Source organism: Streptomyces chiangmaiensis, assembly GCF_036281785.1.
Taxonomy (GTDB): Bacteria; Actinomycetota; Actinomycetes; order Streptomycetales; family Streptomycetaceae; genus Streptomyces; species Streptomyces chiangmaiensis.
Genome location: NZ_JAYWVC010000032.1, coordinates 1 through 56310 on the forward strand (window position 1 = coordinate 1; position 56310 = coordinate 56310).

48 protein-coding genes and 2 pseudogenes are annotated in these 56310 nt (G+C 70.1%); 28 read left to right on the forward strand and 22 right to left on the reverse strand.

Going from position 1 to position 56310, the window contains the following annotated elements; all coding sequences use genetic code 11:
• Positions 1-213: 213 nt before the first annotated feature.
• Entirely contained in the window at positions 214-783 is a 570-nt protein-coding gene (locus VXC91_RS13080; protein WP_329507323.1) for a TetR/AcrR family transcriptional regulator, read from the reverse strand.
• A gap of 218 nt (positions 784-1001) precedes the next feature.
• Between VXC91_RS13080 and VXC91_RS13085 the strand changes: the two genes are divergently transcribed.
• On the forward strand, positions 1002-2420 hold the full coding sequence (locus tag VXC91_RS13085; RefSeq protein WP_329507324.1) for a carboxypeptidase regulatory-like domain-containing protein: 1419 nt from the start codon (positions 1002-1004) through the stop codon (positions 2418-2420).
• Positions 2421-3084: 664 nt separating this feature from the next.
• On the opposite strand, the gene VXC91_RS13090 is transcribed toward VXC91_RS13085, so the two are convergent.
• Both VXC91_RS13090 and VXC91_RS13095 read right to left on the reverse strand, forming a co-directional pair.
• Positions 3085-5154, reverse strand: a complete 2070-nt coding sequence (locus tag VXC91_RS13090) for an ATP-binding SpoIIE family protein phosphatase (protein ID WP_329507325.1) — start codon at positions 5152-5154, stop codon at positions 3085-3087.
• Between the two features lie 199 nt (positions 5155-5353).
• A complete protein-coding gene (locus tag VXC91_RS13095) occupies positions 5354-5782 on the reverse strand; it encodes a MarR family winged helix-turn-helix transcriptional regulator (RefSeq protein WP_329507326.1) in 429 nt (142 codons plus the stop codon).
• An 81-nt stretch (positions 5783-5863) separates the two neighbouring features.
• On the opposite strand from VXC91_RS13095, the gene VXC91_RS13100 reads away from it, so the two are divergent.
• Positions 5864-6955 (forward strand): ABC-2 transporter permease, encoded by a 1092-nt coding sequence (locus VXC91_RS13100; protein WP_329507327.1) that lies wholly within the window; start codon positions 5864-5866, stop codon positions 6953-6955.
• A gap of 380 nt (positions 6956-7335) precedes the next feature.
• On the opposite strand, the gene VXC91_RS13105 is transcribed toward VXC91_RS13100, so the two are convergent.
• Positions 7336-7818 carry a L,D-transpeptidase gene (locus VXC91_RS13105; protein ID WP_329507328.1) on the reverse strand — a complete coding sequence of 161 codons (483 nt, stop codon included), beginning with the start codon at positions 7816-7818 and terminating at the stop codon, positions 7336-7338.
• Between the two features lie 234 nt (positions 7819-8052).
• Between VXC91_RS13105 and VXC91_RS13110 the strand changes: the two genes are divergently transcribed.
• Positions 8053-8286 (forward strand): hypothetical protein, encoded by a 234-nt coding sequence (locus VXC91_RS13110; protein WP_329507329.1) that lies wholly within the window; start codon positions 8053-8055, stop codon positions 8284-8286.
• The gene (locus VXC91_RS13115; RefSeq protein WP_329507330.1) at positions 8283-8504 is read left to right on the forward strand and encodes a LexA family protein; all 222 of its coding nucleotides are present in this window, start codon (positions 8283-8285) and stop codon (positions 8502-8504) included. The genes VXC91_RS13110 and VXC91_RS13115 overlap by 4 nt, the downstream gene beginning before the upstream one ends.
• Before the next feature lie 27 nt (positions 8505-8531).
• Here VXC91_RS13115 and VXC91_RS13120 read toward each other — a convergent pair.
• Positions 8532-8657, reverse strand: a pseudogene (locus tag VXC91_RS13120) (DUF4442 domain-containing protein); the annotation flags it as partial.
• Positions 8658-8973: 316 nt separating this feature from the next.
• Positions 8974-9942: a LysR family transcriptional regulator gene (locus VXC91_RS13125; RefSeq protein ID WP_329507331.1), complete on the reverse strand. Its 969-nt coding sequence runs from the start codon at positions 9940-9942 to the stop codon at positions 8974-8976.
• Between the two features lie 134 nt (positions 9943-10076).
• On the opposite strand from VXC91_RS13125, the gene VXC91_RS13130 reads away from it, so the two are divergent.
• Entirely contained in the window at positions 10077-11321 is a 1245-nt protein-coding gene (locus VXC91_RS13130; protein WP_329507332.1) for an MFS transporter, read from the forward strand.
• A gap of 170 nt (positions 11322-11491) precedes the next feature.
• On the opposite strand, the gene VXC91_RS13135 is transcribed toward VXC91_RS13130, so the two are convergent.
• The gene (locus VXC91_RS13135; RefSeq protein WP_329507333.1) at positions 11492-12073 is read right to left on the reverse strand and encodes a hypothetical protein; all 582 of its coding nucleotides are present in this window, start codon (positions 12071-12073) and stop codon (positions 11492-11494) included.
• A 394-nt stretch (positions 12074-12467) separates the two neighbouring features.
• Between VXC91_RS13135 and VXC91_RS13140 the strand changes: the two genes are divergently transcribed.
• Positions 12468-14096, forward strand: coding sequence for an esterase-like activity of phytase family protein (locus VXC91_RS13140; RefSeq protein ID WP_329507334.1), 1629 nt, complete (start codon positions 12468-12470; stop codon positions 14094-14096).
• Between the two features lie 120 nt (positions 14097-14216).
• On the opposite strand, the gene ku is transcribed toward VXC91_RS13140, so the two are convergent.
• Positions 14217-15248, reverse strand: coding sequence for a non-homologous end joining protein Ku (gene ku / locus VXC91_RS13145; RefSeq protein ID WP_329507335.1), 1032 nt, complete (start codon positions 15246-15248; stop codon positions 14217-14219).
• A gap of 51 nt (positions 15249-15299) precedes the next feature.
• Between ku and ligD the strand changes: the two genes are divergently transcribed.
• Positions 15300-16181 (forward strand): non-homologous end-joining DNA ligase, encoded by an 882-nt coding sequence (gene ligD, locus VXC91_RS13150; RefSeq protein WP_329507336.1) that lies wholly within the window; start codon positions 15300-15302, stop codon positions 16179-16181.
• 5 nt (positions 16182-16186) lie between these two features.
• On the opposite strand, the gene VXC91_RS13155 is transcribed toward ligD, so the two are convergent.
• Positions 16187-16990 (reverse strand): nuclease-related domain-containing protein, encoded by an 804-nt coding sequence (locus VXC91_RS13155; RefSeq protein ID WP_329507337.1) that lies wholly within the window; start codon positions 16988-16990, stop codon positions 16187-16189.
• A 97-nt stretch (positions 16991-17087) separates the two neighbouring features.
• On the opposite strand from VXC91_RS13155, the gene VXC91_RS13160 reads away from it, so the two are divergent.
• Genes VXC91_RS13160 through VXC91_RS13180 form a run of 5 tightly spaced genes read left to right on the forward strand, consistent with a single transcriptional unit; the run spans position 17088 to position 22594 of the window.
• Entirely contained in the window at positions 17088-17594 is a 507-nt protein-coding gene (locus VXC91_RS13160; RefSeq protein WP_329507338.1) for a protein-tyrosine phosphatase family protein, read from the forward strand.
• 60 nt (positions 17595-17654) lie between these two features.
• Positions 17655-18368 carry a hypothetical protein gene (locus VXC91_RS13165; RefSeq protein ID WP_329507339.1) on the forward strand — a complete coding sequence of 238 codons (714 nt, stop codon included), beginning with the start codon at positions 17655-17657 and terminating at the stop codon, positions 18366-18368.
• The gene (locus VXC91_RS13170; RefSeq protein ID WP_329507340.1) at positions 18368-19657 is read left to right on the forward strand and encodes an ATP-binding protein; all 1290 of its coding nucleotides are present in this window, start codon (positions 18368-18370) and stop codon (positions 19655-19657) included. The genes VXC91_RS13165 and VXC91_RS13170 overlap by 1 nt, the downstream gene beginning before the upstream one ends.
• Positions 19658-19703: 46 nt before the next feature.
• Positions 19704-21083 carry an FtsW/RodA/SpoVE family cell cycle protein gene (locus tag VXC91_RS13175; protein ID WP_329507341.1) on the forward strand — a complete coding sequence of 460 codons (1380 nt, stop codon included), beginning with the start codon at positions 19704-19706 and terminating at the stop codon, positions 21081-21083.
• Positions 21080-22594: a peptidoglycan D,D-transpeptidase FtsI family protein gene (locus VXC91_RS13180; protein ID WP_329507342.1), complete on the forward strand. Its 1515-nt coding sequence runs from the start codon at positions 21080-21082 to the stop codon at positions 22592-22594. Before VXC91_RS13175 ends, VXC91_RS13180 begins: the two co-directional genes overlap by 4 nt.
• A gap of 131 nt (positions 22595-22725) precedes the next feature.
• Here the strand turns inward: VXC91_RS13180 and VXC91_RS13185 are convergent, their stop codons facing one another.
• The gene (locus tag VXC91_RS13185) at positions 22726-23838 is read right to left on the reverse strand and encodes a ferritin-like domain-containing protein (protein ID WP_329507343.1); all 1113 of its coding nucleotides are present in this window, start codon (positions 23836-23838) and stop codon (positions 22726-22728) included.
• 136 nt (positions 23839-23974) lie between these two features.
• Between VXC91_RS13185 and VXC91_RS13190 the strand changes: the two genes are divergently transcribed.
• The 4 genes and pseudogenes from VXC91_RS13190 (at position 23975) to VXC91_RS13205 (ending at position 27383) form a co-directional block, all read left to right on the forward strand.
• Positions 23975-24904, forward strand: coding sequence for an AurF N-oxygenase family protein (locus VXC91_RS13190; RefSeq protein WP_329507344.1), 930 nt, complete (start codon positions 23975-23977; stop codon positions 24902-24904).
• Between the two features lie 116 nt (positions 24905-25020).
• Positions 25021-25746, forward strand: a complete 726-nt coding sequence (locus VXC91_RS13195; RefSeq protein WP_329507345.1) for a TetR/AcrR family transcriptional regulator — start codon at positions 25021-25023, stop codon at positions 25744-25746.
• A 60-nt stretch (positions 25747-25806) separates the two neighbouring features.
• Positions 25807-26121: a hypothetical protein gene (locus VXC91_RS13200; RefSeq protein WP_329507346.1), complete on the forward strand. Its 315-nt coding sequence runs from the start codon at positions 25807-25809 to the stop codon at positions 26119-26121.
• 103 nt (positions 26122-26224) lie between these two features.
• Positions 26225-27383 (forward strand): annotated as a pseudogene (locus VXC91_RS13205) (NlpC/P60 family protein).
• A gap of 153 nt (positions 27384-27536) precedes the next feature.
• Here VXC91_RS13205 and VXC91_RS13210 read toward each other — a convergent pair.
• Genes VXC91_RS13210 through VXC91_RS13230 form a run of 5 tightly spaced genes read right to left on the reverse strand, consistent with a single transcriptional unit; the run spans position 27537 to position 33308 of the window.
• The gene (locus tag VXC91_RS13210; RefSeq protein WP_329507347.1) at positions 27537-28772 is read right to left on the reverse strand and encodes a styrene monooxygenase/indole monooxygenase family protein; all 1236 of its coding nucleotides are present in this window, start codon (positions 28770-28772) and stop codon (positions 27537-27539) included.
• Between the two features lie 13 nt (positions 28773-28785).
• Positions 28786-29433: a GTP-binding protein gene (locus VXC91_RS13215; protein ID WP_329507348.1), complete on the reverse strand. Its 648-nt coding sequence runs from the start codon at positions 29431-29433 to the stop codon at positions 28786-28788.
• Positions 29414-29818, reverse strand: a complete 405-nt coding sequence (locus VXC91_RS13220) for a DUF742 domain-containing protein (protein ID WP_329507349.1) — start codon at positions 29816-29818, stop codon at positions 29414-29416. Before VXC91_RS13220 ends, VXC91_RS13215 begins: the two co-directional genes overlap by 20 nt.
• Entirely contained in the window at positions 29815-30354 is a 540-nt protein-coding gene (locus VXC91_RS13225) for a roadblock/LC7 domain-containing protein (protein WP_329507350.1), read from the reverse strand. The genes VXC91_RS13220 and VXC91_RS13225 overlap by 4 nt, the downstream gene beginning before the upstream one ends.
• Positions 30351-33308, reverse strand: a complete 2958-nt coding sequence (locus VXC91_RS13230) for a sensor histidine kinase (protein ID WP_329507351.1) — start codon at positions 33306-33308, stop codon at positions 30351-30353. The genes VXC91_RS13225 and VXC91_RS13230 overlap by 4 nt, the downstream gene beginning before the upstream one ends.
• A gap of 358 nt (positions 33309-33666) precedes the next feature.
• On the opposite strand from VXC91_RS13230, the gene VXC91_RS13235 reads away from it, so the two are divergent.
• Positions 33667-34455: a protein phosphatase 2C domain-containing protein gene (locus VXC91_RS13235; protein WP_329507352.1), complete on the forward strand. Its 789-nt coding sequence runs from the start codon at positions 33667-33669 to the stop codon at positions 34453-34455.
• Between the two features lie 17 nt (positions 34456-34472).
• Here the strand turns inward: VXC91_RS13235 and VXC91_RS13240 are convergent, their stop codons facing one another.
• Both VXC91_RS13240 and lon read right to left on the reverse strand, forming a co-directional pair.
• On the reverse strand, positions 34473-34979 hold the full coding sequence (locus VXC91_RS13240; protein WP_329507353.1) for a MarR family winged helix-turn-helix transcriptional regulator: 507 nt from the start codon (positions 34977-34979) through the stop codon (positions 34473-34475).
• Between the two features lie 425 nt (positions 34980-35404).
• The gene (lon, locus tag VXC91_RS13245) at positions 35405-37822 is read right to left on the reverse strand and encodes an endopeptidase La (protein ID WP_329507354.1); all 2418 of its coding nucleotides are present in this window, start codon (positions 37820-37822) and stop codon (positions 35405-35407) included.
• Between the two features lie 320 nt (positions 37823-38142).
• On the opposite strand from lon, the gene VXC91_RS13250 reads away from it, so the two are divergent.
• Entirely contained in the window at positions 38143-38937 is a 795-nt protein-coding gene (locus VXC91_RS13250; RefSeq protein ID WP_329507355.1) for a GNAT family N-acetyltransferase, read from the forward strand.
• Here VXC91_RS13250 and VXC91_RS13255 read toward each other — a convergent pair.
• The gene (locus VXC91_RS13255; RefSeq protein WP_408057378.1) at positions 38910-39740 is read right to left on the reverse strand and encodes a rhomboid-like protein; all 831 of its coding nucleotides are present in this window, start codon (positions 39738-39740) and stop codon (positions 38910-38912) included. The two genes, VXC91_RS13250 and VXC91_RS13255, sit on opposite strands and share 28 nt — an antisense overlap.
• Positions 39741-39991: 251 nt before the next feature.
• On the opposite strand from VXC91_RS13255, the gene VXC91_RS13260 reads away from it, so the two are divergent.
• The 7 genes from VXC91_RS13260 to VXC91_RS13290 all read left to right on the forward strand — a co-directional run bounded on the left by VXC91_RS13260 (position 39992) and on the right by VXC91_RS13290 (position 49709).
• Positions 39992-40678 (forward strand): spermidine synthase family protein, encoded by a 687-nt coding sequence (locus VXC91_RS13260; protein WP_329507356.1) that lies wholly within the window; start codon positions 39992-39994, stop codon positions 40676-40678.
• 112 nt (positions 40679-40790) lie between these two features.
• Entirely contained in the window at positions 40791-41528 is a 738-nt protein-coding gene (locus VXC91_RS13265) for a response regulator transcription factor (protein ID WP_062706191.1), read from the forward strand.
• Positions 41525-42631 carry a HAMP domain-containing sensor histidine kinase gene (locus VXC91_RS13270; RefSeq protein ID WP_329507357.1) on the forward strand — a complete coding sequence of 369 codons (1107 nt, stop codon included), beginning with the start codon at positions 41525-41527 and terminating at the stop codon, positions 42629-42631. Before VXC91_RS13265 ends, VXC91_RS13270 begins: the two co-directional genes overlap by 4 nt.
• Before the next feature lie 279 nt (positions 42632-42910).
• A complete protein-coding gene (locus VXC91_RS13275; protein WP_329507367.1) occupies positions 42911-46729 on the forward strand; it encodes a multifunctional oxoglutarate decarboxylase/oxoglutarate dehydrogenase thiamine pyrophosphate-binding subunit/dihydrolipoyllysine-residue succinyltransferase subunit in 3819 nt (1272 codons plus the stop codon).
• 321 nt (positions 46730-47050) lie between these two features.
• Positions 47051-47230, forward strand: a complete 180-nt coding sequence (locus VXC91_RS13280; protein WP_028420339.1) for a DUF6104 family protein — start codon at positions 47051-47053, stop codon at positions 47228-47230.
• Between the two features lie 522 nt (positions 47231-47752).
• The gene (locus VXC91_RS13285; protein ID WP_329507358.1) at positions 47753-48682 is read left to right on the forward strand and encodes a DUF4097 family beta strand repeat-containing protein; all 930 of its coding nucleotides are present in this window, start codon (positions 47753-47755) and stop codon (positions 48680-48682) included.
• 1 nt (position 48683) lies between these two features.
• Positions 48684-49709 (forward strand): PadR family transcriptional regulator, encoded by a 1026-nt coding sequence (locus tag VXC91_RS13290; protein WP_329507359.1) that lies wholly within the window; start codon positions 48684-48686, stop codon positions 49707-49709.
• 90 nt (positions 49710-49799) lie between these two features.
• On the opposite strand, the gene VXC91_RS13295 is transcribed toward VXC91_RS13290, so the two are convergent.
• From VXC91_RS13295 to VXC91_RS13310, 4 genes are all read right to left on the reverse strand, one after another.
• Positions 49800-50363 carry a Clp protease N-terminal domain-containing protein gene (locus tag VXC91_RS13295; RefSeq protein WP_329507360.1) on the reverse strand — a complete coding sequence of 188 codons (564 nt, stop codon included), beginning with the start codon at positions 50361-50363 and terminating at the stop codon, positions 49800-49802.
• Positions 50363-50572 (reverse strand): helix-turn-helix domain-containing protein, encoded by a 210-nt coding sequence (locus VXC91_RS13300; RefSeq protein ID WP_148010429.1) that lies wholly within the window; start codon positions 50570-50572, stop codon positions 50363-50365. The genes VXC91_RS13295 and VXC91_RS13300 overlap by 1 nt, the downstream gene beginning before the upstream one ends.
• A gap of 127 nt (positions 50573-50699) precedes the next feature.
• Entirely contained in the window at positions 50700-51665 is a 966-nt protein-coding gene (locus tag VXC91_RS13305) for a zinc-binding dehydrogenase (protein WP_329507361.1), read from the reverse strand.
• A gap of 161 nt (positions 51666-51826) precedes the next feature.
• Positions 51827-53050, reverse strand: a complete 1224-nt coding sequence (locus VXC91_RS13310; RefSeq protein ID WP_329507362.1) for an NAD(P)-dependent malic enzyme — start codon at positions 53048-53050, stop codon at positions 51827-51829.
• A gap of 538 nt (positions 53051-53588) precedes the next feature.
• Between VXC91_RS13310 and VXC91_RS13315 the strand changes: the two genes are divergently transcribed.
• The 3 genes from VXC91_RS13315 to VXC91_RS13325 are packed head-to-tail and all read left to right on the forward strand — an operon-like array spanning position 53589 to position 56307.
• Positions 53589-54551, forward strand: a complete 963-nt coding sequence (locus VXC91_RS13315) for an ABC transporter substrate-binding protein (RefSeq protein WP_329507363.1) — start codon at positions 53589-53591, stop codon at positions 54549-54551.
• 29 nt (positions 54552-54580) lie between these two features.
• Positions 54581-55510: an amino acid ABC transporter permease gene (locus VXC91_RS13320; protein WP_329507364.1), complete on the forward strand. Its 930-nt coding sequence runs from the start codon at positions 54581-54583 to the stop codon at positions 55508-55510.
• Positions 55507-56307: an amino acid ABC transporter ATP-binding protein gene (locus tag VXC91_RS13325; RefSeq protein WP_329507365.1), complete on the forward strand. Its 801-nt coding sequence runs from the start codon at positions 55507-55509 to the stop codon at positions 56305-56307. The genes VXC91_RS13320 and VXC91_RS13325 overlap by 4 nt, the downstream gene beginning before the upstream one ends.
• The last annotated feature ends 3 nt before the right edge of the window (positions 56308-56310 follow it).

The following is a 56310-nucleotide window of genomic DNA, read 5'->3' on the forward strand; positions in this document are numbered from 1 at the left end:
GCAGACCTGCCCGCACCACCGCTGATCAGGTTCTATTTACGCGTCAGAGTCGTGGGCCGGTTACGCCCCGCTGGTGTGCCACGCAGCGGATTGGTACACCGGCTGCTGATCGCACCCGAAAGACGGTTTTCAAGAACGCCGCGACTCTGGTGGTAATTCACCGAGGGGCGTCGTAGGGCCGTTCGGCCGCGGACCGGGCACGTGTGGTGAGCGTCAGTCGGCAGCGGCGACTGCGACCTCGATCAGGCGGTGGGCGGCCGCGTCAGTGCGGGCGACGTCATGGGTCACCAGGCGATCCTCGCACAGTCCGCGCAGGCCGGAGACGAGCAGCGTGGCCTCTGCCCACGCGTGCTGGGGTGGGTGACCCAATCGAACGTAGGCGACGGCGATCGGGTGCGTCATGACCTCGACGGACTCGGCGGCGAGATCGCCGTACTGCTCCGGATCGGTGGCGGCCAGGCTGAGCAGCTGCAGCAGCATGCGGATCGCTCCGGACTGCTCCCCGACGGTAACCGCTTCCCACAGGGCATGGGCGGCCTTGCGCACGCCGTCGGTGTCCTGGACGTCGTCGAACATCGCCTGGGTGTCGGCACGATTGGCGGCCAGCGCCTGGGACAACAGGTTCTCGCGGCTGCCGAAGTAGTACAGAAGCATGCGCTTGGTGGTGCCGACGGCGTCGGCGAGCGAACTCAGCGACGTCTGCGCGAGACCGTGGTGCTGGAGGTGGTGCACAACCTGCTTCAGCAGGTCGGCACGCTTTTCGACATTGACAGGGCGAGGCACGCTTTGACTGTACCGGTCGGTACGCGTAAGGTCCACACGTCATTGATGTGCCGATCGGTACATTAACGCAGCACTGCAGTGGCGACGACCAGATGCAGGGAACGGAGAACGGGCGCCATGGAACCGGCTGGACCGCGAGTGACGATCGCAGAACGTGCGGAACGCAGGGTCGGGGGCATTGGCCCCAGAGCTCACCGTGGCCCCCGAGGGGTGAGCCTGTGACACATCGACACCGGGTCGAGCGCCCTCATGGCATATCCCTGGCCCGAACTCTGGCCGAGACCGTGATGTTCCCGACGGTGCTCTTCCTCGGGCTTCTGTTCTGCCTGGCGCCGGCCCTGCATGCGCCCCAACCGCACCACGCAAAGATCGTGGTCGCGCCCCGCACAATGGCACAGAAAATCGACGCCGCTCTGCAGAAGCAGCATCCCGACGGGTTCGACGTCACTGCCGTGGCAGACGCCGAAGACGCCCGCCAGGCAGTGCTGGACCGGGACGCCGTGGCGGGCTACGTCGTCGATGGCCGACAGAGTGTGCTGTATGTGGCCCAGGCCAACGGTAAGTCCCTCGAGCTGGCGCTGACCAAGGGCTTCACCGCGCTCTCGGCGCACAACCACCAGAAGCTCAAGGTCACCGAGGTGGCGTCCGCGGTGACCAAGGACCAGAACGGCACGGTCCTGGTCTACTTCGGAGTCGCCTGGAGCATCCCGGGGTACATCCTCGCGACGACCCTGATGCGGGCGGTGACCTTCAACCGCCGCAAGAAGCTGTTGACAATCGTGGGCGTCGCCGCCGTCTTCAGCGTCGCGGGCTTCTACACCGGCGTGTGGCTGGACTACCTCCCCAATGAACCCTCGGCCCTGGCGATCTCCTTCTCGCTCACCACCGCGGTGGCCCTGTTCTCCGCCGGCGTGGCGCCCTTCACCAAGCAGTTCTTCCCCCTGGTGGGTATGGGCCTGTTCATCGTGCTGAGCATCCCCACCAGCGGTGTGTCCCCCGTCCCCTTGCTGCCGACGTTCTTCCAGTACCTGCACTACGTCATGCCGCTGGGCAACGCGGTGGACGCCCTGAAGGGCATCTTCTACTTCGACAATGCGGGTGTACTCAAACCGGTCCTCGTGCTCAGCGCGTGGATCACCGCGGGTCTGGCCCTGCAGGGCCTCGCTGCCCTGCGGCACCACCGCGCGGCCGCACGCCGCAACGCGGAGGAAGAGCAGGAGGTGGAGGTCATCGAGGAGCCGCCGGTGGAGGACCCGTCCGTCGAGGCACCCACGCCTACCGCACTCCCGGTCCACCACCACCACCACTTCGGCGAGCCGTTGCCGATGCTGGAGGGCGTCGTCCACGACAGCGAGCAGCAGCCCGTCCGTCAGGCCGCGGTGACCGTCATGGACACCAGTGGCCGACAGTTGGTACGGACCAGGACGAACGCTCAGGGCGAGTACGCCGTGACCGGTCTACCCGAGGGATACATCAGCGTCGTGGTCTCGCGCCCCGGCCACAGTCCGGTGGTGTACCAAAAGCTGCTGCAGGAGGGTGTGGCCGTCCGGGCCGACTTCACCATGCATGACCACCCCAAGGGGTGGTCACCTCGGACGCCGTCCAACGAGGTTCACACGACAACGATCGGTAGATGAGTCGGTCGGGCCAGGCTGAGACATCGCATGTCGCGTCGGATCAGGCCGCAGCGTCCTCTGCCGTGCATCGCAAGGCAGAGGATGGTCAGTAGCGACGCGTCACGGGCGATCCCGGGAACGCCACCTGGGGCCCGACCAGCCGCCCCGCACCGCAGTGGACCCGCCCCGGCGCGACCCCCGTGGAGACCCTCGGCCGGCACGGCCACCACCACTGACGCGCCTTGTCGTCGACGGCGTCGACAAAGGGTGTCAGGTGCCGCGCGGACGATCCGGACGATCGCAGGTGAGTGCCCGGTGGGTGCGGCGATCCGCTGAGCAGGTGTGGGGGTCACCTACGATCCGGTGGTACCGAAGACTGACGGTGCGTCACCGGGCCTTGCCGGGACGCGAGTCTGTGACACGGAGGATTGAGCGCGCGGGTCAGAGATCCGGCGGCTCGTTCCGGATGGTGAGGCGGCCCGGACGTGTCCGCGGGACACTCGGACGTACCAAGAAGTGCAGGGCCTTCCCGGCGGCGTCACCGCCGGGAAGGCCCTGCCTGCGTGTCCGCCGCAGCGGGGCGTTTGTGTGTGGTCAGACGGCGACGATGGCGAGGGCGGAGCCGGCGAAGACGATGGTGTTGCGCACATAGGTCTGGGCCCGCACCCAGCCCGGGAACGACCCTTCAGACGGCTTCTACGACCTGCTCGGCCCAGATGGTCTTGCCGTCCCGGCTGTGGCGGGTCCCCCAGCGCTCTGCAAGCTGGGCGACGATGAACAGGCCACGCCCGCCTTCGTCGTAGGTCCGGGCCCGCCGCAGGTGCGGAGATGTGTCGCTGCCGTCCGACACCTCGCAGGTCAGGCTGCCCCTTTCAAGGATGACGCGCAGTTGGACGGGGGGCCTCGCGTAGCGGATGGCGTTGGTGACCAGCTCGCTGACGACGAGCTCGGTGGTGAAGACCGCATCCTCGACGCCCCAGGCGGCCAGCTGACTGGACACATGGTCGCGGGCCTCGGCGACGACGGCGGGATCGGCGGGCAGATCCCAGGTGGCGACGTGGTCCGCATCGAGGATGTGCGTACGAGCGATGAGCAGGGCCGCGTCGTCGGTGGGCTGATCGTCGCGCATGGTCCTCAGAGCGGCTTCGCAAGCGGCATCGAGGTATTCCTCGGGCCGCGCAAGGACTGTCAGGAGTCGTTGCAGTCCGCTGTCGAGGTCGTAGCCGTGGGATCGAACAAGGCCGTCGGTGTAGAGAACGAGCAGGCTCCCCTCAGGAAGGTCCACCTCGACGGACTCGAATGGCCAGCCGCCCAGACCGAGGGGAGGGCCGGGCGGGAGGTCGATGATCTCAGTGCTGTGATCTGGCATGACGACAGCGGGCGGGACGTGGGCGGCGCGGGCGAGCGCGCAGCGGTGAGCGACAGGGTCATAGACCGCATACAGACAGGTGGCGCCGATCTCCCCCGCGCTGTCCTCGGCTTCTGGTGCGCCCGGGCCTCCCCCGCCGTCTTCGCCCTCGGCGCGGAGCCGAATGACGACATCGTCGAGGTGGGTGAGGAGTTCGTCGGGCGGCAGGTCCATGTCGGCCAGGGCGCGCACTGCAGCGCGCAGCCGGGCCATGGTGGCCGAGGCCTGCAGACCGTGGCCGACCACGTCACCGACGACCAACGCGACCCGAGCGCCGGACAGCGGGATCACGTCGAACCAGTCGCCGCCCACACCGACGCCGGAGCCTGCCGGCAGATAACGACTCACCACCTCAGCCGCGGCGAGCTTGGGCAGGTGTCGCGGCAGGCAGCTGTGTTGCAGGGTCAGCGAGGTTTCCCTCTCCAGCGTGTAGCGGCGGGCATTGTCCACGCATACCGCCGCGCGTGCCACTATCTCCTCGGCAAGGACCAGATCGTCGGCATCGAACCGATCAGGCCGCTCATGGCGCATGAACATCGCCGCTCCCAGAGCGCTCCCCCGGGCACACAGCGGCACCGCGATCGCCGAGTGAATGCCGTATTCGCGCACCAAGGCGGCTCGGCGCGGGTCGCTCACGAGCCACTGGTCCACGTCCGCGCCCTCCAGGAACTGGGCCCGCACAGGCTGGACCGCGGCCAGGCAACGGGCGGGCAGCGACACCGGCGGATAGGTCTCCCCCTCCCCCGCCTTCAGCGCGCTTTCCGGGCAGCCCGCAAGAACGGACCGCTGAGCGACGCGGCGCAGAGAGACCGGACCCGCCAGCGGTGCGGTGGGGGGTTCCTCGCCCCGCAGGACGGCGCCGAACAGGTCCACGGTGACGTAGTCGGCGAACCGTGGGACGGCGACCTCGGCCAGCTCTCTGACGGTATGTGCCACATTCAGAGTGCCGCCGATGCGCTTGCTCGCCTCACTCAGAAGGGCGAGCCGGTCCCGGGCGATCATGATTCGCTTCAGGCGCTCCTCCCGGTCCAGACGAACTCTGCAGACCTGGAGGCTGACGCCGAACGAGACCGCCACTGCCGAGACGACGACGACCCGGCCGCCCACGGAGACCCCGCTGACCAGGAAACCGTAGGTAGCGATGATCGCTGCCAGGCTGAGGGCTCCCACGATCAGGGTGCGCCAGAACGGCAGCAGCGCGGCGGCCACGAGAGGGATCAGCACCGAGTATCCCGACCACCGGACGAGGCCGCGGCCCGCCGCCTCGAACTGCAGGACGGAGATCAACACAAGAGCGAGGACGAGCAGCCAGAAGACGCCCCGCCCGTCACGCCAAAAGGAAGTCATAAAACCTCCCTCCCGGATTCAGACTCCCACACGACCGGACACATCGCCCCGCCCGGGCCGAACGCGTTGTGACCGGTGGCATGAACGAGCCGGCCCCAGGTCAGCGACCTTGGGCTCTCAGGTCCCGTAGACCCCTCGCCGCATCCAGCCGGCCGAGCGGAGGCCGGGAGCGCGAGCGTCCGGTGTTGTCGCCCCGAGCTCAGTCGACGTCGGCTGCGTTGTAAGACCGCAGGTAGGCGGCCAGCTGGGCCACGTCGGTGTCGTCCCAGTCGGTGAACCGCTCCTCGAAGGAGGCACGACGCTGCCGGTTGGCCCCCTTCAGCAGGTCCAGGCCCTTCTCGGACGGCTTCACGATCTGCCTCCGGTGGTCGTCCGGGTCGGTCTCACGCACGATCATGCCCTCCGCCTCGAGCATGGTGATCTGACGGCTGACCGTGGACTTGTCCAGCATGAAATGGCCCGCGAGGTCGGCGGCATGACAACTGCCGTTCTTGTCCATGTGGTCGAGCATGCTGTGCGCCACCAGTGAGAGCTCCGGGTGGAGCTGGGCGGCCTTCTGCCGGGCACGGCGGGCGAACGAGGTGAGTTCGCGCTGGATGACGTCCATCGAGGCCTCACGGTCGGACATGACGAGCACTCTCCTAGTAGTTGTCGCATACAACGATATTCACATGTAGTTTACAACCATCTACGCGAAGGAGAGCCCTCAATGAGTACCCACCGTCTGGCCGGAGAGCGGCCGACAGTGACCTCCACACGCCACACCGTCCGCCACGTGGTGATCCTCCTGCTCACGCCGCTGCTGATGTGCCTGGGTATGGGCATGGCCTACCTCGGAGCCTTCCACGCGCCGCACGCGCACGGGCTGAAAGTGGCCGTCATCGGCTCCTCGCCGCGCTACCAGGTGCTGGCCCAGACGATCAAGGACAGAGCCGGTGACGCGCTGGATGTCACCACCGTGCCCAACCGGGCCGCCGCGCAGCGCCAGATCATGGACCGGGACCTGGTCAGCGCCTACGTGCCCAGCGCCAAACACCCCGAGCTCCTGGTCGCCAAGGCCAACTCCGACACCTCCGCCGCAGCCGCGGAGGCCGTGTTCACGACCGTGGCCGGCAAGCAGGGCGCACCGATGCGCGTCACCGACCTGTCCCAGCTCTCCAGCGGTGACCCCACGGGCCAGGGTCTGTTCTTCCTGCTGGTCGCGCTGAGCATCGGTTCCTACGCCAGCGTCGCCGCCATCAGCGCCGGTGGTGCGACGCTCCGCGTAGGAATCCGGGCCGTCATCGGCCTCGGCACCGCTCTGGTGGTCAGCGTCATAGGAACGGTGCTGGCCGGGCCGGTCTTCCACATCGCCGACCATCACCTGCTCGGGCTGTGGGGCATGGCCCTGCTCTACTCGGCGGGGATCCTCACCATCGGCATCGCCCTTCACACTTTCCTCAAGCGCTGGACGACGCTGGCACTGATGGTGCTGTTCGTCATGCTCAACTTCACCAGCTCCGGCGGCATCTTCCAGCCCGCGTTGCAGAACGGCTTCTTCGGCGCACTGCACGCCTTCTGGAACGGCGCCGGCTTCGTCGAGGGTGTACGCAGCCTGCTCTACTTCGACTCGGCAGACTCCGGCGGCTGCGTCCTCACCCTGGTTCTCTGGCTGGTCGCCGGACTGCTGCTGCTGGCCGCCGCCGCGGTGACCGAACGTCGCACCGCCCCTGCCCCCGCACCAACCCCACCGGCGAACGAGAGGCAGCCCACCGAAGACGAGGCAACCGAGGAGGAAATGGGCGAAGCCGTCGCGGTCTGACAGCGTCACAGGCTCGGGCGCCCCGGTTCAGCGGGCCCAGCACCCCACAGACGCTGCGGGCGCACGGCTGGACGCGAGCGCTGACACAGCGCACCCTCCGGCCCCACATCGACCGGAAAGCCCGCCAGGCCCGCTGTTCGCAGGGCCGCACCAGCCGAGACGATCACCGCAGCCCTGACTCGCAGCGCCTGTCGCGCAAAAAGGGACATCGGAGACATCACTGCGTCCAGGCGAGACGGACATGACAGAACCGGAGATCGACTACACGGCGGTGTTCCAGGCCCTTCGCGGGGCAATGGCGCTCCTGACCCCGCAGCTGTTCTTTGCGGACGTCGACGAGACATGGATGCTCGTTCCCACGCCGAGGCGCAGGCCGCGCGCTACGGGCCGCTCGGGCCGCCCCGGACGCTGCCGGTGTTCTTGACGATGACCGTGTCGCCGACCCGGCTGAATGCGTAGAAGCGCTGGGCGTCCGCCGTGTTCAGGTGGATGCAGCCGTGGGAGATGTCGATCCGGCCGACGGCGCTGTTCCAGGGGGCCGCGTGCACGAACACGCCGCCACTGGTCAGGCGCACCGCCCAATGGACCGTGAGGACGTAGTAGTTGGGATTGCCCGGATCACACGTGATGCGCGCGCTGCACGAGGTCATTTTGACGACCGCGTCCTTGCCCAGCACGTGGAACGTTCCGGACGGCGTGGGGAAGCCGGGTTTTCCGAAGCTCACAGGGAAGGTCATGACCGTCCGGTCGTGATCCGTGACGGTCATCCGGTGGGTTGCCGCGTCGATCGTCGTGACGTGGCCCGCGGAGTCCGCCCGGGCGGGACCGGCGACCAGCGTCAGGACAACTGTCAGGGCACCCACCAGTGTGAGCCGGGTGGTGTCACGAAGGCGTGGGCGTGGGACTTGGCGTGGGTGGGCCATTGCAGATCACCGCCGCTCTCCCGTACAGACCGGAGCATTCTGCCCCTGACCTCGAGGCAACTTTGCCCTATATCTTATGGTTTCCGCCATCTGGAGCACTCGGTCACAGGTCAGCGCCAGGAGTCTCGCAGATGCTCTCGCACCAGAAATCGAACACGTGATTGAATTCGAGCCATGGCGCACAGGACGTTCCCACCCGAGTTGATGCAGACCCAGCGCGACTGGAACCGCACCTACGAAGCGCTCGCCCGGCGACCTCCTCAGACCGCAGTGCTGCGCAGACGCCTGCGGGAACTCTCCAGCCGGCTCGCCGCCCACCCGTACTGGCACACCGAGGCCGGGCGATCGCCAGCGGCCAAAGTGGAACTGCGTCAGCAGGTCCGGTCACAGGAGGCGGAAGCCTCGTGAAGGACCACCTGACCGAACGCCAGGAACGCATCCTGAAGTGCATCAGGGATTGGATCACCGAGCACGGAGAGGCGCCCTCGGTGAGGGAGATCGGTCAAGCCGTCGGCTTGTCGAGCAAGTCGTCCGTGGCGTACCAGCTCGACAGGATGGAACAGCTCGGGGTCATCGACCGGAGCATGCGCCGCGGTAGGGGTCGGGGCATCTCCCTGCCGCGATAGTCGGCGCGGCAGGGGGAAGAGCGGCAGGGGGAAGAATGGGTGAGCCGCGTATCCACCCGCCGTGTCCGCGACGGCGCTGGTGGCGCAGGCGTGGAGGTAGCCGTGCCGCTGGGTCGCTTCGGACCGGCTCGGAAGCACGCTGTGCACACGGCCTCATCTTCCAAGCGCCGGGCGCAGGTTCGAAAAGTGCCCGAACGGCAACGTCCGCCCAGGACGACGCCTGGGCCGGGCAATTGGCCCCCGCGCGGCCCGCCGTCCCGGTACCGGCGGGCCAGCGCCTTCGAAAGCGCCGTCGCGGGGTAAGCGGAACGTACGCCTCCGTCGACCAAAACGGAAGACCTCTGCCGCACCGGCCCACCCTTCGAGACGAGAACGCCGAGCCGGCGGCCACCGCGCCCCGTCCGGCTCCGCCGTGTCGGCTACCGGGCATGCCCCGCGCGCGACAGCCCCTGCCGGGCGTCCGCCCGGCTCACGATGTCGCCGGCGCCGGGCTGCGCGGTGGTCCTCCCCTCCAAGCCCACGCCGGTGTCCAGGTCTCGGTGCCGGAGTGGTCGAACCGCTCTGAACAGAGGTGGTCGCGGAGTGCGGCGAGGGCCGGGTGAGAGTTGTCGTGGTGCCATACCAGTGAGTGCGGGTAGACCGGTGTCGGGTCGCGCACGGTGATCCGCCGCAGGCCGTGATCGGCGGGCCAGACGAGGTGTGTCCGCTCGCCGACGAAGGTCGCCAGTGACCGGGAGTCGGCGATGGTGTCCAGCAGGGGCTCGGTGCCGAAGTCGGGGCCGGTGATCTCGATGGTGAGCCCGAACTCGGCGGCCAGGGCGTCGTAGTAGGCGGCCCACTCGGTTCCGGGAACGATGCCGGGCATCCAGATCCGGTGTCCGACGAGCTCGGCCGGCCCGACCGTGCGGGCGGCGGCGAGCTCGTGGGCGGGGCCGGTGAGCAGTTGGACGGGCTCGTCGAAGGCCCGGACGACCGCGATGTCGTCGGGGAGCCGCCGGCCGGGCATGGTGACGGCGCGGAAGGACGCGTCGATCGTGCCGGACCGGATGGCGTCGACGGCCGCGTCGGCGTCGAAGAGCGTCACGACGTCGAGCTCGACCTCGGGGTGCGCGTGATGGAAGTCTCGCAGCACGGCAGCCGGGGCGAGCCGTCGGCCGATCACATCGACGCGCAGCGCCCGGCGCCCGGGACGGACCGAGGCGACCGCCCGCTCCTCGGCCCGCAGGAGATCGCGGGCGTGGGGCAGGAACGCCTGTCCGTCGATGGTGAGCTGCGCTCCTCGCGCGGTGCGGGTGAACAGCCGTACGCCGAGGATCTTCTCCAGCGTGGCGATGCGTTTGGAGACGGCCTGCTGGGTGATCGACAGCTCGGCGGCAGCGTCCTGGAACCGCCCCGCGTCCGCGGCGGCCACAAAGGTGCGCACAGCATCAAGATGCATGCCGGCCACGGTAACGACACAACGAACGGTTGTACTTTCCCGTCCCGATGGTTGTTTGATCAGCCGGTCTGCTGCTCGCTTTGATGCCGAGGGTCAGCGTGTGGTTGTCCAGATCGGCGAGAGGTGCGGTGGGAATGCCGGGTAGGCGGGCGCTGGGGCGGCGGTTCGGGTGGCTGTGGGCGGCGTATGCCGTCAGCTCCTACGGCACATGGCTCGGGTTCGGGGCGTTTCCCCTGATCGCGGTCCTCGTGCTGCACTCCGGGCCGACCCAGGTGGCGGCGCTGGCTGCCGCGGGGCGGGCGGTAGGGGCCGTGGTCGCCGTGCCGCTCGGTCCGTGGGTGGAGTTCCGCCGCAAGCGGTCAGTGATGATCGCGATGGACCTGACCCGGTGCGCGGCGATGATCAGCGTCCCCGCCGCGTTCGCGCTCGGCCGCCTCAGCTTCGCCCAACTCCTTGTCGTCTCCGTCGTCGTGGCCGCGGCCAACATCGCCTTCAACGCGGCCAGTGGTGCGTATGTGAAGGCGCTCGTGCCGGCGGGGGACCTGCTCATCGCCGGCAGCCGGTTCGAGTCCACGATGTGGACCGCGACCACGGTCGGACCACCGCTCGGCGGGGCCGCGATCGGGATGTTCGGCCCGATGACGACCGTGGTGGCCGATGCGGTCAGCTACCTGCTCTCGGCGCTGGGCATCCGCGCCATCGGCGGAACGGAACCGCGCCCCACGCGGACCGGTGCATCGCGGCTGCGGGCAGGTGATCTGCTCGAAGGCTGGCGCCACATCCTGGCCCACCCCACGTTGCGCCCGCTGTTCTTCAACACGATCGTGGTCAACGGCCTGATCATGGCCTCCGAGCCGCTGCTCGCCGTGCTCCTGCTGAGTCATCTCGGATTCGCACCCTGGCAGTACGGTCTCGCGTTCGCGGTGCCGTGCGTCGGTGGCCTCATCGGCTCACGGCTGGCGCACCGACTCGTGGCGCGGTTCGGGCAGCACAAGGTGATCGTCACCGCCGGGGCACTGCGTGTGTGCTGGCCTGTCGGTCTGACCTTCGTCCGGCCCGGAGTCCCCGGGATCGTGCTCATCATCGCTGTCCAATTCGGCCTGGTGACTTGCTGTGCCCTGTACAACACGGTGTTGGCCACCCACCGGCTCGGCCACACCGCCCCCGACCGGGTCGCCCGCACCCTGTCCGCGTGGTCGGTCAGCAGCAGTGCCGCCATCGCGGCGCTGACCGCCGTATGGGGTCTGCTGGCCGCCCTCACCGGCCCCCGCGCCGCGATCGCGATCGCCGGAGTGCTCCTCCTGGCCACCCCGCTGCTGCTCCCCCGTCGCGAGAAGGCGCCCCGGAACACGAGGGGACAGGCCACGAGTCTCACCTGACGCGCCGAAGGTCCACGACGAGGCCCGGCTCGTCGATACGCCGGTGCCTTCCGCATCCGTACGGCCGCCTGCGAGCTGCCACGACACCGAACCGCTCGCCCGCCAGGCCGAGTTCGCCCGCGGTGCGGCGGCCCGCTCGCCGCCTGTGCTTCCCGAACCGCGGGACGCGCTCAACGCCGCCGGTCCGGTGGACCGGCCGGTCTGATCGCCGCCGGATCCCAGCGGTACATCCGCTTGAACGCGACCCATGCCCCCCAGTCGGGCTCGTACAACGACGTCATCACCAACGCCACGGCCCGGCCCCGCGGCCCGCGATAGAGGCAGCGCAATCTGCCGGGGCGCCAGAGCCCGCCGACGCGCACCTCGACGTCGCGGTGCGGCCAGTAGGCCGTGTGATCACCCGTGAAGCAGTCGAGCATCTCGCCCGTGTCGATCGTGCGGGCGTCGCCCTCTCGCAACTCCGCTTCCGCCGTCGCGAGAACCTCCCTCGAGGTGTACTCCAGGCTCATGCGGTCCGGATCCCAGGCGACCCACACCATGTTGATCGACGGCGTCGGCCGGTCGACGATCGTGAGGATCGCCCGGGTTCCGTCCGGCAGGTTGCGGTACTGGATGACCTGCGTCCTCTGTCGTCGGCCTCCGCGGCTGAGCGTGAGCCAGAGGCCGGTGCGGTTGAACTCCACCTCCTCCCTCGCCGGCAGCTGGGCCGGAATCGGAAGCGGCACCTCTTCCGCATCACGCCATTCGCTCATGTGTTCGAAAGTAGCCCCGAACGGAGCTTCTGACGAGGCGCCTGCGCGCGATTCACCCGAAGGTGGCACCGCGCGGCGACCGCGGGCCGACCCCCGACATCACACGGATCGCCGGCCCGGCCCGGCGAACGCGCCGACGACGGGAGGACCTCGATCTCGGCGTCGTCGGAGGACTCCCACGCGCCCGACCACACCTGGCCCGGACCGCCGTGCCGCCCGCACAGCGCCCAAGGCCCGTTCAGCACCGCTTGGCAAGTGCCATGCCTGTTGGCCAACTTCCCGTCACACGATCAGCCGCTTTCGGCAAATCCCCCTTGTCGCAACGGACATGTAACGGAAAGAGGCTCGCCAGTCGTGCACCCGCAAGGAGACGCACGGACTAGGAGGGGAACACATGTCTCGTCTGAGGATCGCGACCGCCGCAGCCACCGCTGTGGTGCTGTCGCTGGCCGGCAGCAGCCTGGCCACCGCTGCACCGACGGCTCACGGCGGTCGGGGTCCGGTGCTCAAGGCACGCTCCGACCATTACACGGCCCACGCGGGCCGGACGCTGACCGTCCGCGGAAAGGGCTTCCTGTCCAACGACAGCGGCAGGCCGGTGACGCTCGTCTCGCACACCAAGACCGCGCACGGTTCTCTGACGGTGCGGCAGGACGGTTCGTTCGGCTACACCCCGAACCCGGGATTCAAGGGCACCGACAGCTTCGACTACTCGGTCAGCGACGCCGTCCGGCTGTACCGGACCCATCTGCCGGCGCTCACCACGATCGGCGGGGTGAAGATCTCGGGCGGGGCGTACGGATCGTCGCTCTACCCGGTGCCCGGTTCGAAGAACGAGTTCTACGGGATCACGGACCGCGGCCCCAACGTGGACACCCCTGACGGCCACAAGGCGCTGCCGCTGCCGGACTTCCACCCGGCGATCGCCAAGATCCGTCTGGTCGGCACCAAGGCGGAGGTCCTCGAGACGATCCCGCTGCGCGCCGCCGACGGCACCCTGTACAACGGCCACGTGAACACCCGGGCGAACACCGGCGAGTCGCTGATCGACCTGGCCGGGAACCCGCTGCCGGCCTCGCCGAACGGCTACGACCCCGAGGGTCTGGTCGCCCTGCCGGACGGCTCCTTCTGGGTGTCCGACGAATACGGCCCGTTCATCACCCATTTCTCCCGCGACGGCCGGGCGCTCCAGCGCCTCTCCCCCTTCGACGGCTCGCTCCCGGCCGAACTGGCCAACCGGGTGCCGAACAAGGGGATGGAGGGACTGACCCTCACGCCCGACGGCAGCACGCTCGTCGGCATGATGCAGTCCGCGCTCCAGCAGCCCGACCTGCCGTCCGGCGTCAAGACCAAGAACGTCACCGTGCTGCGCATCGCGACGTACAACCTGCGCACCCACGCCACGCACGAGTACGTCTACCTGCTCGACGACCCGAAGGCGACGAGCGGCGCGGTCAGTGAGATCACCGCGCTCAGCAACACCACGTTCGTCGTGGACGAGCGGGACGGCAACATGGAGCCCGGCGCGTTCAAGAAGCTCTTCAAGATCGACATCAGCGGCGCGACCGACGTCGGCCCGTCCGCCGACGTTGCGGGCGCCATGTACGACGGGGCCGAGGGCGGGCTGCTGATCGGTCCGAAGCACCAGACCATCGACGCCTACGTGGGCGAGGACGACACCGCCACGGCCCGGGCCGCGCTGAAGGCGGCCGGCGTCACCCCGGTCGCCAAGAGCCCGTACCTGGACCTGGGCGCCCTGGTCACCCGCCTTGACGCGACCGGCGCCTTCTTCGGTCACGACAAGGTCGAGGGTGTCGCCACCACGGACCACGGCCGCACCCTCATCATCAGCAACGACAGCGACTTCGGCATCGACGGTGTCTCCAACGACGCGGCGCCGTACACCCTGCACTCCAAGATCCTCCCGAGCGGGCAGCAGGACGACGGCGAGTACCTGGCTGTCGACACCACCAAGCTGCCGGCCGCGACCAGCACGGCCACGGTCACCTTCACGGTGCGCTGACAGCGCCTCGTACCGACCCACGCTGAGTGAACAACGGCGGGCTGTCGCCACGGACCGGTGAAGCGGTCCTCGGCGGCAGCCCGCCGGCACACGGTGCGGCATCCGTAACGAGTCGCCTCATCAGGCCGTCCGCTTGCGCGCCGCCGTCTTCTTGGCCGTGGACTTCTTCGCGGCGGTCTTCTCGGCCGCCGTCTTCTTGGCCGCCGCGTTCTTCGCGGGCGTCTTCGCGGCCGCCGTCTTCTTCGCGGGCGCCCTTTTTGCGGGCGCCTTCTTCGCCGCCCCCTCCCTCGCCGTCGACGTCCGCTTCCTGCCGCCGGCCTCCTTCGACGCCGTACGCGCCGGCAAAGACGTGACCTCCGCGGCTCCGCCCGTTCCCGCGCCCCGCGACTCCTTCGCCGCGCGCACGCTCCTCTCCAGGGCCGCCATCAGGTCCAGGACCTTCCCGCCTTCGGGCTCGGGCGCCGGCGGAAGCTCCTTGCCCTCCGCCTTCGCGGCGATGAGCTCCTCCAGCGCCACGCGGTACTCGTCGTGCAGTTCGTCCAGGTCCACGTCCCCCAGGGTGTCCATCAACGCGTCCGCCAGGTCCAGCTCCTTGTCCCGGACCGTCACGCTCTCGTCGGGCGCCACCCCTTCCGGCGCCCGGATCTCGTCCGGCCACAGCAGCGCGTGCATGCCGATCACGTCGCCGACCGCGCGCAGCATCCCGAGCCGCTCCCGCCCCCGCAGCGCGTACTTCGCGACGGCCACCTTTCCGCTGCGTCTCAGCGCCTCCCGCAGCAGCGCGTATGGCTTGGCGGCCGCGGGGCCGCTCACGGAGAGGTAGTACGCCGTGTCCAGCTGGAGGGGGTCGATCCGGTCCTCCGGCAGAAAGGCCAGGATCTCGATCGTCCTGGCGGTCGGAAGCGGAAGCTTCGCCAGGTCCTCGTCCGTGATCGGGATGACCGTGCCGTCCGCGTCCTCGTACCCCTTGCCGATCTCCGACGAAGTCACCTCGCGGTCATCCAGCTCGCAGAACTTGCGGTAGCGGATCCGGCCGGCGTCCTCCAGATGGATCTGGCGGAACGAGATCGAGCGGCTCTCGGTGGCGTTCATCAGCTTGACGGGGATGCTGACCAGTCCGAACGAGATGGTGCCGTTCCAGATGGATCGCACGTTCCGCCTCCTTTCCTCGGAGATCGGGCGATTTCATGGGATTCTCATCGTATGACGCCGATCACAGAGGTGGAGGGGCGACGGCTCGCGCTCACCAACCTGGAAAAGGTGGTCCATCCGGCGACCGGCTTCACCAAGGGCGAGCTGCTGCACTACTACGCGACCACCGCACAGGCCCTGCTGCCTCACCTCCGCGACCGCCCGATGTCCTTCCTGCGCTATCCGGACGGACCCGACGGCCAGGTCTTCTTCACCAAGAATGTGCCGCCGGGTACGCCCGACTGGGTCGCCACGGCCGAGGTGCCGCGCTCGGAGGGTCCGGCCCGCATGGTGGTGATCCAGGACCTGCCCAGCCTGATGTGGGCGGCCAATCTGGTCACCGAGTTCCACACTCCGCAGTGGCGTGTCCAGGCCCCCGACGAGGCGGACCGGCTGGTCTTCGACCTCGACCCGGGCTCACCCGCCACCGTCGTCGAGTGCTGTGAGGTCGCCCTGTGGCTGCGGGAGAGGCTCGCGGCGGACGGGGTGGAGACCTACGCGAAGACGTCCGGCTCGAAGGGACTGCACCTGCTTGCGACGGTGTCGCCGACACCGTCGCCGGCGACGACGGACTACGCCAAACAGCTCGCCATGGCGGCGGAGAAGGCGATGCCCCGCCTGGTAGTCCACCGCATGACCCGCAGCCTGCGGCCCGGGAAGGTCTTCGTGGACTGGAGCCAGAACGCGGCACGCAAGACGACGGCGGCGCCCTACACCCTGCGCGCCCGGGCGGAACCCAGCGTGTCGGCGCCGGTGACATGGGAGGAGGTCGCGGACTGCGCGTCCCCGGACAGCCTGGTCTTCCGGGCGCCGGACATCGCCCCCCGGCTCCAGGCGTACGGCGACCTGCTGGCACCGCTCCTCGACCCCGCCCGCGCCGCGTCGCTGCCCTGAACCGGTCACACGCTCGACCAGGTGTGCCGGTCCCGCGCCATCGCGTGCAGCGCCTCCACGTCCGCCGGCTTCAGCATGCCGCCGAGCCGGGCGAGGCCGGGAAGATCCGTGTCCTTGAGGATGGGGATCTCCCGCAGCGGGGTGGTGATCTCCACATGGCCCGGCTCCACCAGGACCAGGACCGGCTGGACCTCGGCGGTCAGCGCGTACGACGCCCGGCCCGCGTCGGCGCGCACCCGGCGCAGCAGCGGCAGCGGCTCGTGGCGGCCCACCGTGACCATCGGGTCGGCGACGAGGATCCGCTGCCGGCGGGCGTCGAGCGAGCACACCGCGAAGAGGCCGCCGGGGCCGATCACCAGATGGTGGATGCGGTCCCCACCGGGCAGCGGCACCGAGTGCAGGGTGTGCCAGCCCGCGCCCTCCATCAGGTCGAGGGCCTCGCCGGTCTTCTGTTCGGCGGCCAGCGCCCGGCGCCGCGGATCGGTGCGCAGCCGATGCGTGGGCTTCGGGGTGCGGTCCAGTGCGATCAGCAGGGCCTCGCCGGGCCGGTTCGGGGCCAGGTCGTCGTCCGGGTGCAGCGTGAGCCGGGCCAGCTCCGCGGGGGTGGGGACGGGCGGCGGCCCCACCGTCACCGGGCCGGTCAGGAACGGGCCGAGTGCGTCGAGCACGTCCTGCCTCAGGTCCTCGCCGAGCAGGTTGACCCGGCCCGCCTCCCGGTCGTACCAGGCGACGTTCCTGCCGTCGGTGCCGCACACGTACAGGCGTTCCTGCCCGTGCCGCCAGGTCGGTATGACGCGCAGTCCACTCATGCACCATCACCCCTCGTCCATGGGAACAGGCGGGGTGCTCCAGGGGCAAGAACCCGGATACCTTTGTGAGCAGTTGGGGAGTCGGTGGGAGGCGCCGTTGCGGACCCGCGGAATGCAACCCGATGTTCCCGCTCCGGACAGCCCGTGGAGCGAGATCGTGCCCGGCCTGTGGATGGGCGGCCACGAGTTCACGGGGCGCTCCGGAGGGCTGGAACTCGCTGTCGTATGCAATGAGTTCGATCTGGTGCTGACCCTGTTGCGACTGCCGGGGCACGGCCCGGACGAGGGGGTCGAACACCATGTGTGGCCGATACCGGACGGTCCGCTCGACGGGACCCAGATCGCGGGTGTGATGCGGCTCGCCCAGGCCGCCGACGACGCGCTGGAGGACGGGCGCCGGGTCCTCGTCCGCTGTTACCACGGGTACAACCGCTCGGGGCTGGTCGTCGCGCAGGCGCTGATCCGGGCCGGTCACTCCGCCGACGAGGCGATCCGGATGATCCGCGCCCGCCGGGGACCCTGGGCGCTGCACAACAAGCTGTTCGTGGAGTATCTGCAGGCGGGACTGGACACGGTCCGTCTCCTGGAGGAACTCGCCGAGTGATACCGCCGTCCGGTCATAGAGTGAGCAACCGGCCAGCAGGTGACCAAAAGGACGTGCCCCGTGTTCCCCAGCCGTCATGTGCGCGCAGCCCTCGGTCTCGCCACGACCGCCCTGCTCGTGGCGGGGTGCGGCGACGCCGGCGCCCTGCGTTCGGCGGGTCCGACCGCCACCGCCGTCGGACCGGTCAGGCTGTGGCCGCAGCTGGCGCCCGCCTCCACCCCCGCCCTGGACTACGGCGTGGCGGACACCGAGACCGTGCGCGGCGTCACCGTTGCGGGTGACGACGTCCACCGGGTACCGCCGCTGGACGTCTTCCGCGCCGAGGTCGCCGCGCACCCGGACACGTACTCCGGCCCGAACGCGCTCTACGCACCGACCCGCGAGCGGCTCGCGGACTGCGGCAAGAAGGGCACCGCGGGCCGCAGGTGCCCGCTCCTCGACGCCTACTACCGCGATCTCACCGGAGACGGGAGGGACGACATGGTGCTCGGCATCCGTTTCCCGGGCGATCAGCTGGCGGTGCGTGTCTACACCGTCGAGCACCACCGGCTGGTCCAGGTCATGGGCACCTCGGACAGTGTGATCAGCGTGGAGCTTGCGGGCCGCGACGTGCTCATCCGCTCACCGTCGACGCTGCCGGGGTACGAGTTCCGCACCGTGTGGACCTGGGACGCGCACCAGCACGCGATGCTGGCGAGCCGGGACGAGATCCTGCGGACGGGCACCGCACCGCCGCGCCGGCGGGTTTCGCCGGTTCCGTCGAAGAGCGCCTGATGACCTCCGTGACGCGCACCCTGGGGCGGCTGCCCCACTGGACCGCCACCCTCACCTGGAAGGCAGCCGCGTTCATCACCGTGATGTGCTGCGGTCTGGCCGCTCTGCTCGGCGTGCTCGTCCACGTCCAGGTCACCGACCGGACCGTGGGCGAGGCCCGGGGCCGGGCGCTCGACCGGCTCACCGAGGCGGCACAGGCGTACGAGGCGGGCGACCGGCTGCCGCTCCGGGCGGGCATCGACCTTCCGGGGCTGCCCGCCCGGCTCAGGAACCTGGCGGCGGGCGGGCGCCGCGGCACCATGGTCGGAACCGGCGACACCCAGCCCACGATGTGGGCGGCGGGCCCGGCCGACGGCGGACGGGCACTCGCCGTACAGGTCGACTATCGGCAGGGAGCTCGTATCATCGCCGCCCTCGACCGGGCGATCCTGTGGTCCTCGGCCCTGGCGATCAGCGTGACGCTGCTGGTCGGGGCGTTCGCGGTGACCCGGGTGACCCGGCGGCTGCAGGCCACGGCGCAGGTGGCCCGGCGGATCAGCGCAGGCGACCTGGACGCACGGGTGGACGACCCGCACACGAAGGACCCGACGCGCCCCCAGGACGAGGTCGCCGCGGTCGCCGGCGCCCTGGACACGATGGCGGCCACCCTGCACGGCAAGCTGCTCGGCGAGCAACGGTTCACCGCGGACGTGGCACACGAGCTGCGCACCCCGCTGACGGGGCTGCACGCGGCGGCCGAGCTGCTGCCGCCCGGACGGCCGACCGAGCTGGTGCGCGACCGGGTGGCCACGCTGCGCACGCTCACCGAGGACCTGCTGGAGATCTCCCGCCTGGACACGAAGAGCGAGCGTCTGGACCTGGACACCGAGCAGCTCGCACCGCTGGCCGAACGGGTGGTGCGGGCCTCGGGCACCGCGACTCAGGTGCGGGTGGTGCGGGACGCGCGTGTCGAGACCGACCGTCGCCGCCTGGAGCGGGTGCTCGGCAATCTGGTGGCGAACGCGCACCGGCACGGACGGGGTCCGGTGGTGCTGACCGTCGACGGTGCGCGGGCCACCGTACGGGATCACGGAGACGGCTATCCGGAGTACCTCCTGGCCCACGGACCGCAGCGCTTCCGGACCGAGGGCGGCGGGAGAGGTCATGGTCTCGGGCTGACGATCGCGCTGGGACAGGCACGGGTGCTGGGCGCAGCGCTGGAGTTCGCCAACGCCCCGGACGGCGGGGCGGTGGCCACGCTGAGGCTGCCGGAGCCGGTGACCCACGGCGTACCTGAAAGGGCCGATTGAGCCGATATAACAGGACACGGCGGTCCCCGCTTGCTACGTTCCGCACATGATCCAGCCCGGAACGCCAGGACTGCCGGGGACGAGCACGGAGACGACCGACGCCCCCGCTCCCGCCCACCGCGTGCCCCGGGGCCGCGGCATCGAGTTCGCCCTCATCGTCCTCGCCGTTCTGATCTCCATGTACGGCTACTGCGCCGTCGGGCTCGCCAAACACGGCACCGTCCCGCCCGGCGCCGCCCGTTACGGCGCCGGGCTCGGGGTCCTCGCCCTGCTCGCGCACTGTGCGGTGCGCCTGCGCGCCCCGTACGCCGATCCCCTGCTCCTGCCCATCGCCGTCCTGCTCAACGGCGTGGGTCTGGTCCTCATCTACCGCCTCGACCTGGAGACCCCGGGCGACCGGGCCGCCCCCGCCCAGCTGTACTGGTCCACGGTCGGCGTGGCGCTCTTCATCGCCGTGGTGCTGCTGCTGCGGCATCACCGGGTGCTCCAGCGCTACACATACGTCTGCGTGGTCGCCGCCCTGGCCCTGCTCACTCTGCCGATCTTCTTCCCGGCCGTGAACGGCGCCCGGATCTGGCTCAGGGTCGCCGGATTCTCCATCCAGCCCGGCGAGTTCGCGAAAGTGCTGCTGGCGGTCTTCTTCGCCGGGTACCTGGCCGCCAACCGCCATGCGCTGGCATACGCCGGCCGTCGTGTGTGGCGACTGCAGTTGCCGACCGGGCGGGTCCTGGGCCCCGTCGTGGCCATCTGGCTGCTCAGCGTCGGGGTGCTGGCGCTGGAGCGCGACCTCGGCACCTCCCTGCTGTTCTTCGGGCTGTTCGTGGTGCTGCTGTACGTCGCCACGGGCCGCACCGGCTGGATCGCCGTCGGCCTGCTCCTCGCATTCGCCGGCGCGCTGGCCGTCGGCCGGCTCGAACCGCACGTGCACGCCAGGGTCGCAGACTGGCTGCACCCCTTCGCGTCGATCGAGGCGGGCATCGGCCCCAACCAGCTCGCCCAGTCCCTGTTCGCCTTCGCCGCCGGGGGCGCGCTCGGCACCGGCCTCGGCCTCGGCCATTCGATCCTCATCGGCTTCGCCGCCAAGTCCGACTTCATCCTGGCGACGGCGGGCGAGGAGCTCGGCCTCGCGGGCCTGTCGGCGCTCTTCCTGCTCTACGGCCTGCTGGTGGAGCGCGGCTACCGGGCGGGCCTGGCGCTGCGCGACCCCTTCGGACGGCTGCTCGCCGTCGGGCTCGCGTCAATCGTCGCACTCCAGGTGTTCGTGATCGCGGGTGGGGTGACGGGGCTGATCCCGCTCACTGGCATGGCGATGCCGTTCCTCGCCCAGGGCGGCTCGTCCGTCGTCACCAACTGGATCATCGTTGCGCTGCTCATCCGGATCAGCGACTCGGCCCGCAGCCAGCACGACGGGACGGCGGTGCCGTGAGCCTCCCCCGAGGTCTCGACTCCGCCCGGCCAGGAGGGGCCCCCACCATCCAACGGGCGGCGGCCCTGTGCGTGTTGCTCCTGGTCGCCCTGTTGGTGAACGCCACCCGGGTGCAGATCTTCGAGGCCTCCCGCTACGACGACAACCCCGCCAATCGCCGGCAGATGATCGCCCGGTACGGCGCGCCGCGCGGCGACATCGTGGTCGGCGGACGCGCGGTGACCGGCTCCCGGGACGCGGGCGGGATGTTCCGCTACGAACGCACGTACACGGACGGGCCCTTGTACGCACCCGTCACCGGCTTCGCCTCGCAGGTCTACGGGTCGACCCTGCTGGAGGACACCCACGACGCGCTCCTCGCGGGCACCGACCCGGAGCTGGTGCCGTTCCCCCTGTGGAACGACCTCATCCGGGCACGCAGCCCCGGCGGCGATGTGGTCACCACCCTCGACGCGGCGGCGCAGCGTGCGGCGTACCAGGGTCTGGCCGGGCGCACCGGCGCCGTGGCCGCGATCGAGCCGTCGACCGGGCGGATCCTGGCGCTGGTGTCGGTGCCGTCGTACGACCCGGGAGAGCTGTCCGGTTCGAGGACCTCTGTCGTCCGGGCCTGGGAGCGGCTGAACGGGGACGCGGCGAAGCCGATGCTCAACCGTGCGATCCGGCAGACGTATCCGCCCGGTTCGACGTTCAAGGTGGTGACGGCCGCCGCCGCGTTGGACACGGGGCTCGTGCGGGACCTGGACGCGCCGACGGATTCCCCGGACCCCTACCCCCTGCCCGGTACCACGACCCGGCTGACGAACGAGGCGCGGGGCTGCGCGGACGCATCCTTGCGGTATGCCTTCGAGTGGTCGTGCAACACGGTGTTCGCGAAGCTGGGCGTGGAGATCGGGCTGCGGAACATGACGGAGGCGGCGGAGCGGTTCGGCTTCAACGACCAGAAGCTGAGGATCCCGTTCTCGGTGGCACCGAGCACCTTCGACCGGAAGCTGGACGGGCCGCAGTTGGCACTGTCCTCGATCGGGCAGTTCGACACGCGGGCGACGCCGCTGCAGATGGCCATGATGGCGGGCGCGGTGGCGAGTGACGGCTCGGTGAGCGCGCCGTACCTGGTGGAGAGGACGACGACAAGGGCGGGCGACACGGTCTCCGCGACCGAACCGCGCACCCTGCAACGCGCGATGAGCCCGGCGACCGCGGGGGCGCTGCGGGAGATGATGGTGAACGCCGTACAGGAAGGCACGGGCAGGAACGCGATGATCCCCGGCGCCACGGTGGGCGGCAAGACGGGCACGGCGCAGCACGGCGTGGACAACTCCGGCAAGCCGTATGCCTGGTTCATCTCATGGGCGCAGGCGGACGACGCGATGGAACCGGCGGTGGCCGTCGCCGTGGTGGTGGAGGACGCCGCGGGCGAACGGGGGGAGATCAGCGGGGGCGGCGATGCGGCACCGATCGCCAGGGCGGTGATGGCGGCGGTGCTGGAGTCGCAGCGGGACATGGGCCGTTGACAGGGCCGTCTGCTGAGACGGGGCTGTCACACATCCCGCAGCCGACCCACCGTTGCAGAGCGCGTCCGGTAACGCGACGGACCTGCCCCCGGGGAGGCCGCCATATGCCACATCGCCCGTCGATCGAGTGATCAACCCGTGAGGCGTCGACCCTCCTCGATCGCCTCGCCCACCTCCGCGACCCGCTCCTGCTCCTCCGCCGCGAAACGCTCCGCGTCCAGCTTCTCGGCGATCTCCTCGTCCTGGGCCATCAGCAGGTCGAGATTGGAGTCGCCCATCTCGAAGACGCCCATGTCGACGTAGGCCTGCTGGAGGCGCTTGCCCCACAGGCCGATGTCCTTGACGCAAGGGACGATGCGACTGAACAGCAACTGGCGGAACAGCCGGAGGAATTCGGAGTTCTCGCTGAACTCCTCCGCCTCCGCCTTCGGGATGCCGAAGTTCTCCAGCACCTCCACCCCGCGCAGCCGGTCCCGCATCAGATAGCAGCCCTCGATGACGAACTCCTCGCGTTCGCGCAGTTCCGCGTCGGTGAGCTGCTTGTAGTAGTCGCGCAGGGCCATGCGGCCGAACGCCACGTGCCGGGCCTCGTCCTGCATGACGTACGCCAGGATCTGCTTGGGCAGCGGCTTGTCCGTGGTGTCGCGGATCATTCCGAAGGCGGCCAGCGCCAGGCCCTCGATGAGCACCTGCATGCCCAGGTACGGCATGTCCCAGCGGCTGTCCCTGAGGGTGTCGCCGAGCAGGGACTGCAGGTTGTCGTTGATCGGGTAGAGCATCCCGATCTTCTCGTGCAGGAAGCGGCCGTAGATCTCCGCGTGCCGCGCCTCGTCCATCGTCTGGGTCGCCGAGTAGAACTTCGCGTCCAGGTCGGGGACGGACTCGACGATCCGCGCCGCGCAGACCATCGCACCCTGTTCGCCGTGCAGGAACTGACTGAACTGCCAGGAGGCGTAGTGCTTGCGCAGTTCGCCCTTGTCCTTGTCGGTCATCCGATCCCAGTACGGCGTGCCGTACAGGGTCACCGCCTCGTCAGGGGTGCCGAGCGGGTCGTACGGGTCGACCTCCAGATCCCAGTCGATCCGCTTCTGCCCGTCCCACTGCTTGTCCTTGCCCTTCTGGTACAGGGCGAGCAGCCGATCACGGCCCTCGTCGTACTCCCAGCTGAACCGCGCCGCACCGCTCGCGGGCACCTGCCAGAGGGTTTCTTCCGGGTCCTTGGCATACAGCTCATGCGTCGACATACAGCCCACGCTCACACGTGGTAGACGCGGCGTCAACAAGTGGCGCACAGGGGATTGACGTCCTTGCTGACAGGCAGTCTCATAAGACGTGACCGTCGGTAACGGCGGCCCGTGCGACGAAGTGGTGGGGACAGCGATGACGACCGTGACGGAAGCCGAGGTACTGCGCGACGCGCTCGGCCTGCTCAAGGACCGGGAACAGGTGGCCGAGCGGCTGCTCGCCTCCTCCGCCAAGCACTCCTTCGATCCGGACAAGGAACTGGACTGGGACGCGCCCTTCGAGGACGGCAAGTGGTTCTGGCCGCCGGAGCTGGTGTCGCTGTACGACACACCGCTGTGGAAACAGATGGGCGAGGAGCAGCGGATCCTGCTCTCCCAGCACGAGGCGGCGTCGCTCGCCTCGCTCGGCATCTGGTTCGAGATCATCCTGATGCAGCTGCTGGTCCGGCACATCTACGACAAGGCGGCGACGAGCTCGCACGTGCGGTATGCGCTGACCGAGATCGAGGACGAGTGCCGGCACTCCAAGATGTTCGCCCGGCTGATCGCGCACGGCGGGACACCCTGGTACCCGGTGAGCCGGGTGCACCAGAACCTGGGCCGCGTCTTCAAGACGATCTCGACGACGCCCGGTTCCTTCACGGCGACCCTCCTCGGCGAGGAGGTCCTGGACTGGATGCAGCGGCTGACCTTCCCCGACGAGCGGGTACAGCCGCTGATCCGCGGGGTCACGCGCATCCACGTGGTCGAGGAGGCCCGGCACGTCCGGTACGCACGCGAGGAACTGCGCCGCCAGATGCTGACCGCTCCGCGGTGGTCGCAGGAGTTCACCCGGATCACCTCCGGCGAGTTCGCACGCGTCTTCTCGGTGGCGTTCGTGAACCCCGACGTCTACCCGAACGTCGGCCTGGACAAGCGGGAGGCGGTGGCCCAGGTCAGGGCGAGCGGCCACCGCCGGGAGATCATGCAGACGGGCGCGAAGAGGCTGACGGACTTCCTCGACGACATCGGCGTGCTCCGGGGCGTGGGGCGGCGGCTGTGGAGGTCGTCGGGGCTGCTGGCCTGAGGACGGGCCCGAGGGGCGTGGTGGGGCCCGTCGTGGCGGCCGCCCCGGCCGCCGGGTCGGGCGCGGGACCGGCTTACCCCGCCGTTTGGTACGACAACACGGTTACGCTGCCGAATATGACCTCCGAGGCCCCCACCCGGGCGTACCGTCGGCTCAGCGTCGAGGAGCGGCGCAGTCAGCTGCTCGGCGCCGCGCTGTCCCTGTTCGCGCAGCGCGCGCCCGAGGAGGTCTCGCTGGACGACGTGGCCGAGGCGGCCGGGGTCTCACGCCCGCTCGTGTACCGCTACTTCCCCGGCGGCAAGCAGCAGCTGTACGAGGCGGCACTGCGCTCCGCCGCCGAGGAGCTCGAGCAGTGCTTCGCCGAGCCCCCGGAGGGACCACTGACCCGGCGCCTGGGACGCGCCCTCGACCGCTACCTCGCCTTCGTCGACCAGCACAACGCCGGGTTCAGCGCGCTGCTCCAGGGCGGCAGCGTGGTCGAGACGTCCCGCACCACCGCCATCGTCGACGGCGTCAGGCGGGCCGCCGCCGAGCGCATCCTCAGCCATCTCGACGTGGAGAAACCCGGGAGGCGGCTGCGGATGACCGTACGGACGTGGATCACCGCAGTCGAGGCCGCCTCCCTGATCTGGCTCGACGAGGACAAACAGCCACCGGTCGACGAACTGCGGGACTGGCTCGTGGACCAGTTCATGGCCTGTCTGGTGGCCGGCGCGGGGCGCGACCCGCAGACCGCCGCCGTGGTGCGCGGCGCGCTGGCCCTGGAGAGCGCCGACGGGCCGGTCGGCGCACTGGTCAGACGGGTCGCGCCCGTGATCGGCGACGTGGGCCACCTGCTGTGACACGGGGCAGCGCGCGGGGCCCTGCCGGGGCGCCGGCACCCTGAAGAGGACACTGGTGTCGTGAAGAGCCAAGACACCCCGTTCGTGGGCGGCCCCCTGGACGGGCGCGTCCTGCCGGTCCTGCTCGGACCGACCGGCCACCCCCCGAAGACGTACCGCGTCCCGGTCCCGGACGCGGCCGGCGGCCCGCCGACCGTCCTCGTCTACCGGCGGGTCGAGGCGGGCCGGAGCAGCAGACTCGGCCTCCCCCAGGGCTGGAAGTACGAGTACGACCCCGAGGGCCGCCGCGGCGGCCGGCTGCGGTGGCCGTGGCCCAAGCCGCGCCGGAAGCCAGACGCCACGCCGGGCGACGGCCCGGACACCGCCGACGAGTGACCTCCCTGCGCCGAACCGACCACCCGGCGGGCGCCCGGGTGGCGCGCGTCCCATCCTGCCGGTGCGAGGTGGACGGACCACCCCCCGCACCGGAGGTGATGACATGTCAAAAAGGTTGCTGCGCCTGGTGTGTACGGCGGCGGTGACCGTCTCGGTCCTGCTCGCCTCCGCACCCGCGGTGGCCGCCCCGGACCCCGGCACCAGCCCCGCCGCGCAGCCGGCCCCCCGCCCGGTCTCGGAACTCCTGACGGACCTTCAGAAGCGTTATCGCGAAACCGAACAGGCCACCGAGGTCTACAACGCCACCACCGAGAAGCTGACGAAGCAGCAGGACGAGGTCAAGCGGCTGGACGAGAGTCTCACCCGGACCAGACTGGCCCTGCAGACCAGCCGCAGCGCAGTCGGCCGCCTCGCCCGGCAGCAGTACCAGAGCAGTACGCACATCTCCGCGTACGTACGCCTGCTGCTCGCCCGCGATCCGCAGCACGCGCTGGAGGAGGGCCATGTGATCGGGCAGTTGGCGCGGAAGCGGGCCGAGAGCGTGCAGCAGCTGACCGTCACCGAGAAACAGGCCGACGCACTCGCCCGACGGGCACGCAAGGCCCTCGACGACCAGCTCACCCTCGCCGACCTGCAGAAGAAGGCGCGGGACGACGTCGAGCGGCAGCTGAAGGACATCGAGAAGCTGCTCGCCACCCTGACCCCCGAACAGCTGGCCGCACTGGCCGCGTTCGAGAAGAACCAGAGCGCCGCGGCACAGGAGACGTTCGTGTCGTCCGGCGCCCCCGGGGTCGCCGCCCTGCCGTCCGCAGCGGGCGACAGGGCCCTGCGGTACGCCGTGGACCAGATCGGCAAGCCCTGCCAGTGGGGCGCCGCGGGCCCGGCGTCCTACGACTGCTCGGGGCTGACCTCGCGGGCCTGGGAGCGCGCCGGGCGAACCATCCCCAGAACCAGCCAGGCACAGTGGGCCGGGCTGCCCCACGTGCCGCTGAACCGGCTGCGGCCCGGGGACCTGGTGCTCTACTTCCCCGAGGCCACGCGTGTGGCGCTGTACCTCGGAGGCGGCAGGGTGGTGCAGGCGCCGGCCGGGGACCGAGATCAAGGTGCCCCCGATCGCGGCCAACCCCGTGCTCGGAGCCGTGTGCCCGAATCGGGGGGCACAACCGCTGGGCCACTACGCACCGCCGACGCTCCCGCGGGGCGCCACGGACGGCTCCGACGCCGGTTACGCGGCGGTGCGGCCGCCGACCGCCGCCGGGTAGGCCTGCGGCCACCGGTCCCACGGTGGCCGCGTCCGTACGACGAGCAGGAGGCGTGCGGCAGGCCGTGGCCGCCGCCGCCCGGTACGGGACCGACCCGGTGAAGGGGGGTGACGACCTGTGGTGACGACGGTCGAATTGCTGGTCGGAAGGTCGTCAGGCTCCTGCGACAGAGGCCAGGTACGCCTCCGTCTTCTCCGGCTCATAGAAGAAGTTCTCGAAGTCGGCCGGGTTGTCGAACCCGTTCGCGAAGCGGTCGGCGACCGGCTGCAGCGCGCCCGCGGCACCGATCAGGTTGAGGACGTGCTCCGGTGGCACACCGAGCATCGCGTTCGTCCACTTGGTCACGTGCTGGGCCACGTCCCAGTAGCGGTCGAAGGTCTGCTGCATCCAGGCCTCGTCGAACTCCTTGTCCCCGTGCTCGAGGATGGAGGCGAGGTAGGAGGCGGCACACTTGGACGCCGAGTTGGAGCCCTGTCCGGTGATCGGGTCGTTCGCCACGACGACGTCGGCCACACCCAGGACCAGCCCGCCGCCGGGCAGCCGGCCGATCGGGTTGCGGACGGTGGGCGCGTAGCGCCCCGACAGCGTGCCGTTCGCGTCGGTGAGTTCCACCTTGGTGGTCCGCTCGTACTCCCACGGCGTGAAGCGTTCCATCAGTTCCAGGGTCAAGGAGAGGTGCTCCTCCGGGTCCTTGACGCCCTTGAAGACGTCCAGCGGGCCACCGGGAATGCCCTCCCAGAACAGGATGTCCGCGCGGCCGGAGTTCGTCAGGGTCGGCATGACGAAGAGCTCGCCGACGCCCGGCACGAGGTTGCAGCGGACCGCGTCGTAGTCAGGGTGCTCCGGGCGGGGGCCGAGCCCGTGAACGTACGCGACCGCGAGGGCCCGCTGCGGCTCGCTGTACGGCGAGCGCGAGGCGTCGCGGCCGAACATCGACACCAGCTCGCCCTTGCCGGCCGACACCAGCACCAGGTCGTACGTACGCGAGAAGAAGTCGAGGTCGGAGACCGCGGCGCCGTGGATGACCAGCTGGCCGCCCCGCTGCGCGAACGCCTCCATCCAGCCGGCCATCTTCACCCGCTGGTCGACGGACTGCGCGTACCCGTCGAGCTTCCCGACCCAGTCGATGACGCGCTGCGACTCCGGCCCGGCCACGGACACGCCGAGCCCCTCGATCTTGGGGGCCTGGGACTCCCAGAAGTTCAGCTTCAGGTCGCGCTCGTGCTGCAACGCCGTGTCGAACATGCACTGCGTCGACAGGACCCGTCCGGAGCGGATCTCGTCCGCGGTCCGGTTGGACATCAGGGTGACCTCGTACCCGTGCGACTGGAGACCGAGGGCGAGCTGGAGTCCGGACTGGCCGGCTCCGACGACGAGTATCTTCCGCATGCGGGTGGTGCTCCTATCGGGACTGCTCGGGGGTGACGTCGAGCGCGTGGCCGACGAGGGCCAGGAGGGTCTCGATCACCGAGATCCGGCGACGCGCATCCATGATCATGACAGGTATGTGTGCGGGGATCGTCAGCGCCTCACGCACGTCCTCGGGTTCGAACCGGTCGCTGCCGTCGAAGTGGTTGACCGCGACCATGTAGGGCAGACCGCTGCTCTCGAAGTAGTCGAGCGCCGGGAAGCAGTCCGCGAGCCGCCGGGTGTCCGCCAGGACCACCGCACCGATCGCACCGCGTACCAGGTCGTCCCACATGAACCAGAACCGCTGCTGACCCGGCGTACCGAAGAGGTAGAGCACCAGGTCGTCGTCGAGCGTGATGCGGCCGAAGTCCATGGCCACCGTGGTGGTGAGCTTCTCGGGCGTCCCGGTGAGGTCGTCGGTGTCCTCGCTGGCCTCGGTCATCAACGCCTCCGTCTGCAGAGGTGTGATCTCCGAGACGGCGCTCACCAGGGTGGTCTTGCCGACGCCGAAGCCGCCCGCCACCACGATCTTCGTGGCGATCGGAGCGCGCGTGCGGTCCGTCTGCCAGGCCTGCGGTTGCTCCTCGCCGTCGAGGAGCGGGGAGACGCCCGGGGAGGCGTCAGAGACGACGGAGTCCACTCAGCACCCTTTCCAGCAGAGCGCGGTCCGGCTGTCCGGGGCCGTGACCGGTTCCGTACACACGGATCTTTCCCTGGTCCGCGAGGTCGCTGAGGAGCACGCGGACCACCCCCAGCGGCATCCTCAGCAGCGCCGCGATCTCCGCCACCGTGCGCATGCGGCGGCAGAGTTCGACGATGGCCCGCATCTCGGGCATCACTCGGGTGGTCAGTGAACCATTGGTCAGTTCACGCCGTTCCTCCGGGGCGTCCAGTGCGGCCACGAAGGTCTCGACGAGCAGCACATGCCCGAAACGGGTGCGTCCGCCGGTGAGCGAATAGGGGCGCACACGGGCCGGTTTACGGTCGCCGCCACGCACGGGAAGCTTCTTCGGTGTGCTGCTCATCGGGCGCTCCCTGCCGACGCGGCCTCCAAGGACTTGCGCAGCTCGCTGCGGAGTTCGGGGGTCAGGACGTGTCCGGCACGGCCCACGAAGAGCGCCATGTGGTAGGCCACCACGCTCATGTCGCAGTCCGCGGAGCCGTGCACGCCGAGCAGCGAGCCGTCGCTGATGGACATGACGAACAGGCTGCCCTCGTCCATCGCGACCATCGTGTGCTTGACCCCGCCGAAGTCCATCAGCTTCGCGGCACCGATGGTGAGGCTGCCGACGCCGGAGACGATGCTGGCGAGGTCGCCGGAGGACCCTCTGGGGCCGCCGGGCCTCCCCTCCTGCCTGGCCTGGGCCTCCGCCGTGGGGGTCCCCCCGCGCGAGCTCGTTCGAGCGTGGGGGAGGCCGGGGTCGGAGGAGAGCAGGAGCAGTCCGTCGGAGGAGACCACCGCGACCGACAGCAGCCCTGGCACCTCCTCGACGAGGTTCGTCAGCAGCCAGTGCAGATTGCGTGCCTCACTGCTCAGTCCGAAGGTACTGGGCGCGGTCAACTGCTTGCCTCCTCGACAGTGCCCCCCGATGCTTCTACATCCTGTGCCGTGCCGGGTGCGGCGGTGTGTGACGGTGACGTGGGCCGCTGCGCCGGTTGCTGCGTCTCGCCGGTCTCCTCGGAGGCCTCCGCCGCCACATGGCGGTAGCCCTCCTTGGCGCCGCGGTGGAAACCGCCGAGTCTGCGGCGCAGGGCCTCGGCGTCCACACCGCCGGCGCGCTGCCGTGCGGCCGGGGCGGGCGCTGAGATCTTCGGAGTGCGCTTGGGAAGCCCCTTGGACGTGAGCCGGGGGGCCTCGGGCTCCTGCGGCTCTTCCCGGGGTTCTTGCGGCGCCGGGGCGGGCCGCGGCCCACCCTCGTCGTCGGTTCGGTCGTGGGAGTCGGGCCCTATGGCGTACGGGTCGGCCGAGGTCTGGGCGGGGATGGCGGCGGCCGCACCGGTTGCCGGCTCGTTCCTCCTGGGCAACGGGAGCAGCAGCTCCATCGTGGTCTCGGGGCCGGTCTCCGCGAGGGGCTCGGGCGCGCTCGAGGCGGGCTTCCCCGCAGGCTCGCCGTCCGGAACGGATCCGGGCTCCCCCACGGGCTCGTCCGCCGCCGCGGCCGCGGCACCATGTTCCCGCGCGGCCCCGTCCTCGCCCACGGCGTGCTCGTCCCATACGGACTCCTGCAAGCCCGGGCTCTCCTCGCGCTCCCGTACGGCCTGTTCCGCCGCGGCGATCAGCGGGTCCTCGTCCCCCTCGGGCTCCTGGACCGACATCCGCGAACGGCCGCTGAGGACGTTCGAGTTGACCTCCGCGTCGGCGCCGGGCAGAGAGGCGCTGTGCGCGCCGCCCGTCGCGGGTCCCGCGACAGGCACGGCGGCCGCCGGGGCCGCGGCCAGCACAGGCTTGGCCAGAACGACCACCGCCGCGACACCGCCCTGCTTCTGCTCGCGCAGCCGGACGCGGACGCCGTGCCGGTGGGCGAGGCGGGCGACCACATACAGTCCGAGCCCGAGGCCCTCCCCGCTCTCCTGGTCGTACGGGTCGTCCGGGTCGAACTCGGCGAGCCGGTCGTTGAGCCGGCTCAGCCGCTCGCCGCTCATGCCGATGCCCTCGTCCTGGACGGAGAGCATCACCTCCCCGCTCTCCAGGAGCCAGCCGGAGACCTCGACCGGGACGTCGGGCGGCGAGAACGAGGTGGCGTTCTCCAGGAGTTCGGCCACCAGGTGCGAGAGGTCGTCGGCGGCGAACCCCGCGATGTGCGCGTGCGGCGGGAGTGCGGCGATCCGGACCCGCTCGTACCGCTCGATCTCGCTGACCGCGGCGCGTAGGACGTCGACGAGCGGCACGGGACCGGCGTGCTGCTGGACGTGCTCGGTGCCGGCCAGGACGAGGAGGTTCTCGCTGTGGCGGCGCATGACCGTGGCGAAGTGGTCGAGCTTGAAGAGCGTGGAGAGCCGCTCGGGGTCCTGCTCGCGCTCCTCCAGGCCCTCGATGACGCTGAGCTGCCGTTCGACCAGGCCGAGGGTGCGCAGGGCGAGGTTGACGAAGGTGCCGTGGATGCTGTGGCGGATCTGCTCCAGGTGGGCGGAGGCCTCGGTGAGGTCGTTGCGCAGCCTGGCGCGCTCGTCGGCCATGGTCTGGCGCTGGCCGACGAGATGTTTGCGGTCGGACTCCAGGGTGGACAGGCGCTCCTGGAGGGCGACGGCGTGTGCGTGCAGGGCGTTGACGGAGCGGACGACCTGGGCGAACTCGTCGTTGCGCCCGGTGAACTTCACCGGTTCCTCGGTGGCGGGATCGGCGGCCACCCTGGCCGTGCCGATACGAAGGACGGCCAGGGGGCGGGTGAGGCTGCGGGCCATGGCCGTGGCGATGCCGACGGCAACGAGCAGGAGCGCGCCGAGGAGGGCGATGCGGATCTCCAGCGTGGTGACGTCGTCGTCGCGCAGCTGGGCGAGGTCCTTGTTGCGGCTCTCGTACAGCGAGGCCTCGACGCCGCGCATCAGGTCGACGCGGGCGGACAGGGCGGCGTCGACCTTCTTGGCGCTCGAGCGGAGGTCGCGGTCGGAGAGGGTGGGCTGGTCGGTGAGGGCCTTGAGGTACTTCTCGGCGGAGGTGACCTCGGGGCCGGTGACCGTGGAGTCGTACGAGTTCCGGGCCTTGTCGGGCGTGTTGTCGCGGAAGTCGGCGACGGCCGCGCCGGAGCGGACGGCGGCCTGCTGAGCGGCGGCCGAGAGCGCGTCGCGCTGCTTGGTGTCGGCCTCCGAGGAACTGGTGGTGGTGGTCGGAAGACCCGTGATCGGGTCGATGGTCGTCTCGGTGGTGCTCGGGATGTTCAGGGCCGCTACCAGCAGACCCCGGGCTGCCGCGGCCTGCTGCACGGCGCTGTCGAGCTGGGCGAGCGCGTAGGCGCCGGAGCCCGCGCGGGACGGCATCTTTTCGGCCAGCCGTTCGGCGAGGGCGTGCAGCTCGGTGATGGCGGCGGAGTACGCCTGGTGCGCTTCGAGAGCGCTGCTCTTGCCGACGAGCGCCGCCCGTCGCACGGCACCCACGACGTCGAGGTCCTTGCGGAGCGCCGCCGGGATGTCCGGATTGGCGCGCAGGTCCTCGATCTCCCGGTCGACCCGGGTGCTCTGCTGCTCCGCGGGCGCGCCGGACTTGGGCCGCCCGGAGGCCACCCACGAGGTGACCCCGTCGCGCTCGTCGGCCAGTGAGTGGGCCAGGGTGAGGGCGTCCTGTGTCTGCTCGGCGAGCGTCACCAGACTCTGGGCGTCGCCGAGCCGGCCGGAGGCCCCGATGACACTGGGCGCCCCGGCCGTCGCGATCGCGGCGGCCACCACGGCCACCGCGACGATCAGCCGGTTCCGCACATGGGTGGGACGGCCGCTGCCCACGGACTCGGACGAGGCGTCCCGTTCGGGGGCTGTCTGCTTGCCTGTGCGCCGAGGCCGCTTCTTCTGCACCGGTGCTCGCATTCCTGACTCGTATACCCATGGGCCCGGGTGACGGTCCGTCAACTGGGGCGTCGACCCGGTACGACGGCTTCCGACCCTCCCAGTGCCGGTGGACAGAGGTCTCGCTTCGCCTGACCCGCCACCCGAAGGAGTGAACATCGGTGAGGAGTCGGCGGCAAGTTCCTCTCGCCCGCGCAGCGGGCGTGCCCGGCGGGCCGGTTGGACGTCGGCGGCACACTTTGGCAATATTCGCCACCACGCTTCACCGGAGTCGATCATTCCATCCCAAACCAGGCGCCTGACCTGGTAGGCCGCACCGATTCGGAAACCGTTGCCAGTCTCCTGTGGACCTTGTGAAGGGCTCGTGCAGACTGGCCGAATGCGTACTGACCTCATCTCCGAGCCCGGCGACCCGGCCCGCTCCAACGAGGACTTCGCCGCACTCGCGCTACCGGCTTCAGGGCAGGGCGGGGCACTGGTCGTGCTCGACGGGGTGACCCCACCGCAGGGCGACGACGGCTGTCTTCATTCCGTCCCCTGGTTCTGCGCACGGCTCGGCGGAGCGCTGACCGAACTGTCCGTTTCCCGCCGGGATCTGACTCTGCCGGAGATCCTTTCGCACGCGATTCTCCGCACGGCCGACGCCCACGCGGCCACCTGTGACCTTTCTCACCCGCGCACCCCTCAGGCGACCGTGGTCCTCGCCCGCTGGTCCGAGGCCGCGGTGGAGTATCTGGTCCTCTCCGACTCGGCTCTCCTGGCCGAGTCCGCCGACGGCACGGTCACCGCCCTCCTCGACGACCGGCTCGCCCAGGTCCCGCGCGCCAGTCTGGCGACGGAGGCGATCGCGGACGCCACGGTCCGCAACAAGGAGGGGGGATTCTTCACCGCGGCGGCGGACCCGTCGGTCGCCGCCCGCGCGGTCACGGGCGAGCTGCCGCGCGGGGCGGTGCGCACCCTCACGGCTCTGACCGACGGCGCGACCCGGTGGACCGAGAAGTTCCGCCAGGGCGACTGGACGGACCTGTTGACGTTCGTGCGCAAGGAGGGGGCGGCGGCACTGGTGGAGCGCGTACGGGAGCTGGAGGCCGCCGATCGCGAGGAGCGGGTACACCTGCGCCGCAGCAAGACCCACGACGACGCGACAGTGGTGCACGTGGAGCTGTGAGGACGCCGCCGCGCGGCCTACTTCTCCATGCTGCGGTTCAACTGGTTGAGCAGACGCGCCAGTTCCGCCACCTCGCACCGGTCCCAGTGCGACAGCTCCCTCACGTACCGCGCACGGCGCGCGTCGCGCACCTTTCCGACGCGGCCGCGCCCCTCCTCGGTGAGGTGGACCAGCCACGCCCGGCCGTCCGCCGGGTCGGGCTCGCGGGCCACCAGGCCCAGTTCCTCCAGGGCGCGCAGCTGACGGGACATGGTGGCCTTGCCGACGCCGATGTAGGCCGCGAGTTCCGTCGCACGCTGCCGGCCGTACTCGTCCAGGCGGACCAGGAGGCCGTACGCCGCGGGCTCGAGGTCCGGGTGCACCTCGCGGGCCATCTCGCCCTGGTTGGCCCGGGCCCGCCGCAGGAACACCGTGAGTTCGCGCTCCAGGGAGAGGAACTCACGGTCCGCACCGCTCTGGTCCACACCGTTCCCCGACGCGCCGGGTTCGACCGGACGTCCTTCGGCGTTTCCGTCCTCGTGCACGTCAGCTCCCCTGCCCCGGTTTCCCGTTCCTGAAAGTTTCTGCCAAACGTCGCCATTGCGGCAGCTCCGTCAGTATTTCGCAGGCGTAGACCAACGGCCTCCTCCGCCCCCCTTCGCAGTCCGGCGCCCCCGTGCGCAGCGTCCTTGTCCGCTCCTTCCTGGCATGCCCACGCCATCATTGGCGGTTCGGCGACGCCTCGCGGCCCCGCACACCCCGGCACGGGGCATGCCCGAGCGAACCCCAACCGAGCTCCACCAAGCTCCACCGAGCCTTTCGGAGGCACGTCATGCCCTGGACCGGGTGCAGGCGCTCGCCGACGGCTGAGTCCCCGTACGGCACGGCGAAGGCCCGGGCCTCCCGCACGGAGATCCGGGCCTTCCCGCATCCGGTGGCGTCCGTCACGCCGCCACCGGAACCTCCCGCGTCACGCCGCCACCGGCACCTCCGGCGCAGCGCCGTTGGTGGCCGGCGCGAGCGCCAGCTCCAGAACCTGGCGCACGTCGGTGACGGCGTGGACGTCCAGCTTCTCCAGCACCTCGGCCGGGACGTCGTCCAGGTCGGGCTCGTTGCGCTTGGGGATGACGACGGTCGTCACTCCGGCCCGGTGCGCGGCGAGCAGCTTCTGCTTCACCCCGCCGATGGGCAGCACACGGCCGGTCAGCGAGACCTCGCCCGTCATCGCCACGTCCGTACGGACCAGGCGGCCGGACAGCAACGAGGCCAGTGCGGTCGTCATCGTGACGCCCGCGCTCGGGCCGTCCTTGGGGACCGCACCCGCCGGGAAGTGGATGTGCACACCCCGGTCCTTCAGATCGCCGACCGGCAGTTCCAGTTCGGCGCCGTGGGAGCGCAGGAAGCTGAGGGCGATCTGTGCCGACTCCTTCATCACGTCGCCGAGCTGACCGGTCAGGGTCAGGCCCGCCGCGCCCGTCTCCGGGTCGGCCAGCGACGCCTCCACGTACAGGACGTCGCCGCCTGCGCCGGTGACCGCGAGTCCGGTCGCCACGCCGGGCACGGCCGTCCGCCGCTCGGCCGGGTCCTGGGCGGACTCGGGCACGTGGTGCGGACGCCCGATCAGGGCACGCAGGTCCTCGTCGCGGACGGTGAGGGGCAGCTCCTTCTGGCCCAGCTCGTGCTGGGCCGCGACCTTGCGCAGCAGACGGGCGATCGAGCGCTCCAGGTTCCGGACGCCTGCCTCCCGGGTGTACTCGCCGGCGAGCTTGCGCAGGGCGCTCTCGTCGAGCGTGACCTCGTCCTTGCGCAGACCCGCCCGCTCCAGTTGGCGCGGGAGCAGGTGGTCGCGGGCGATGACGACCTTCTCGTCCTCGGTGTAGCCGTCCAGGCGGACCAGCTCCATACGGTCGAGAAGGGCCTCCGGGATGGCTTCGAGGACGTTCGCCGTCGCGAGGAACACGACGTCGGACAGGTCGAGTTCCACCTCGAGGTAGTGGTCACGGAAGGTGTGGTTCTGGGCCGGGTCGAGAACCTCGAGCAGGGCGGCGGCCGGGTCGCCCCGGAAGTCCGAGCCCACCTTGTCGATCTCGTCGAGCAGGACGACCGGGTTCATAGAACCGGCCTCCTTGATGGCGCGGACGATCCGGCCCGGCAAAGCACCCACATAGGTGCGCCGGTGGCCGCGGATCTCGGCCTCGTCGCGCACGCCGCCGAGTGCGACCCGCACGAACTTGCGTCCCATGGCGTGCGCGACCGACTCGCCGAGGCTCGTCTTGCCCACGCCGGGCGGACCGACGAGGGCGAGCACGGCACCTCCGCGCCGTCCGCCGACGACGCCCAGGCCCCGGTCGGCGCGCCGCTTGCGCACCGCCAGGTACTCGGTGATGCGCTCCTTCACGTCCTCGAGGCCCGCGTGCTCGGCGTCCAGGACGCCCTTGGCGCCACGGATGTCGTACTCGTCCTCGGTGCGCTCGTTCCACGGCAGTTCGAGCACGGTGTCCAGCCAGGTCCGGATCCACGACCCCTCGGGCGACTGGTCGCTCGACCGCTCCAGCTTGTCGACCTCCTTCAGAGCGGCCTCACGGACCTTCTCCGGCAGGTCGGCGGCCTCGACGCGGGCCCGGTAGTCGTCAGACTCCTCTCCTTCCTTGGAGTCGCCGTTCAGCTCGCGCAGCTCCTTGCGGACGGCCTCCAGCTGACGGCGCAGCAGGAACTCGCGCTGCTGCTTGTCGACGCCCTCCTGGACGTCCTTGGCGATGGACTCGGCGACATCCTGTTCGGCGAGGTGGTCGCGCAGCCGCTGGACGGCGAGCTTCAGCCGGGCGACCGGGTCGACGGTCTCCAGCAGCTCCACCTTCTGTTCGGTGGTCAGGAAGGGCGAGTAGCCCGAGTTGTCGGCGAGCGCGGAGACGTCGTCGATCGCCTCGACGCGGTCCACGACCTGCCAGGCGCCACGCTTCTTCAGCCAGTCGGTGGCCAGGGCCTTGTACTCCTTGACCAGTTCGGCCACATGGCCGGGCAGCGGGTCGGGCACGCTCTCGTCGATCCGCGTCCCCTCGACCCACAGCGCCCCACCCGGGCCGGTGGTCCCGGCACCGATCTTCACGCGGCCACGGCCGCGGATCAGCGCGCCCGGGTCACCGTCGGCCAGCCGGCCGACCTGCTCGACGGTGCCGAGCACACCGGTGCTCGCGTACGTCCCGTCGATGCGCGGCACCAGCAGAACCCTGGGCTTTCCGGGCTCGGACCGAGCGGCGGCCTGTGCGGCCTCCACCGCCGCGCGCACCTCGGAATCACTCAGGTCCAGCGGAACCACCATCCCGGGCAGCACGACCTCACCGTCGAGCGGCAACACGGGCAGGGTGAGCGGTGTGGACGTCGAAGCCATGATCTCCCCTTCGGCAGTCAAGTTGAGCTATGCGGACTCAATGCGCGAGAGGATTCGATTGTTCCCCCGGGGGTGTTCGCTGTGAGCGATCGCGTCTGCCGATTCTGTGAACAGCAGGTCAGGAGGTACGGCACGACTGTCACGGCCCCGGGTGGGCCCTGTCCGTGGCGATCCTCTGCCGCTCCAACGCCCGGAGGAAGAAGGGGCTTCCCGGCCTGCCGACCCGTCATGTCCGCCGTGGGCGGCCCATGCCACTCCGGACGATCAAGAGGCGAAAAAGCGGTTGCCCCGTCGGCCACAGCCGGCCCTACGGTCTCCCCGTGACAGAGACGGAGATACTGCTCGCCGCGTACGACGACCAGATGCGCGGCGCCCCGCCCACCCCTCCGGTGGGCGTCGTCCACGAGCACGACGGACCGCTCCTGCGGATCGTCGGTCAGTTCCGGGGCCTGGTCAGCGGACCGCGCGACCTCGGGGTGCGCGGGGCGGAACTGGACCGGCTGATCGCCCGGCAGCGCGACTACTTCGCCGCCCGGGGCGAGGCACTGGAGTGGAAGACGCGCGGGCACGACATCCCGGCCGACCTCGTCGACCGGCTGGGCACCGCGGGCTTCGTGCCCGAGGACCGGGAGACGGTGCTCATCGGGCGCACGGAGGAGATGGCCGCGCTGCAGCCCGTCCTCCCGCAGGGCGTCGCACTGCGGCGGGTCACGGCGGATGCGGACATGCGGCGCATCGCCGCGATGGAGTCGGCCGTCTGGGGAGAGGACTGGAGCTGGCTCGCGGACGATCTGACCGGGCGGGTCGCCGCCGGCCCCGACGAGATCGCGATCTTCGTGGCGGAGGCGGACGGGGAGGTCGTCTCGGCGGCCTGGCTCGCGTTCCGCGGCGAGACGGAGTTCGCCAGCCTGTGGGGCGGCTCGACGCTGGCCGACTGGCGGGGCAAGGGCATCTACCGAGCCCTCGTCTCGATCCGCGCCCGCCTCGCCGCCGACCGCGGGGTGCGCTATCTCCATGTGGACGCCTCCGACGACAGCGCCCCCATCCTGCGCCGTCTGGGCTTCCGGGCGGTGACCACGACGACGCCCTACGTGTGGACGCCGCCCCGTCCCTGACCGCACACGACGGGGGCGGCGACCGTGGTCACCCGGCCGCCGCCGGGACGGGACCGGTGACGGCGCCGCAACACCGGCCATGTCGCGATGCCGGTGGCCAGCGCCAGCAGGTGGCCCCAGTCGCTCAGCGGATCCGTGAACGCGGCCAGGTCCTGGAGCAGTACGGCGCCGAACATGATGAGCACCGTCCAGCGCAGCCACGGCCTCAGCAGTCCCGTCAGCGCGCCGAGGCACGCGGCGACGCCGAAGCTGATGCCGTAGTCGAGCCGGTGCAGAGAGCTGTCGGGCAGGCCGCCCACGAGCACCGAGAGTCCGACCGGGACCTCCGTCGCGAGAGTGGCGAGCACATGGCCGAGCAGAAAGACGACAGCCGTACGCAACCCGCCGATCCGCCGCTCCAGCGCCGTCAGCACGAGCAGGAAGACGAGGGCGTACGACGACGTCAGCCCGCCCGCGATCCACAGTGCGCTGGCGACCAGCACCAGCCCCGGCGCCCGCATCAGATGGGCGACGTCGGTACTGGACTGCTGGTACAGGGTGTGCACCAGTGCCGGGTCGGCGTACCCGGCGAACAGCGACGTCACGAGGAGGACGGCGGCGTATCCGAAGGTGAAGGGCGTACCCGTGGGGGTCGGCAGAAGCAGCCAGGGACGTGGAGGCGCCGTGCGTACGGACCTCGGCGCGGGCACGGCCGCAGCGCCGCGCGGCAGCGCCGTGCGCTGGCGCGGCATGCCGTCCAGGAGCGGCGTACCCGTCCCGGGGGCGGTGAAGGGGGCGTCGGCCGCCGAAACCGTGGGTTCCAAGGTGCGGTGCTCCTTCCGTCACACACCACCCTTGGCGCCACACGCGTCGCTGTCCATGACCGACGCCGCCCGCGACGGGATTCACAGCTGCTTCCCAGGTGTTTCGTATATCCGGGGCGAACACACGAACGGATGTCCGGTCCCCGCGGAACCTCTGCGGCGTCCCGACGCACGGGCGAACCGACCACGTACGGCGTGCCGCCCCGGAAAATACGTCGTCCGCGGCGCCTCCCGTCACCAGAATGTGGCCCATGCCTCATCCGTACGACACCTACGACACCCCGGAAGTCCTGGACCGGCGCGAGGGCCCCCACGGGGAGGTCGTGCTGCGGCGCCACGGCGAGCTGCTGCAGATCATCGCCAACGGCTGCTTCCTGATGGACACCTCCGACGGGCGCTCGGAGCGGCTGCTCGTCGACGCCGCGTACGACGCCCTGGACGGACGCTCGGATCCGAGCGTCCTGATCGGTGGGCTCGGTGTCGGCTTCTCGCTCGCACACGCCGCCGCGGACACGCGCTGGGGTCAGATCACCGTCGTCGAACGTGAGCACGCCGTCATCGACTGGCACCTCGACGGCCCGCTGTCCGCGCGGACCGCGCAGGCGTTCGCCGACCCACGCACCCGCATCGTCGAGGCCGACCTCGTTACTTACATCAATGAGACGTCGGACACGTACGACGCCCTGTGCCTCGACATCGACAACGGGCCCGGCTGGACGGTCACGGACGACAACGACAGCCTGTACTCGGCCGCCGGACTGGCAGGCTGCGCACGAGTGTTGAGGCGCGGCGGGGTGCTGGCGGTATGGTCGGCGCAGCCCTCTCCGGAATTTGAAGGATCCCTCTGGAATGCCGGGTTCCGGCGGGTGCGTACCGAAGAGGTCCAGGTTGCCCGGGGCGTTCCCGACGTCGTGCATCTCGCTGTCAGACCTGGATAGCCGACCGGCGGTAACTCCCCGTACGCTGCATCCCTGACGCGGATCATTCAAGCGTCAAACGCAGTCATGGGATCACCCCACGGATTCCGGAAAGCAACCCCAGGGGCGGGCGATGGAGCAGACACACACCTCGCACAACGGCACGACGGCGACCCCGGGCGCTCAGCGGCGGGTTCTGGTGGTCGAGGACGACCCGACGATCGTCGACGCCATCGCCGCCCGCTTGCGCGCCGAGGGATTCCTCGTGCAAACCGCCGGCGACGGCCCGGCAGCGGTCGACACGGCGGAGGCATGGCAGCCCGACCTGCTGATCCTCGACATCATGCTGCCGGGCTTCGACGGGCTGGAGGTATGCCGTCGGGTGCAGGCACAGCGCCCGGTGCCGGTCCTGATGCTCACCGCGCGCGACGACGAGACGGACATGCTGGTCGGGCTCGGCGTCGGCGCCGACGACTACATGACCAAGCCGTTCTCGATGCGTGAGCTGGCCGCACGCGTGCACGTGCTGCTGCGCCGGGTCGAGCGGGCCGCACTGGCCGCCACGACACCGCGCAGCGGCATCCTGCGCCTCGGCGAACTGGAGATCGACCACGCTCAGCGGCGGGTCCGGGTGCGCAGCGAGGACGTCCACCTCACGCCCACCGAGTTCGACCTGCTCGTGTGCCTGGCGAACACGCCGCGCGCCGTGCTCTCGCGCGAGCAGCTGCTCGCCGAGGTGTGGGACTGGGCCGACGCGTCCGGCACCCGCACCGTGGACAGCCACATCAAGGCCCTGCGACGGAAGATCGGCGCGGAGCGCATCCGCACCGTGCACGGCGTCGGCTACGCGCTGGAGACGCCCACGCCATGAGCGGCGGGCCGGCGTCACGAAGAGGCCCCGGGGAGCCCTGGGGCAGCGTACGTCCGTTCTCGATCAAGACCAAGCTGGGCGCGCTGGTCGTGATCTCGGTGCTGATCACCACGGGTCTGTTGTTGATCGCGGTGCGCACCGCGACCGAGCTGCGCTTCATCACGGTGTTCTCGATGATCGCCACGCTGCTGATCACGCAGTTCGTGGCCCACTCGCTCACCGCCCCGCTGGACGAGATGAACGCCGTGGCCCGGTCCATCTCGCACGGTGACTACACCCGCCGGGTACGCGACACGCGCCGGGACGAGCTGGGTGACCTGGCCCACACGATCAATCTGATGGCCGATGAGCTGGAGGCCCAGGATCGCCAGCGCAAGGAACTCGTGGCGAATGTCTCGCACGAGCTGCGCACGCCCATCGCGGGCCTGCGCGCGGTGCTGGAGAACATCGTGGACGGGATATCGGCCGCCGACCCGGAGACGATGCGCACGGCGCTGAGGCAGACGGAGCGGCTCGGGCGCCTGGTGGAGACGCTGCTGGACCTCTCCCGCCTGGACAACGGCGTGGTCCCGCTCAAGAAGCGCCGCTTCGAGGTGTGGCCGTACCTGTCCGGCGTCCTCAAGGAGGCCCAGATGGTGTCCTCCGCGCGCGCGGGCTTCGCCTCGGGCTCCGGCAGCCACACCCGGACGGACGTCCATCTGCACCTCGACGTGTCCCCGCCGGAGCTGACCGCGCACGCCGACCCGGAGCGTATCCACCAGGTCGTCGCCAACCTGATCGACAACGCGGTCAAGCACAGCCCGCCGCACGGCCGCGTCACGGTGAAGGCCCGGCGCGGACCGGAACCCGAGTCGCTCGAGCTCGAGGTCCTGGACGAAGGGCCCGGCATCCCCAAGTCGGAGTGGCACCGGGTCTTCGAACGCTTCAACCGGGGAGCGGTGAGCCGGCCGCACGGGCCGGGCAGCGACGGCGGCACGGGCCTGGGCCTGGCGATCGCACGCTGGGCGGTGGATCTGCACGGTGGCCGGATCGGTGTGGCCGAATCCCCTCGCGGCTGCCGGATTCAGATCACCCTTCCGGGAGAGCCCTCTCTGCCAAGTTGACGTAAAGTTCACAGCAGAGCAACAAGATCCACGCCTGTCCCCACTGATGGACACGTGTGATCAGGCAGAGACCCACGCACATCCCGCGCCGGGCCGGCGTCGCACCCGTTTCAGAGCGGAACCACGTTTTTTTCCCGCCAATTCCACCGCCGAAACACGCTTTCCGATGTGACTTACGCGACGATGAACGGGCTCGACCTGACCTTCGCGGCCGGGGAGGCGTAGCCTTTATTTCCGCTGTCCAATCACCTTGTGAAGCGGAAGAGGGCGGTTACCGCCGTGTCGCCACAGTCCCCCAGTAACTCGAGCATCTCGACCGACGACCGAGCCGGGAAGAACCCCGCTGCCACGTTCGGTCCCAACGAGTGGCTCGTCGACGAGATCTATCAGCAGTACCTCCAGGACCCGAATTCGGTAGACCGCGCCTGGTGGGACTTCTTCGCCGACTACAAGCCGGGGGCGCCCGCCTCCACGGCTACGGCGGCCGCGGGGACCACCACGGCCCCCCAGGCCGCGCCTGCCATGCCCGCCGTCCCGGCCATGCCCGCCGCCCCCGCTGCGCAGGCCCCGGCCGCGCCTCCTGCCGCGCAGGCCCCGGTCGCCCCGGCCGCCGCCCCTGCGCAGCCGGCCGTCGCGCCCGCCCCGGCCAAACCGGTCGCTCCTGCCGTCGCGAAGCCCGCCGCGGCGCCCGCCAAGCCCAAGAAGGACGAGCTCGTGGCCCAGGCGCCCGAGGGTCCCGAGCTGGTGACCCTGCGCGGCCCCTCCGCCGCTGTCGCGAAGAACATGAACGCCTCGCTGGAGATGCCCACGGCCACGTCCGTGCGCGCGGTCCCGGTGAAGCTGCTCTTCGACAACCGCATCGTCATCAACAACCACCTCAAGCGCGCCCGGGGCGGGAAGATCTCCTTCACGCACCTGATCGGCTACGCGATGGTCCAGGCCGTCAAGGCCATGCCGTCGATGAACTGGTCGTTCGCGGAGAAGGACGGCAAGCCGACCCTGGTCAAGCCGGAGCACGTCAACCTCGGCCTCGCCATCGACCTGGTGAAGCCCAGCGGTGAGCGCCAGCTCGTCGTCGCGGCGATCAAGAAGGCCGAAACGCTGAACTTCTTCGAGTTCTGGCAGGCCTATGAGGACATCGTCCGCCGCGCCCGCGACAACAAGCTGACGATGGACGACTTCACCGGCGTGACGGTCTCCCTCACCAACCCCGGCGGCCTCGGCACGGTCCACTCGGTCCCGCGTCTGATGCCCGGCCAGTCGGTGATCATGGGCGTCGGCGCGATGGACTACCCGGCGGAGTTCCAGGGCACCTCCCAGGACACCCTGAACAAGCTCGGCATCTCCAAGGTCATGACGCTCACGTCGACCTACGACCACCGGGTGATCCAGGGCGCCGCCTCCGGCGAGTTCCTGCGCGTCGTCGCCAACCTCCTCCTTGGCGAGAGCGGCTTCTTCGACGAGATCTTCGAGTCCCTGCGCATCCCCTACGAGCCGGTCCGCTGGCTCAAGGACATCGACGCCTCGCACGACGACGACGTCACCAAGGCCGCCCGCGTCTTCGAGCTGATCCACTCCTACCGGGTCCGCGGCCACGTCATGGCCGACACCGACCCGCTGGAGTACCGCCAGCGCAAGCACCCCGACCTGGACATCATCGAGCACGGCCTCACCCTGTGGGACCTGGAGCGCGAGTTCGCCGTCGGTGGCTTCGCCGGCAAGTCGATGATGAAGCTGCGCGACATCCTCGGCGTGCTGCGCGACTCGTACTGCCGCACCACCGGCATCGAGTACATGCACATCCAGGACCCCAAGCAGCGCAAGTGGATCCAGGACCGCGTGGAGCGCCCGCACAGCAAGCCGGAGCGCGAGGAGCAGCTGCGCATCCTGCGCCGGCTGAACGCGGCGGAGGCCTTCGAGACCTTCCTGCAGACCAAGTACGTCGGCCAGAAGCGCTTCTCCCTGGAGGGCGGCGAATCGGTCATCCCGCTGCTTGACGCGGTGATCGACAGCGCGGCCGAGTCGCGCCTGGACGAGGTCGTCATCGGCATGGCCCACCGCGGCCGTCTGAACGTCCTCGCGAACATCGTCGGCAAGTCCTACGCGCAGATCTTCCGCGAGTTCGAGGGCAACCTCGACCCGAAGTCGATGCACGGCTCCGGCGACGTGAAGTACCACCTGGGCGCCGAGGGCACCTTCACCGGTCTCGACGGCGAGCAGATCAAGGTCTCCCTCGCCGCCAACCCGTCCCACCTGGAGACGGTCGACCCGGTCATCGAGGGCATCACCCGGGCCAAGCAGGACATCATCAACAAGGGCGGCACGGACTTCACGGTCCTGCCGGTGGCCATCCACGGCGACGCGGCCTTCGCGGGCCAGGGCGTGGTGGCCGAGACCCTGAACATGTCGCAGCTGCGCGGCTACCGCACGGGCGGCACGGTCCACATCGTCATCAACAACCAGGTCGGCTTCACCGCGGCCCCCGAGTCCTCGCGCTCCTCCATGTACGCGACGGACGCGGCCCGCATGATCGAGGCCCCGATCTTCCACGTGAACGGCGACGACCCGGAGGCGGTCGTGCGGGTCGCGCGTCTGGCCTTCGAGTTCCGTCAGGCGTTCAACAAGGACGTGGTCATCGACCTCATCTGCTACCGCCGCCGCGGCCACAACGAGTCGGACAACCCGGCCTTCACCCAGCCGCTGATGTACGACCTGATCGACAAGAAGCGCTCGGTGCGCAAGCTGTACACCGAGTCGCTGATCGGTCGGGGCGACATCACCCTGGAGGAGGCCGAGCAGGCGCTGCAGGACTACCAGGGCCAGCTGGAGAAGGTCTTCACGGAGGTCCGCGAGGCCACGTCGCAGCCGACCTCGGCCGCGACGCCGGAGCCGCAGGACGGCTTCCCGGTCGCGGTCGGCACGGCCATCTCCTCGGAGGTCGTCAAGCGCATCGCCGAGTCCCAGGTCAACATCCCCGACCACTTCACCGTCCACCCGCGTCTGCTGCCGCAGCTGCAGCGCCGTGCGGCGATGGTCGAGGACGGCACGATCGACTGGGGCATGGGCGAGACCCTGGCCATCGGCTCGCTGCTCCTCGAGGGCACGCCGGTCCGCCTCTCCGGCCAGGACTCCCGCCGCGGCACCTTCGGCCAGCGCCACGCGGTGCTGATCGACCGCGAGAAGGGCGAGGACTACACCCCGCTGCAGTACCTGTCGGAGGACCAGGCGCGCTACAACGTCTACGACTCCCTCCTGTCCGAGTACGCGGTCATGGGCTTCGAGTACGGCTACTCGCTGGCCCGCCCGGACGCGCTCGTGATGTGGGAGGCGCAGTTCGGCGACTTCGTCAACGGCGCGCAGAGCATCGTCGACGAGTACATCTCGGCGGCGGAGCAAAAGTGGGGCCAGACGTCGGGCGTCACGCTCCTGCTCCCCCATGGCTACGAGGGCCAGGGCCCGGACCACTCCTCGGCCCGCCCGGAGCGTTTCCTGCAGCTCTGCGCCCAGAACAACATGACGGTCGCGATGCCGACCCTGCCGTCGAACTACTTCCACCTCCTGCGGTGGCAGGTGCACAACCCGCACCACAAGCCGCTGGTGGTCTTCACGCCGAAGTCGATGCTGCGCCTCAAGGCCGCCGCGTCGAAGGCGGAGGAGTTCACGTCCGGCCAGTTCCGCCCCGTCATCGGCGACACGTCGGTGGACCCGGCCGCGGTCCGCAAGGTCGTCTTCACCTCGGGCAAGGTCTACTACGACCTCGAGGCGGAGCGCCGGAAGCGCGGTGTGACGGACACGGCGATCATCCGTCTCGAGCGCCTGTACCCGCTGCCGGGTGCCGAGCTCCAGGCCGAGATCAAGAAGTACCCGAACACCGAGAAGTACCTGTGGGTCCAGGAGGAGCCGGCGAACCAGGGCGCCTGGCCGTTCATCGCCCTGAACCTCATCGACCACCTCGACCTCGCGGTCGGCGCGGACATCCCGGCCGGCGAGCGCCTGCGCCGCATCTCGCGCCCGCACAGCTCGTCGCCCGCCGTGGGCTCGGCCAAGCGGCACCAGGCCGAGCAGGTACAGCTGGTGCGCGAGGTCTTCGAGGCGTGAGCCGCTGAGCGTGCCTGACGACGGGGCCCGGCCCCGAGCTTCGGCTCGGGTCCGGGCCCCTCGCTGTGTCCCGGGCCGTCCGGTGGGCCGTAGCGGACGGCCGGGTGACGCAGGCAGCGGCGCCACGGGGGGCTTGAGCCGCGTCCCTGCCGGCGCTGGAGTTCCGGCCCGACCCCGCATCTCCGTGGCACGCCGGCCACCGCGCCCACAGGCGCGCGTGAGGTGCGGAAACGGGGCCAGAACCGGAGGTGATACGACGCCCTCCCGCGCGGCTTAACCTGGAGGGGTACGTCCCGGCCCAGCGCCTTCAGGAGAGCACCCGTGTACTTCACCGACCGCGGCATCGAAGAGCTCGAGAAGCGACGCGGCGAGGAAGAGATCACCTTCGAGTGGCTCGCCGAGCAGCTTCGTACGTTCGTCGATCTCAACCCGGACTTCGAGGTGCCGGTGGAGCGGCTGGCAACCTGGCTGGCGCGGCTGGACGACGAGGACGACGAGTAACGTCCGCTGACGTCCGCCGACCAGGACAGGGCGCCGTCGAGCACCAGGGGCTGCGGGCTGCCCGCGCCGGGCCCCGGCACCTCCCCGGGTTTCGCGCCGGGACCGGCGCACCGCGCATCGGGGGCCGGCCGTCCGCCAGGATCTGTGCGGGGCGGTCGCACGCGCCGTCCTGCGTGACCGCCTCGCCGACCTCGCTGTCGTCGGCCGCACCGTCGTAGGCCTCACTTGTCACGGGACCCACTGTCGGGCGCCTCGACGAGGCGAGGCCAGGGCGACCACGGGCGTGTTCACCACCCCGTTCCGGTGCCCGATCCCGGTGGTGCGGTTGCCGCCGCTGCGTGACGGCACGACCGCCCGAACAGGGTCCCAAGCCGGATGGTTTCGTCAGCTTTCCCCCCGCGGATTCCCCAGAACGGCGCCTTGACTTTCCCCGGCCGCGATATATCGTGAATAACACAAGACGCGATATGGCGTGTCGTTCGCCGCGTGCGCCGTGTCCGCACGGCCGAGGAGGTCAGCACCATGTCCGAGTGGTCCGTCGCAGAGCCGAGGAAGCTCACCTTCGACGCCCCCGTGACGGCACTCCACGTGCGCATCGTCAATGGAACGGTGAACGTGGTGGGCACCGACGAAGGTTCCGCGCGCCTGGAGGTCTCGGAGATCGAGGGCCCTCCACTGACGGTGACACACAAGGACGGCGCCCTCACCGTGGCATACGACGACCTTCCCTGGAAGGGCTTCCTCAAGTGGCTCGACTCCAAGGGCTGGCGTCGCAGCGCGGTGGTCTCCCTGGCCGTGCCGGCATCCACCCGCGTGGAGGTGGGTGTCGTCGGGGCCAACGCCGTGGTCTCGGGGATCGACGGCGGCACCGACGTCAAGGGCGTCACGGGCGACACGACACTCGTCGGTATGTCCGGACCGCTCCGCGCCACGACGGTGTCGGGGAGCGTGGAGGCCCAGGGGATCACCGGGGAGCTGCGGCTCAACTCGGTCTCCGGCGACCTGACCGTCATCGAGGGTGCCTGCCCGTCCGTGAAGGCCGACTCCGTGAGCGGCTCGATCATCCTGGACCTCGACCCCACGAGCGGCCCCACCGACGCACGGCTGACGAACGTCTCGGGTGAGATCGCCATCCGGCTCCCCCACCCGGCGGACGCCGAGGTCGAGGCGAATACCGCTAGCGGCGCGGTGTCCAACGCCTTCGACGATCTGCGCGTGACCGGCCAGTGGGGCGCCAAGAAGATCACGGGCCGTCTGGGCGGAGGAAACGGCCGCCTGAAGGCGACCACGGTCTCCGGCTCCATCGCCCTGCTGCGCCGGCCCCCCTCGGCGGACGAGCCATGGGGCGCTCCCGGCCCACGGGACGCGGCCACCGGCAGGGACACCGCCGTCCCGTCCGACCGTTCCCCCGAGGGCGCGACCGGCGGTCCGACCGAGCAGAAGGGGCTCTGACATGGCTCCCGTCTTCGCCCATGGACGGCTGCGCCTCTATCTGCTGAAGCTGCTCGACGAGGCCCCGCGCCATGGATACGAGGTGATAAGGCTGCTGGAGGAGCGCTTCCAGGGGCTCTACGCACCCTCCGCCGGCACCGTCTATCCGCGGCTGGCCAAGCTGGAGGCCGAGGGCTTGGTCACGCACACCACCGAGGGCGGCCGCAAGGTGTACGCGATCACCGACGCGGGCCGTGCCGAACTCGCCGACCGCAGCGATGAACTGGCCGACCTGGAGCTGGAGATCCGCGAGTCGGTCGCGGAGCTGGCCGCCGAGATCCGCGCCGACGTGCGGGGGGCGGCGGGCGATCTGCGCCGTGAGATGCGGGCCGCGGCCTCCGAGGCCCGGCGGGGCACGAAGGAGCACACGGGGGCGTACGGGGACGGCGGCCCGTCCGAGAAGGAAGCGTGGCGCGCCGCCAAGGAGGAGATGCGCCGCGTCAAGCAGGAGTGGAAGGAACAGGCACGGCGCGCCAAGGACGAGAGCCGACGGGCCCGTGAGGACGCCCAGCAGGCCCGCCGCCAGGCCAAGGAGGCACAGGAGCGGGCGCGCGCCCAGGCGCAGGAGGAGGTGCAGCGCATCGCCCGCCGGGTTCAGGAACAGGTGCAGGACCACTTCGCGCGTGGCGACTGGCCGACCGGCGTACGGGAAGGGCTGACCGAACTGGCCAAGGAATTCGGCGAGTTCGGGAAGGAGTACGGCTTCGGGCGCACGGGGACGACGGACGCGCCGAAGACGCAGGGCGAGCCGGAGTACTCCCCGACGCCGGACGACTTCCCGGGCACCTACGAGCCTTCCTGGGCGCACGAGGACTTCCCGGGCGACCCGGCCCGCGCCCTCGACCGGCTCCTGGATCGCTTCCGTGACGACATCCGCGATGCGGCCCGCGACCATGGTGTGACGGAGGAGCAGCTCCGCGACGCCCGCCGCCACCTGTCGACGGCGGCGGCACACATAGGGGCGACGCTGCGGTCGCGGAAGGGCTGACGGCGGGTGGCGCAGCCATGCGGCTGCGCCACCGGAGCCGGGTCACCCGCCCTGCGGCCCTGCGCAGGGCGGACGCTCATTCCGTACGGCTCACCCGGCCTTCGTCTCTCCCCCGCCCCAGAGCACACGTTCCACGGACGCATGGGTCACCCCGTGGTCGGCGAGTACCTCGGCGGGGACGCCGGATCGGCCGGTGAGGGCGAGAAGCAGGTGCTCGTCCCCGATGTGCCGGTCACCGTGGGCGAGGGCGGTGCGCAGAGACGCGGTCAGGAGGTCCTTGGCGCCGCGGGTGAACGGGCACCGCCCGGATCGCCGTACGCCACCCTGGCGACCCGTCGCCAGCACGCCCTCGCCGTGCGCCTCCTCGACCCGGGAGACGATCTCCTCCACATCGATGCCCAACCCGGCGAGGGCGTCCGTCTCGGCCCGGGAGAGTCCACCGCGGCGGCGCGCCTCGGCCAGGTCTCGCACGACCGCGTCGCGCCGCCCGGTGAGCCCGAGGGAGGCCAGGGCGAAAGCGGCCCGGCTGCCTTCACGATCCAGGAGGGCGAGCAGCAGATGCGGCTCGTCGACACGTTCCTCCCCGGCCCGTTCACAGTGCTCGATCGCGCCGGTGACCACCGCGCGGGCGTCCTTGGTGAACCGCTCGAACATCACTGCCTCCCGTACTTCTTGTGCACGGCCTGCCTGCTGACTCCGAGTTCCGCGGCGATCTCCTGCCACGACCATCCCTGGTGACGTGCGCTGCGCACCTGCACCGCCTCCAGCTGCTCGAGCAGCCTCCGCAGCGCGGACACGGCCCGCAGCCCGATCCGCGGATCGCGGTCACCCGCACGCTCGGCGAGATCCGTTGCTTCGGTCATGATGTCAACTTAGGTTGACAAGGGCCGCATGTCAACCCCGGTTGACATGCGGGTGGTGATGCGGACATGTGAACGGCGGGCTCGGAAAGGCTCCGAGCCCGCCGCAGACGGGGAAGGTGAGCGATGATCAGTTCGCGGTCAGCACGATCTTGCCGAACTGGTTGCCGGACTCGAGGCGTTCGAAGCCCTCACGGGCACGGTCCAGCGGGAGAACCTCGTCGATGACGGGACGCACCCCGGTGGCCGCGCAGAAGGAGAGGAGGTCCTCCAGTTCGTCCTTGGAGCCCATGGTGGAACCGACCACCTTCAGCTCCAGGAAGAAGATGCGGGTGAGTTCGGCGTGGGAGGGACGGTCACCGCTGGTGGCGCCCGCGATGACGATCGTGCCCCCGGGACGCAGGGACTTGACGGAGTGTGACCAGGTGGCGGCACCGACGGTCTCGATGACGGCGTCCACCCGCTGCGGCAGCCGCGCCCCGGACTCCAGCGCCTCCACGGCTCCCAGTTCCAGAGCCCGCTTGCGCTTGGCCTCGTCGCGGCTGGTGGCGAAGACCCGCAGACCGGCCGCCTTGCCGAGCACGATCGCGGCGGTCGCGACTCCCCCGCCGGCACCCTGGACGAGGACGGAGTCGCCGGGGCGGACCCCCGCGTTGGTGAACAGCATGCGATACGCCGTCAGCCACGCGGTGGGGAGGCAGGCAGCCTCCTCGAAGGAGAGCTCCTTGGGCTTCGGCAGCAGGTTCCACGCAGGGACGGAGACCTGCTCGGCGAAGGTGCCCTGGTAGCGCTCCGTGAGGATCGAGCGGGGCTCGTCGGGGCCGACACCGTGACCGGTCTGGCCGATGACGGAGTGCAGGACGACCTCGTTGCCGTCCTCGTCCACTCCGGCCGCATCGCAGCCGAGGATCATCGGGAGCTGGTCCTCGGAGAGGCCGACGCCTCGAAGGGACCAGAGGTCATGGTGGTTGAGCGAGGCGGCCTTGACGTTCACGGTCGTCCAGCCGGGCGTGCGCCCGGGAGCCGGGCGCTCTCCCAACTCGAGGCCCGTAAGGGGGTGGTCGCGGTCGATGCGGGCGGCGTAGGCAGCGAACATGACCTTGACGATAGGCTCCGAGGTCGGCCTACGGAACCGGGGCTCGCTGTGACGCGTGTCCCGCTCGTCGGGTGCCGGCAGCGGCCCCGCGGAGAACTCCCGGCCCGGAAGACCGTGCTCACGGGTGGGCGGGTGCGACACGACCCGCCCACCCGGTGGAGCTAGCGGCGCGCGACTCCCTCGGCCCGGGCCGCGGCGGCGACCGCCGCCGTCACCGCCGGGGCCACGCGCTCGTCGAACGGCGACGGGATCACGTAGTCGGCCGCCAGGTCGTCACCGACGACCGCCGCCAGCGCCTCGGCCGCGGCGATCTTCATCCCCTCGGTGATGCGGGACGCCCGCACCTGAAGCGCTCCGGCGAAGATGCCCGGGAACGCCAGCACGTTGTTGATCTGGTTCGGGAAGTCGGACCGCCCGGTCGCCACCACGGACGCGTACTTGTGCGCGACGTCCGGGTGCACCTCCGGGTTCGGGTTGGCCATCGCGAACACGAAGGCACCCTTGGCCATCGACGCCACAGCCTCCTCCGCCACCGTGCCACCGGAGACGCCGATGAAGACGTCGGCGCCCTCGAGGGCGTGTTCCAGCGACCCGGTCAGTCCCGCCTTGTTCGTGAACCCCGCGAGCTCCCGCTTGACCGGCGTCAGATCGTCCCGGTCCGGCGACACGACACCCTTGCGGTCGGCGACCGCCACGTCCCCGATCCCTGCTCCGACCAGCATCTTCGCGATCGCGACCCCGGCCGCGCCCGCGCCCGAGATGACCGCGCGCAGCTCGCCGATGCTCCGCCCGGTCAGCTTCGCCGCGTTCCGCAGGGCCGCCAGCGACACCACGGCCGTACCGTGCTGGTCGTCATGGAAGACCGGGATGTCCAGCCGCTCCTGGAGCCGGCGCTCGATCTCGAAGCACCGCGGCGCCGAGATGTCCTCCAGGTTCACGCCCCCGAAGGAGGGCGCAAGACGCGCCACGGTCTCGACGATCTCGTCCACGTCCGTGCAGTCGAGGGCGATCGGGACCGCGTCCACCCCGCCGAACTGCTTGAACAGGATCGCCTTGCCCTCCATCACCGGCAGGGACGCCTCGGGGCCGATGTCGCCGAGGCCGAGAACTGCCGTACCGTCCGTCACCACGGCGACGACCGACGACTTCCACGTGTAGTCGTAGACCAGCTCCGGCTGTTCCGCGATGGCGGTGCACACCCGGGCGACCCCGGGCGTGTACGCGAGGGACAGGTCGTCCTTGTCGCGGACCGGCACGGTGGCCTGCACGGCCATCTTGCCCCCGCGGTGCAGCGCGAAGGCCGGATCGAAGGAATCGTGGGGCTCGGCCCCGCCGTCCTGGTCCGCATTGCCGTCGCTGCGCGAATTGACGATCTCCGCTGCCACTGTGTCATACCCCTTAGATGTTCATGGTGTGAGAGTGACCACTCCTGGTTGAGGGGTGGGCGGGACCGCGTATGACCCTGATGAACTGATGCGTACGGGTACACACGCGACGGGCGCGCCGCACACGCGCCCTGAGCCCCGGATGAGGGGTGTAAGGAACCTTCTTACCGGACGGATGGTGTCCCGGACGAGTCCGTACCACTAAGGTCACACGCCGGTGAGATGTCTCATGGCGGAAAATCTGGACAAGTCGACGAAGCGCCCGCCACGGGAACGCCGGCGCTGAGCGCGATCGCCCGCATCGCGAGATCCACCGGAGATTCTCCGGCCGGAAGGAGGGATTCCAGCACAAGGTCCGGCCGTGATCGACCGCTGGAGGGGGTTCAGGAGTCACCTGTTATCCGATTTTGACATGGCGGCCCCCCTGAAGAAGCGAGTCCGAATGGCAAGATGCCTGAATCACACGAGGTCGCGACACCCAAAGGTGTGTGTTCTCGTCGACCCATCGGCACAACCCATCTCGCCGGAGGAACCCACCATGACCGCAAGCTTCACCCGTCGTACGACCGCCACGCGCTCCCGGATAGCCGCGGTCGGCGCCCTCGCGGTCGCGGGCACCCTGCTGGTCGCCGGCTGCGGTGACCAGACGGACAAGAACAGCGACAGCAGCTCCAGCCCGGCCGCATCCTCGGCGCCGCTCGCCGACAAGCTCCCCAAGGACATTCGGGACGCGGGCGTCATCAAGGTGGGCTCCGACATCGCCTACCCGCCGGTCGAGTACATGGAGGGCGGCAAGGCCGTCGGTATCGACCCCGACATCGCGGACGCGCTCGGCAAGCAGCTGGGCGTGAAGTTCGAGTTCCAGAACGGCAAGTTCGCCCAGCTCATCGTGGGTCTGCAGGCCAAGCGGTTCAACGTGGTGATGTCCGCGATGAACGACACGAAGGACCGTCAGAACGGCATCGACTCCGACACGGGCAAGAAGGTCGGCAACGGCATCGACTTCGTCGACTACTTCACCGCGGGCACCTCGATCCTGGTCCAGAAGGGCAACCCGAAGGGGATCAAGTCCCTCGACGACCTGTGCGGCAAGGTCGTGGCCCTCCAGCAGGGCACCACGTCGGAGGGCATCGCCAAGGCGCAGAGCACGAAGTGCACGAAGGACCACAAGCAGGCCATCAAGCTGCAGACCTTCGACACCGACCCCGAGGCTCTGCTCCGCCTCAAGCAGGGCGCGTCCGTCGCCGACCTCAACGACTTCCCCGTCGCGGCCTACAACGCGAAGACCTCCGGCGGCGGCAACGACTTCGAGGTCGTCGGCGAGCAGATCGAGGCCGGCCCCTACGGCATCGGCGTCAGCAAGGAGAACACCCAGCTGCGCGACGCCCTCCAGGCGGCCATGGCCGCGATCATCAAGAGCGGCGAGTACCAGAAGATCCTCGAGAAGTGGAACGTCACGGACGGCGGAGTCACCGAGGCGAAGGTCAACGGCGGCTCCTGAGCCTCACGCAACACTGAAGGGCAGTCACCGTGACTGACACTGTCGACAAGATTCCGGCACCGACGGTGCCGCCGGAGCAGATCAAGGCCATTCCGGTGCGCCACTACGGCCGCTGGGTGGCGGGCGCAGCGGTCATCGCCATCCTGGTGCTGATCGGGATCGCCTTCTCCAACGCCAAGATCAACTACGGGGTGATCCCGGACTACCTCACGGACGGGACGATCCTGTCCGGCGTCTGGCACACGCTGTACATCTCTGTCCTCGCCATGGTGCTGGGTCTCGTCCTGGGCGTGATCCTCGCGGTGATGCGGATGTCGACGAACCCGGTCACCAGCACCGTGGCCTGGTTCTACGTGTGGTTCTTCCGCGGCACTCCGGTCCTCGTCCAGCTGCTGCTCTGGTACAACATCGCGCTCGTGTTCCCCATCCTCAATCTGGGGTTCTACAAGGACGAGATGAACCAGGTGATGACCCCGTTCCTGGCGGCTCTGCTGGGCCTCGGCCTGAACGAGGCCGCGTACATGTCGGAGATCGTCCGGGCCGGCATCCAGTCGGTGGACGAGGGGCAGACGGAGGCGTCGCACGCCCTGGGCATGACCCAGGGCAAGACGCTGCGGCGCGTGGTCCTCCCGCAGGCGATGCGAGTGATCGTGCCCCCGACCGGCAACGAGTTCATCAACATGCTGAAGACCTCGTCGCTGGCCTACGCGGTCCAGTTCAACGAACTCATCAAGCGGGCCACGGACATCTCCAGTACCTCGCTCGCGGTCGTGGAGATGTTCTTCGTGGCCTCGATCTGGTACCTGATCCTCACCACGGTCTTCAGCATCGCCCAGTACTACATCGAACGCCGATACGCCCGCGGTTCGTCGCGCAACCTGCCGCCGACACCGCTGCAGCGCCTGAGGAAGAACCTCCGCCTGTTCGGTTCGTTCCGCCGCCCGGAGGTGGCCCGATGAGCAGTCTCGGCAAGGACATCGCCCCGAGCACGACCGGCCACCCGATGGTCAAGGCCGAGGGGGTGCACAAGTCCTTCGGTTTTGCGCACATCCTCAAGGGCATCGACCTGGAGGTGAACCCGCGCGAGGTGTTCTGCCTGATCGGCCCGTCCGGCTCCGGCAAGTCCACTTTCCTGCGGTGCATCAACCACCTGGAGAAGATCAGCGCGGGCCGGCTGTACGTCGACAATGAACTGGTCGGCTACCGGCAGCGGGGCGACAAGCTCTACGAGCTCAAGGAGAGCGAGGTCGCGGCCCAGCGGCGGAACATCGGCATGGTGTTCCAGCGCTTCAACCTGTTCCCGCACATGACGGCGCTGGAGAACGTCATGGAAGCGCCGGTCCAGGTCAGGCGCGAGTCCAAGGCCGTGGCACGGGAGCGCGCGGAGCGGCTGCTGGACCGGGTGGGCCTCGGGGACCGCAAGGGGCACTACCCCGCCCAGCTCTCCGGCGGCCAGCAGCAGCGCGTCGCCATCGCCCGCGCGCTGGCGATGGAGCCGAAGCTGATGCTCTTCGACGAGCCCACCTCGGCCCTCGACCCGGAGCTCGTCGGCGAGGTGCTCGACGTGATGCGGGACCTCGCCGAGGACGGCATGACGATGATCGTCGTCACGCACGAGATGGGCTTCGCCCGCGAGGTGGGCGACTCGCTGGTCTTCATGGACGACGGTGTGGTGGTCGAGGCGGGCCATCCCCGGGATGTGCTGACGAACCCGCAGCACGACCGGACCAAGTCCTTCCTGTCGAAGGTCCTGTAGAGC

What these genes read in the sequence shown, in the direction of transcription:
- VXC91_RS13130 (WP_329507332.1), top strand. Translation starts at nt 10,077, where the DNA reads ATGCCGGGTAGGCGGGCGCTGGGGCGGCGGTTCGGGTGGCTGTGGGCG.
- VXC91_RS13110 (WP_329507329.1), top strand. Translation starts at nt 8,053, where the DNA reads ATGGCGCACAGGACGTTCCCACCCGAGTTGATGCAGACCCAGCGCGAC.
- VXC91_RS13300 (WP_148010429.1), bottom strand. Translation starts at nt 50,572, where the DNA reads ATGACCGAAGCAACGGATCTCGCCGAGCGTGCGGGTGACCGCGATCCG.
- VXC91_RS13265 (WP_062706191.1), top strand. Translation starts at nt 40,791, where the DNA reads ATGGAGCAGACACACACCTCGCACAACGGCACGACGGCGACCCCGGGC.
- VXC91_RS13095 (WP_329507326.1), bottom strand. Translation starts at nt 5,782, where the DNA reads ATGTCCGACCGTGAGGCCTCGATGGACGTCATCCAGCGCGAACTCACC.
- VXC91_RS13185 (WP_329507343.1), bottom strand. Translation starts at nt 23,838, where the DNA reads ATGTCGACGCATGAGCTGTATGCCAAGGACCCGGAAGAAACCCTCTGG.
- VXC91_RS13100 (WP_329507327.1), top strand. Translation starts at nt 5,864, where the DNA reads ATGAGTACCCACCGTCTGGCCGGAGAGCGGCCGACAGTGACCTCCACA.
- VXC91_RS13315 (WP_329507363.1), top strand. Translation starts at nt 53,589, where the DNA reads ATGACCGCAAGCTTCACCCGTCGTACGACCGCCACGCGCTCCCGGATA.
- VXC91_RS13135 (WP_329507333.1), bottom strand. Translation starts at nt 12,073, where the DNA reads ATGAGCGAATGGCGTGATGCGGAAGAGGTGCCGCTTCCGATTCCGGCC.
- VXC91_RS13140 (WP_329507334.1), top strand. Translation starts at nt 12,468, where the DNA reads ATGTCTCGTCTGAGGATCGCGACCGCCGCAGCCACCGCTGTGGTGCTG.
- VXC91_RS13195 (WP_329507345.1), top strand. Translation starts at nt 25,021, where the DNA reads ATGACCTCCGAGGCCCCCACCCGGGCGTACCGTCGGCTCAGCGTCGAG.
- ligD (WP_329507336.1), top strand. Translation starts at nt 15,300, where the DNA reads ATGACGCCGATCACAGAGGTGGAGGGGCGACGGCTCGCGCTCACCAAC.
- VXC91_RS13155 (WP_329507337.1), bottom strand. Translation starts at nt 16,990, where the DNA reads ATGAGTGGACTGCGCGTCATACCGACCTGGCGGCACGGGCAGGAACGC.
- VXC91_RS13270 (WP_329507357.1), top strand. Translation starts at nt 41,525, where the DNA reads ATGAGCGGCGGGCCGGCGTCACGAAGAGGCCCCGGGGAGCCCTGGGGC.
- VXC91_RS13125 (WP_329507331.1), bottom strand. Translation starts at nt 9,942, where the DNA reads ATGCATCTTGATGCTGTGCGCACCTTTGTGGCCGCCGCGGACGCGGGG.
- VXC91_RS13170 (WP_329507340.1), top strand. Translation starts at nt 18,368, where the DNA reads ATGACCTCCGTGACGCGCACCCTGGGGCGGCTGCCCCACTGGACCGCC.
- VXC91_RS13260 (WP_329507356.1), top strand. Translation starts at nt 39,992, where the DNA reads ATGCCTCATCCGTACGACACCTACGACACCCCGGAAGTCCTGGACCGG.
- VXC91_RS13295 (WP_329507360.1), bottom strand. Translation starts at nt 50,363, where the DNA reads ATGTTCGAGCGGTTCACCAAGGACGCCCGCGCGGTGGTCACCGGCGCG.
- VXC91_RS13305 (WP_329507361.1), bottom strand. Translation starts at nt 51,665, where the DNA reads ATGTTCGCTGCCTACGCCGCCCGCATCGACCGCGACCACCCCCTTACG.
- VXC91_RS13190 (WP_329507344.1), top strand. Translation starts at nt 23,975, where the DNA reads ATGACGACCGTGACGGAAGCCGAGGTACTGCGCGACGCGCTCGGCCTG.
- VXC91_RS13090 (WP_329507325.1), bottom strand. Translation starts at nt 5,154, where the DNA reads ATGACTTCCTTTTGGCGTGACGGGCGGGGCGTCTTCTGGCTGCTCGTC.
- lon (WP_329507354.1), bottom strand. Translation starts at nt 37,822, where the DNA reads ATGGCTTCGACGTCCACACCGCTCACCCTGCCCGTGTTGCCGCTCGAC.
- VXC91_RS13175 (WP_329507341.1), top strand. Translation starts at nt 19,704, where the DNA reads ATGATCCAGCCCGGAACGCCAGGACTGCCGGGGACGAGCACGGAGACG.
- VXC91_RS13230 (WP_329507351.1), bottom strand. Translation starts at nt 33,308, where the DNA reads ATGCGAGCACCGGTGCAGAAGAAGCGGCCTCGGCGCACAGGCAAGCAG.
- VXC91_RS13220 (WP_329507349.1), bottom strand. Translation starts at nt 29,818, where the DNA reads ATGAGCAGCACACCGAAGAAGCTTCCCGTGCGTGGCGGCGACCGTAAA.
- VXC91_RS13285 (WP_329507358.1), top strand. Translation starts at nt 47,753, where the DNA reads ATGTCCGAGTGGTCCGTCGCAGAGCCGAGGAAGCTCACCTTCGACGCC.
- VXC91_RS13235 (WP_329507352.1), top strand. Translation starts at nt 33,667, where the DNA reads ATGCGTACTGACCTCATCTCCGAGCCCGGCGACCCGGCCCGCTCCAAC.
- VXC91_RS13290 (WP_329507359.1), top strand. Translation starts at nt 48,684, where the DNA reads ATGGCTCCCGTCTTCGCCCATGGACGGCTGCGCCTCTATCTGCTGAAG.
- VXC91_RS13325 (WP_329507365.1), top strand. Translation starts at nt 55,507, where the DNA reads ATGAGCAGTCTCGGCAAGGACATCGCCCCGAGCACGACCGGCCACCCG.
- VXC91_RS13210 (WP_329507347.1), bottom strand. Translation starts at nt 28,772, where the DNA reads ATGCGGAAGATACTCGTCGTCGGAGCCGGCCAGTCCGGACTCCAGCTC.